The organism is Bacteroides sp. ET225 (assembly GCF_024733745.1).
In the GTDB taxonomy this organism is placed as follows: domain Bacteria; phylum Bacteroidota; class Bacteroidia; order Bacteroidales; family Bacteroidaceae; genus Phocaeicola; species Phocaeicola excrementipullorum.
Genome location: NZ_JANRHN010000008.1, coordinates 1 through 57,671, shown reverse-complemented (window position 1 = coordinate 57,671; position 57,671 = coordinate 1). Strand labels below are relative to the sequence as shown.

46 protein-coding genes (1 of these 46 running past the window's edge) are annotated in these 57,671 nt (G+C 51.1%); 34 read left to right on the top strand and 12 right to left on the bottom strand.

Annotated elements, in window-relative coordinates:
- On the bottom strand, positions 1 to 150 hold the start of the coding sequence (locus NW212_RS05620) for an AraC family transcriptional regulator (protein WP_258337669.1). 687 nt of this gene lie to the left of the window's left edge; only the first 150 of its 837 coding nucleotides appear in the window; its start codon is at positions 148 to 150; the stop codon falls past the left edge of the window.
- A 139-nt stretch (positions 151 to 289) separates the two neighbouring features.
- Here NW212_RS05620 and NW212_RS05615 point away from each other — a divergent pair, with 139 nt between their 5' ends.
- From NW212_RS05615 to NW212_RS05605, 3 genes are all read left to right on the top strand, one after another.
- Positions 290 to 1,138 carry an aldo/keto reductase gene (locus tag NW212_RS05615; RefSeq protein WP_258337668.1) on the top strand — a complete coding sequence of 283 codons (849 nt, stop codon included), beginning with the start codon at positions 290 to 292 and terminating at the stop codon, positions 1,136 to 1,138.
- Positions 1,139 to 1,140: 2 nt separating this feature from the next.
- Positions 1,141 to 2,001, top strand: a complete 861-nt coding sequence (locus NW212_RS05610; protein WP_258337667.1) for an aldo/keto reductase — start codon at positions 1,141 to 1,143, stop codon at positions 1,999 to 2,001.
- A gap of 253 nt (positions 2,002 to 2,254) precedes the next feature.
- A complete protein-coding gene (locus NW212_RS05605) occupies positions 2,255 to 3,289 on the top strand; it encodes an alcohol dehydrogenase (protein ID WP_258337666.1) in 1,035 nt (344 codons plus the stop codon).
- A 3-nt stretch (positions 3,290 to 3,292) separates the two neighbouring features.
- Here NW212_RS05605 and NW212_RS05600 read toward each other — a convergent pair whose 3' ends face one another.
- The gene (locus NW212_RS05600) at positions 3,293 to 4,090 is read right to left on the bottom strand and encodes an RNA methyltransferase (protein ID WP_258337665.1); all 798 of its coding nucleotides are present in this window, start codon (positions 4,088 to 4,090) and stop codon (positions 3,293 to 3,295) included.
- Positions 4,091 to 4,311: 221 nt separating this feature from the next.
- On the opposite strand from NW212_RS05600, the gene NW212_RS05595 reads away from it, so the two are divergent.
- From NW212_RS05595 to NW212_RS05580, 4 genes are read left to right on the top strand one after another with little or no spacing between them, the layout of a single operon-like run.
- Positions 4,312 to 5,079 carry a DUF1295 domain-containing protein gene (locus tag NW212_RS05595; protein ID WP_258337664.1) on the top strand — a complete coding sequence of 256 codons (768 nt, stop codon included), beginning with the start codon at positions 4,312 to 4,314 and terminating at the stop codon, positions 5,077 to 5,079.
- 10 nt (positions 5,080 to 5,089) lie between these two features.
- Positions 5,090 to 6,334 (top strand): NADH:flavin oxidoreductase, encoded by a 1,245-nt coding sequence (locus NW212_RS05590; RefSeq protein ID WP_258337663.1) that lies wholly within the window; start codon positions 5,090 to 5,092, stop codon positions 6,332 to 6,334.
- Positions 6,324 to 7,175 (top strand): SDR family oxidoreductase, encoded by an 852-nt coding sequence (locus NW212_RS05585; protein ID WP_258337719.1) that lies wholly within the window; start codon positions 6,324 to 6,326, stop codon positions 7,173 to 7,175. Before NW212_RS05590 ends, NW212_RS05585 begins: the two co-directional genes overlap by 11 nt.
- Positions 7,176 to 7,193: 18 nt before the next feature.
- Positions 7,194 to 7,739, top strand: a complete 546-nt coding sequence (locus NW212_RS05580; protein WP_258337662.1) for a methylated-DNA--[protein]-cysteine S-methyltransferase — start codon at positions 7,194 to 7,196, stop codon at positions 7,737 to 7,739.
- An 89-nt stretch (positions 7,740 to 7,828) separates the two neighbouring features.
- Here the strand turns inward: NW212_RS05580 and NW212_RS05575 are convergent, their stop codons facing one another.
- Positions 7,829 to 8,848, bottom strand: coding sequence for an aldo/keto reductase (locus tag NW212_RS05575; protein WP_258337661.1), 1,020 nt, complete (start codon positions 8,846 to 8,848; stop codon positions 7,829 to 7,831).
- 192 nt (positions 8,849 to 9,040) lie between these two features.
- On the opposite strand from NW212_RS05575, the gene NW212_RS05570 reads away from it, so the two are divergent.
- From NW212_RS05570 to NW212_RS05555, 4 genes are all read left to right on the top strand, one after another.
- Complete coding sequence (locus NW212_RS05570) at positions 9,041 to 9,847, top strand: AraC family transcriptional regulator (RefSeq protein ID WP_258337660.1); 807 nt, start codon at positions 9,041 to 9,043, stop codon at positions 9,845 to 9,847.
- A gap of 62 nt (positions 9,848 to 9,909) precedes the next feature.
- Positions 9,910 to 10,590 carry a zinc ribbon domain-containing protein gene (locus NW212_RS05565; RefSeq protein ID WP_258337659.1) on the top strand — a complete coding sequence of 227 codons (681 nt, stop codon included), beginning with the start codon at positions 9,910 to 9,912 and terminating at the stop codon, positions 10,588 to 10,590.
- Positions 10,591 to 10,595: 5 nt separating this feature from the next.
- Complete coding sequence (locus NW212_RS05560) at positions 10,596 to 10,940, top strand: DUF3795 domain-containing protein (RefSeq protein WP_258337658.1); 345 nt, start codon at positions 10,596 to 10,598, stop codon at positions 10,938 to 10,940.
- 2 nt (positions 10,941 to 10,942) lie between these two features.
- Positions 10,943 to 11,551 (top strand): hypothetical protein, encoded by a 609-nt coding sequence (locus NW212_RS05555; RefSeq protein WP_258337657.1) that lies wholly within the window; start codon positions 10,943 to 10,945, stop codon positions 11,549 to 11,551.
- A 389-nt stretch (positions 11,552 to 11,940) separates the two neighbouring features.
- Here the strand turns inward: NW212_RS05555 and NW212_RS05550 are convergent, their stop codons facing one another.
- Positions 11,941 to 12,612: a nucleotidyl transferase AbiEii/AbiGii toxin family protein gene (locus NW212_RS05550; protein WP_258337656.1), complete on the bottom strand. Its 672-nt coding sequence runs from the start codon at positions 12,610 to 12,612 to the stop codon at positions 11,941 to 11,943.
- The gene (locus NW212_RS05545) at positions 12,612 to 13,124 is read right to left on the bottom strand and encodes a helix-turn-helix transcriptional regulator (RefSeq protein WP_258337655.1); all 513 of its coding nucleotides are present in this window, start codon (positions 13,122 to 13,124) and stop codon (positions 12,612 to 12,614) included. Before NW212_RS05545 ends, NW212_RS05550 begins: the two co-directional genes overlap by 1 nt.
- Before the next feature lie 571 nt (positions 13,125 to 13,695).
- Here NW212_RS05545 and NW212_RS05540 point away from each other — a divergent pair.
- Positions 13,696 to 15,549: an alpha/beta hydrolase-fold protein gene (locus NW212_RS05540; RefSeq protein WP_258337654.1), complete on the top strand. Its 1,854-nt coding sequence runs from the start codon at positions 13,696 to 13,698 to the stop codon at positions 15,547 to 15,549.
- Between the two features lie 137 nt (positions 15,550 to 15,686).
- Positions 15,687 to 16,532: an aldo/keto reductase gene (locus NW212_RS05535; RefSeq protein WP_258337653.1), complete on the top strand. Its 846-nt coding sequence runs from the start codon at positions 15,687 to 15,689 to the stop codon at positions 16,530 to 16,532.
- A gap of 59 nt (positions 16,533 to 16,591) precedes the next feature.
- On the opposite strand, the gene NW212_RS05530 is transcribed toward NW212_RS05535, so the two are convergent.
- Positions 16,592 to 17,179, bottom strand: a complete 588-nt coding sequence (locus tag NW212_RS05530) for a sugar O-acetyltransferase (RefSeq protein WP_258337652.1) — start codon at positions 17,177 to 17,179, stop codon at positions 16,592 to 16,594.
- Positions 17,180 to 17,317: 138 nt separating this feature from the next.
- A complete protein-coding gene (locus tag NW212_RS05525) occupies positions 17,318 to 18,265 on the bottom strand; it encodes an aldo/keto reductase (protein WP_258337651.1) in 948 nt (315 codons plus the stop codon).
- A gap of 435 nt (positions 18,266 to 18,700) precedes the next feature.
- On the opposite strand from NW212_RS05525, the gene NW212_RS05520 reads away from it, so the two are divergent.
- From NW212_RS05520 to NW212_RS05480, 9 genes are all read left to right on the top strand, one after another.
- Complete coding sequence (locus NW212_RS05520; protein WP_258337650.1) at positions 18,701 to 18,826, top strand: hypothetical protein; 126 nt, start codon at positions 18,701 to 18,703, stop codon at positions 18,824 to 18,826.
- A 289-nt stretch (positions 18,827 to 19,115) separates the two neighbouring features.
- Positions 19,116 to 19,877: a 3-deoxy-manno-octulosonate cytidylyltransferase gene (gene kdsB / locus NW212_RS05515; protein ID WP_258337649.1), complete on the top strand. Its 762-nt coding sequence runs from the start codon at positions 19,116 to 19,118 to the stop codon at positions 19,875 to 19,877.
- Positions 19,874 to 21,166, top strand: coding sequence for a pitrilysin family protein (locus NW212_RS05510; protein WP_258337648.1), 1,293 nt, complete (start codon positions 19,874 to 19,876; stop codon positions 21,164 to 21,166). Before kdsB ends, NW212_RS05510 begins: the two co-directional genes overlap by 4 nt.
- A gap of 68 nt (positions 21,167 to 21,234) precedes the next feature.
- On the top strand, positions 21,235 to 22,356 hold the full coding sequence (locus NW212_RS05505; protein WP_258337647.1) for a phosphatidylinositol-4-phosphate 5-kinase: 1,122 nt from the start codon (positions 21,235 to 21,237) through the stop codon (positions 22,354 to 22,356).
- Positions 22,353 to 23,144 (top strand): inositol monophosphatase family protein, encoded by a 792-nt coding sequence (locus tag NW212_RS05500; protein ID WP_258337646.1) that lies wholly within the window; start codon positions 22,353 to 22,355, stop codon positions 23,142 to 23,144. Before NW212_RS05505 ends, NW212_RS05500 begins: the two co-directional genes overlap by 4 nt.
- A gap of 107 nt (positions 23,145 to 23,251) precedes the next feature.
- Positions 23,252 to 23,695 (top strand): YhcH/YjgK/YiaL family protein, encoded by a 444-nt coding sequence (locus NW212_RS05495; RefSeq protein ID WP_258337645.1) that lies wholly within the window; start codon positions 23,252 to 23,254, stop codon positions 23,693 to 23,695.
- Positions 23,696 to 23,719: 24 nt separating this feature from the next.
- Positions 23,720 to 25,732, top strand: a complete 2,013-nt coding sequence (locus tag NW212_RS05490) for an alpha amylase C-terminal domain-containing protein (protein ID WP_258337644.1) — start codon at positions 23,720 to 23,722, stop codon at positions 25,730 to 25,732.
- 9 nt (positions 25,733 to 25,741) lie between these two features.
- Positions 25,742 to 26,896: a DUF6057 family protein gene (locus NW212_RS05485; protein WP_258337643.1), complete on the top strand. Its 1,155-nt coding sequence runs from the start codon at positions 25,742 to 25,744 to the stop codon at positions 26,894 to 26,896.
- A 16-nt stretch (positions 26,897 to 26,912) separates the two neighbouring features.
- Positions 26,913 to 27,482 (top strand): flavodoxin family protein, encoded by a 570-nt coding sequence (locus NW212_RS05480; RefSeq protein WP_258337642.1) that lies wholly within the window; start codon positions 26,913 to 26,915, stop codon positions 27,480 to 27,482.
- Between the two features lie 194 nt (positions 27,483 to 27,676).
- Here NW212_RS05480 and NW212_RS05475 read toward each other — a convergent pair whose 3' ends face one another.
- Positions 27,677 to 28,564 (bottom strand): AraC family transcriptional regulator, encoded by an 888-nt coding sequence (locus NW212_RS05475; protein ID WP_258337641.1) that lies wholly within the window; start codon positions 28,562 to 28,564, stop codon positions 27,677 to 27,679.
- 144 nt (positions 28,565 to 28,708) lie between these two features.
- On the opposite strand from NW212_RS05475, the gene NW212_RS05470 reads away from it, so the two are divergent.
- The 6 genes from NW212_RS05470 (at position 28,709) to NW212_RS05445 (ending at position 42,451) form a co-directional block, all read left to right on the top strand.
- The gene (locus tag NW212_RS05470) at positions 28,709 to 30,064 is read left to right on the top strand and encodes a sugar porter family MFS transporter (RefSeq protein WP_258337640.1); all 1,356 of its coding nucleotides are present in this window, start codon (positions 28,709 to 28,711) and stop codon (positions 30,062 to 30,064) included.
- Positions 30,065 to 30,163: 99 nt separating this feature from the next.
- Positions 30,164 to 33,457 carry a DUF5107 domain-containing protein gene (locus NW212_RS05465; protein ID WP_258337639.1) on the top strand — a complete coding sequence of 1,098 codons (3,294 nt, stop codon included), beginning with the start codon at positions 30,164 to 30,166 and terminating at the stop codon, positions 33,455 to 33,457.
- 63 nt (positions 33,458 to 33,520) lie between these two features.
- A complete protein-coding gene (locus NW212_RS05460; RefSeq protein WP_258337638.1) occupies positions 33,521 to 36,328 on the top strand; it encodes a sugar-binding domain-containing protein in 2,808 nt (935 codons plus the stop codon).
- Positions 36,329 to 36,766: 438 nt separating this feature from the next.
- The gene (locus NW212_RS05455) at positions 36,767 to 39,874 is read left to right on the top strand and encodes a SusC/RagA family TonB-linked outer membrane protein (RefSeq protein ID WP_258337637.1); all 3,108 of its coding nucleotides are present in this window, start codon (positions 36,767 to 36,769) and stop codon (positions 39,872 to 39,874) included.
- Positions 39,875 to 39,894: 20 nt separating this feature from the next.
- Positions 39,895 to 41,415 (top strand): SusD/RagB family nutrient-binding outer membrane lipoprotein, encoded by a 1,521-nt coding sequence (locus NW212_RS05450; RefSeq protein WP_258337636.1) that lies wholly within the window; start codon positions 39,895 to 39,897, stop codon positions 41,413 to 41,415.
- A 19-nt stretch (positions 41,416 to 41,434) separates the two neighbouring features.
- Complete coding sequence (locus tag NW212_RS05445) at positions 41,435 to 42,451, top strand: endonuclease/exonuclease/phosphatase family protein (protein ID WP_258337635.1); 1,017 nt, start codon at positions 41,435 to 41,437, stop codon at positions 42,449 to 42,451.
- Between the two features lie 406 nt (positions 42,452 to 42,857).
- Here NW212_RS05445 and NW212_RS05440 read toward each other — a convergent pair whose 3' ends face one another.
- The 3 genes from NW212_RS05440 to NW212_RS05430 form a co-directional block, all read right to left on the bottom strand.
- On the bottom strand, positions 42,858 to 45,731 hold the full coding sequence (locus NW212_RS05440; protein WP_258337634.1) for a PD-(D/E)XK nuclease family protein: 2,874 nt from the start codon (positions 45,729 to 45,731) through the stop codon (positions 42,858 to 42,860).
- Positions 45,732 to 45,737: 6 nt separating this feature from the next.
- Positions 45,738 to 48,983, bottom strand: a complete 3,246-nt coding sequence (locus tag NW212_RS05435; RefSeq protein WP_258337633.1) for an exodeoxyribonuclease V subunit beta — start codon at positions 48,981 to 48,983, stop codon at positions 45,738 to 45,740.
- A 258-nt stretch (positions 48,984 to 49,241) separates the two neighbouring features.
- On the bottom strand, positions 49,242 to 50,894 hold the full coding sequence (locus tag NW212_RS05430) for an AMP-binding protein (protein ID WP_258337632.1): 1,653 nt from the start codon (positions 50,892 to 50,894) through the stop codon (positions 49,242 to 49,244).
- 370 nt (positions 50,895 to 51,264) lie between these two features.
- Between NW212_RS05430 and NW212_RS05425 the strand changes: the two genes are divergently transcribed.
- The 6 genes from NW212_RS05425 to NW212_RS05400 all read left to right on the top strand — a co-directional run bounded on the left by NW212_RS05425 (position 51,265) and on the right by NW212_RS05400 (position 56,979).
- Positions 51,265 to 51,645 carry a hypothetical protein gene (locus NW212_RS05425; RefSeq protein WP_258337631.1) on the top strand — a complete coding sequence of 127 codons (381 nt, stop codon included), beginning with the start codon at positions 51,265 to 51,267 and terminating at the stop codon, positions 51,643 to 51,645.
- 144 nt (positions 51,646 to 51,789) lie between these two features.
- Positions 51,790 to 52,095: a DUF4286 family protein gene (locus NW212_RS05420; protein WP_258337630.1), complete on the top strand. Its 306-nt coding sequence runs from the start codon at positions 51,790 to 51,792 to the stop codon at positions 52,093 to 52,095.
- Complete coding sequence (gene ruvC / locus NW212_RS05415; RefSeq protein WP_258337629.1) at positions 52,092 to 52,661, top strand: crossover junction endodeoxyribonuclease RuvC; 570 nt, start codon at positions 52,092 to 52,094, stop codon at positions 52,659 to 52,661. The genes NW212_RS05420 and ruvC overlap by 4 nt, the downstream gene beginning before the upstream one ends.
- Positions 52,662 to 52,669: 8 nt before the next feature.
- Positions 52,670 to 54,667, top strand: a complete 1,998-nt coding sequence (gene pulA, locus NW212_RS05410; protein WP_258337628.1) for a type I pullulanase — start codon at positions 52,670 to 52,672, stop codon at positions 54,665 to 54,667.
- A gap of 123 nt (positions 54,668 to 54,790) precedes the next feature.
- Positions 54,791 to 56,239, top strand: a complete 1,449-nt coding sequence (locus NW212_RS05405; protein WP_258337627.1) for an ATP-binding cassette domain-containing protein — start codon at positions 54,791 to 54,793, stop codon at positions 56,237 to 56,239.
- Between the two features lie 212 nt (positions 56,240 to 56,451).
- Positions 56,452 to 56,979 carry a hypothetical protein gene (locus NW212_RS05400; RefSeq protein WP_258337626.1) on the top strand — a complete coding sequence of 176 codons (528 nt, stop codon included), beginning with the start codon at positions 56,452 to 56,454 and terminating at the stop codon, positions 56,977 to 56,979.
- A 124-nt stretch (positions 56,980 to 57,103) separates the two neighbouring features.
- Here NW212_RS05400 and NW212_RS05395 read toward each other — a convergent pair whose 3' ends face one another.
- Positions 57,104 to 57,463, bottom strand: coding sequence for a hypothetical protein (locus tag NW212_RS05395; protein ID WP_258337625.1), 360 nt, complete (start codon positions 57,461 to 57,463; stop codon positions 57,104 to 57,106).
- Between the last annotated feature and the right edge of the window lie 208 nt (positions 57,464 to 57,671).

Genomic DNA, 57,671 nt, shown 5'->3' with positions numbered 1-57,671 from the left:
GGCCGCAATGTTGTAGTGTACATTCTGGAAGCGGAAGCTCATGCTGCCCCGCCTGCACAGGATATGAATCACGCAACAGGGATTGTCCGTGACATCATAGTCCTTGACTGATCTGATAAAGAATATCTTGTTCCATTCCTGCCTTTCCATACGCTGCCTGTCGTTGCCGGTTGTTGAAGCAAAATTAGGCAAAAACCACGAAAAGTGCATATTTCTCCACTCATTTTGCATCAAGATTCTTGCGTGCAGCCTCTAATTTTGTTGTGGAAATCAAAAAACGATGAGAAAAATGAAACAGGTAAGATTGAACAACGGAGTGATGATGCCGTCCGTAGGATTCGGCGTCTTCCAGATTCCCGTGGATGAAACGGAGCGCATTGTTTCCGATGCGCTGGAAGTGGGCTACCGGATGATAGACACGGCGGCTTCTTATTTCAACGAAGAGCAGGTGGGAAACGCCTTGCGTCACAGCGGACTGAAGCGCGAGGAGGTGTTTGTGACCACCAAACTGTGGGTGCAGGATTACGAGTACGACGATGCTTTGCGCGCTTTCGACCTTTCGATGAAGAAGCTCGGGATGGATTATCTCGACCTCTACCTGCTGCATAAACCTTATGGGAACTATTATGCCGCATGGCGTGCGGCGGAACGGCTCTACCGGGAGGGACGCATCCGTGCCATCGGCGTGACGAGCTTCAGCAGCGAACGTTTGCAGGATCTTTTTCTTCACAACGAGGTGAAGCCTGCCGTCAACCAGTTGGAAACGCATCCGTTCTTCCAGCAGCAGGCAGCCAACACCTTCCTCAGGCACGAAGGCATCCAGCACGAGGCGTGGGCGCCGTTTGCCGAGGGACAGAGCGGCATCTGGAACAACCCCACGCTGAAGGCCATCGCCGCCCGGCACGGCAAGACGGTGGGAAACGTTGTTCTGCGCTGGCTGAACCAGCGGAACATTGTCGTCATCCCCAAGACCGTGAGCCGCGAACGCATGGTGGAGAATCTCAGCATCTTCGACTTTGACCTTACGGACGAGGAAATGCTGGCCATCGCCGGACTGGACACCGGACGCAGCCCAATCTATGACGATATGGATTTGCAGACAGTGAAAGGAATAGGAACTTATAAAATACACGAATGACCATGAAGACCATTACATTGAACAACGGCGTGGAAATGCCGGCAGTGGGCTACGGCGTATGGCAGATAGCCCCGGAAGCATGCGAACGCTATGTGTCGGAGGCGCTTGCTGCGGGCTACCGTTCCATCGACACGGCACAGGCGTATTACAACGAAGAGGGGGTGGGGAACGCTCTCCGCAAGAGCGGCATTCCCCGCGAAAAGCTGTTCGTGACAACCAAGGTGTGGATCAGCAATGCCGGCGACGAAAAGGCGGCGCGCAGCATCGACGAATCGCTCCGCAGGCTTCAGACCGACTATATCGACCTGCTGCTTGTCCATCAGCCTTTCGGCGACTATTACGGTACCTACCGGGCAATGGAAAAAGCCTGCAAAGCGGGAAAGGTGAGGGCCATCGGACTGAGCAACTTCTATGACGCCCGTTTCGTCGACCTTGCCGAAAACATGGAGGTGAAGCCTGCCGTCGTGCAGCTTGAAACGCATGTGTTCTGCCAGCAGGCGAAGATGCGCGAACTGGTGAAGCCTTACGGCACCCGCATCATGGCGTGGAGTCCGCTGGCACGCGGCATGAACGGTCTGTTCGGCAACGGAACCTTGCAGGCCATTGCCGACCGGCACGGCAAGGACATTGCGCAGATCTGCCTGAAGTTTCTGACGGACGAAGGAATCGCCGTCATTCCCCAGTCCACACGGAAGGAGCGCATGGCAAGCAATCTCGCCATCGGCGATTTCGAGCTGACGGATGAGGAGCGCGGCATGATCCGCAGCATGGACGGGGGAAAGCCGCTGGCGGCCGACTTCAACGACCCTGCTCTGGCGAAATTCCTTTTGGATTACGACAGGCAGTTCAATCCCGGCAAATGAGCCGGATCCGGAGCGGCAGGCCTTGAACAGACGCTAAAATAAGCCGGCTCGGGCGGAATATTTCTGGAAATTCGTTATTTTTGCTGCAAACGCACCAATGATAAGTGAGTGCATAAAATAATTGATAGCATCAGAAACACAGATTTTCGCAGATTAAAAGCAGGCAATCAGCGCAATTACCTGCGAAAATCCGCGTTAGTCTGCGTTTCTGGACAGGCATATTTGTATAAACTAATTCTCAACATCTATTTATATGTTAGCCTATACTTATATTGAACACGGAAAGTTCGGCCTTCTTGACAAGCCGAAACCTGTACTGGAAGATCCGCGCGACGCGATTGTGCGCGTCACGCTCGGAAGTGTCTGTACGAGCGACCTGCATATCAAGCACGGCAGTGTGCCGCGGGCTGTTCCCGGCATTACTGTCGGCCATGAGATGGTGGGAGTGGTTGAGGCTGTGGGAACGGAGGTCACGAACGTAAAGCCCGGCGATCGGGTCACGGTGAATGTGGAAACGTTTTGCGGAGAGTGCTTCTTCTGCCGCCGCGGATATGTGAACAACTGCACCGACCCCAACGGGGGATGGGCGCTGGGATGCCGTATCGACGGAGGGCAGGCGGAATACGTGCGGGTGCCTTATGCCGACCGCGGGCTGAACCGCATTCCCGATTCCGTGACCGACGAGCAGGCGTTGTTTGTGGGGGATATTCTGGCAACCGGCTTCTGGGCCGCACGCATATCGGAAATTGCGGAAGAAGATACGGTACTCATCATCGGGGCCGGGCCTACGGGCATCTGCACCTTGCAGTGTGTGATGCTGAAGCGTCCCGAAAAAATCATCGTCTGTGAGCGGTCGGACGAAAGAATACGCTTTGTCCGTGCGCATTATCCCGGCGTGCTGGCGGTGAAGCCGGAAGAATGCAGGGACTTTGTCCGTGCCCAAAGCCGTCATGGAGGAGCGGATGTGGTGATCGAGGTGGCAGGCGCGGACGATACCTTCCGGCTGGCCTGGGAGTGCGCCCGTCCGAATGCGGTGGTTACGGTGGTGGCGCTTTACGACAAGCCTCAGGTGCTTCCTTTGCCGGACATGTACGGAAAGAACCTGACGTTCAAGACCGGAGGCGTGGACGGATGCGACTGCGCCGAGATTATCCGCCTGATAGAGGAAGGCAGGATTGACACCACGCCGCTCATCACTCACCGCTTTCCGCTGAGCCGGATAGAAGAGGCCTACCGGATATTCGAGAACAGGCTCGACGGAGTGATAAAGGTGGCGATAGTGGGATGAACGTCATTTGCGCAGCTCCCAGAAGGCAACGGCCGAGGCCGCGGCGACATTGAGCGAGTCCACTCCGTGCGCCATGGGGATGCGCACCACGTAGTCGGCCTGCGCTATCGTTTCGTGAGGCAGTCCGTCGCCTTCGGTTCCCAGCACGAGAGCCAGCCGCTGCTCCTGCTTCAAGGCCGGACTGTCGAGCGGAATCGAATTGTCGGTCAGCGCCATGGCTGCCGTGCGGAATCCCATCTGCCGGAGCTCGGACAGGCCGGGATCTGTCCATCCCCATGGAATCAGAAACACCGAACCCATCGACACGCGCACGGCCCGGCGGTTCAGCGGGTCGCATGAGTCGGGTGTCAGCAGCACGGCGTCAATGCCCAGCGCCGCCGCCGAGCGGAATATGGCTCCGATGTTGGTGGTGTCTGTAACTCCCTTTATCACGGCAACCCGCCGCGCGTTCCGGCATACCTGTGCCGTCGTCAGCTGGAGCGGACGGCGCATGGCGCAGAGCACGCCGCGCGTCAGCACATATCCCGTGAGCCGGGAGAGCAGTTCGCGGCTTCCGGTGTAGACCGGAATGCCTTCGCAGCGGGACAGGATGTCTGCCGCGTCGCCTTCGATGTGCTTCTTCTCGCAGAGGATGGACAGCGGCTCGTATCCGGCATCCAGTGCCACGCGGATCACTTTGGGGCTTTCGGCGATGAACACGCCTTTTTCCGGCTCCAGCCGTTGGCGCAGCTGGGCTTCGGTGAGGCTGCTGAACACTTCCGTTCCCGGTTCGTCCAGCGAGGTGATTTCGATTATGGGCATAACTTTTTTGGGGGCAAAGATACGCACTTATCCCGTAAAGGGGGCGTGTTTTGCCGGATTCTTTTTGCGGCGGAGCTTCTTTCGGGCACAGTACTTCCGGCCCCGTTCTGAGGGCTTCGGGAAGCGTCTGAAAAATGACGGGTCATCTTGATTAAAATAACGGCTTGTTTTGTTGAAGATGACGGGTTATTTTTTTATTTTTACGCCAACAATTTTCAGACATGGATATGGCAGCTTTTGATCTGTTTCTGTGGGCGATGTCGGCTGTCGCTCTGGCCGTATTTGTCGCCCTGTATTTTGTGAAGGCCGGCTACGGAATCTTCCGTACCCCGTCGTGGGGAGTGTCCGTCGACAACCGGTGGGCATGGATGCTGATGGAGTGTCCGGTCTTTGCCGTGATGTTTGTTCTGTGGGCGAGGAGCGGCGTGGGCTTTGCCATGCCCCAGTTTCTTTTCTTCCTTCTTTTCCAGTTGCACTACTTCCAGCGTGCGTTCGTCTTTCCGTTTCTGCTGAAGGGCAGGAGCCGGATGCCGGTTGCCATCATGGTGATGGGGATGGTGTTCAATGTGCTCAACGGACTGATGCAGGGCGGCGGGCTGTTCTGGTTCGGCCGTGCGGCCTGGGAGGAAGGAGCCTCCTGCCTGCTTGCGCCCCATGCCATTGCCGGACTTGCGCTGTTTGCCGTGGGGATGGGCATCAACCTCCATTCCGACCACGTGATCCGCAACCTCCGCAAGCCGGGAGATACGAAGCATTATCTGCCGCAGAAAGGCATGTACCGCTATGTTACCTCGGCCAACTATTTCGGCGAACTGCTGGAGTGGACAGGCTTTGCCATACTTACGGCATCCCCCGCCGCATGGGTGTTCGTGTGGTGGACGGCTGCCAATCTGGTGCCGCGTGCCGATGCCATCCACCGCAGGTATTGCGAGGAGTTCGGGAGAGAGGCCGTCGGCAGAAGGAAGAGAATCATTCCGTTTGTTTATTGATTGCAGAAAAATGAAAGACTCGAAACTTTTTACACCGGTTACACTGGGACCGTTGACGTTGCGGAACCGCACCATCCGGTCGGCCGCCTTTGAGAGCATGTGTCCCGGAAACAAGCCTTCGCAGATGCTGCTCGACTACCATCGCTCGGTTGCCGCGGGAGGCGTGGGCATGACCACGGTTGCCTATGCGGCTGTCACGAGAAGCGGCCTGTCGTTCGACCGCCAGCTGTGGATGCGTCCCGAGATAGTGCCCGGCCTGCGCCGGCTGACCGATGCCGTCCATGCGGAAGGAGCGGCTGCAGCCATCCAGCTGGGGCATTGCGGCAACATGTCGCACAAGAGCATCTGCGGCTGTCTGCCCGTGGGAGCCAGCGGAGGCTTCAACCTTTATTCGCCTACCTTTGTGCGCGGACTCCGTGCCGGCGAGCTTCCCGAAATGGCAAAGGCTTATGGCAATGCCGTGAACCTTGCCCGCGAGTCGGGCTTCGATGCCGTGGAAATCCATGCCGGCCACGGTTACCTGATCAGCCAGTTTCTGTCGCCCGCCACGAACCGCCGCAAGGATGCATACGGCGGCTCGCTGCAGAACCGGATGCGTTTCATGGATATGGTGATGGACGAAGTGATGAAGGCGGCGGGAAACGATATGGCCGTGCTGGTGAAAATGAACATGCGCGACGGCTTCAAGGGAGGCATGGAGCTTGACGAAACGCTTCAGGTGGCCAGGCGGCTGGAGCAGTCGGGCGCGCACGCGCTGGTCCTCAGCGGAGGCTTTGTCAGCAAGGCTCCCATGTATGTGATGCGCGGAGAGATGCCGATCCGGAGCATGACCCACTACATGACGTGCTGGTGGCTGAAGTGCGGCGTCCGTCTGGCGGGGAAATGGATGATACCTTCCGTTCCGTTCAGGGAGGCTTATTTCCTGGAAGACGCGCTGAAGTTCAGAAAAGCAGTACGGATGCCGCTGGTGTATGTGGGAGGGCTTGTGTCGCGCGAGAAAATAGACGAGGTGCTTGATTGCGGGTTCGAGGCGGTGCAGATGGCGCGTGCGCTGCTCAACGACCCCGGGTTCGTCAACCGCATGCGTGCGGACGAGAAGGCTCGCTGCAACTGCCGCCACAGCAACTATTGCATCGCGCGGATGTATACCCTTGAGATGGCGTGCCACCAGCATCTGGAGGAAGAACTTCCCCCGTGCCTGAAAAAAGAAATTGATGAAATCGAAAAACGGCAGGCTGCGGACTATGGAGAATAACGGAAAACTGGCGGTCATAACGGGGGCGGACGGAGGCATGGGCAGGGAAATAACCCGGGCGGTTGCCGGAGCGGGCTATCGGGTGATCATGGCCTGCCTGCGCAGACAGAAGGCCGAAGAAGTGCGCGCAAGGCTGCTCCAGGAACGGCCCGGCCTGCAGATCGAGATCCGTAGCCTTGATCTCGCTTCGCTTGCGTCGGTGGCGGAGTTTGCCGGACGGATGCTGGAAGAGGGCAGGCGGATCGGCCTGCTGATGAACAACGCCGGCACGATGGAAACGGGGCTTCACGTCACGGAAGACGGACTGGAGCGGACGGTGAGCGTAAATTACGTGGGACATTACCTCCTGTCGCGGAAGCTTCTGCCGCTGATGGGCGAGGGAAGCCGCATCGTCAATATGGTTTCGTGTACCTATGCCGTGGGGCGGCTGGACTTTCCCGACTTCTTTACCCGCGGACGGAAAGGTTCGTTCTGGCGCATCCCGGTATACAGCAACACGAAGCTTGCGCTGACGCTTTTTACTCTGGATCTCGCTTCGCGCGTGAAAGACAGAGGGATTGTTGTCAATGCGGCCGATCCCGGCATCGTGTCGACCGACATCATCACGATGCACATGTGGTTTGATCCGCTGACCGACATCTTTTTCCGTCCGTTCATACGCACGCCGTTGCAGGGGGCCGCTACGGCCATTCACCTCCTGCTGGACGAGGATGCCGGAAAGCGCACCGGGACATTGAACGCGAACAGTCACGCCAGGCCGCTTTCGGACAAGTATGTGCGCCATGTGCAGATGGGCGAGCTGTGGGAAAGGACAGAAGGGATTGTGGAAAAATGGTTGTAGTTTGAAAACAGTTGTTTTATGAAAGAAGAAAACGTGATACAGACGCAGCGTTACCATTCTCCGTGCGGAGAGCTGGTGCTCGGTTCGCTCGGCGGAAAGCTTTGCCTTTGCAACTGGACGGAGGAGAAGCATCCGGGCAGGGTGGAGCGGAGGCTGCGCAGGCTGCTGGCGGCGGAGTTTGAAGAATCTCCTTCGGAAGTGGTTGGAGAGGCCGCGAAACAGTTGGACGAATATTTCCGTGGCGGGCGGAGGGGCTTCACCGTCCCTTTGCTTTTTGCTGGCACGGATTTTCAGCAGAAAGTGTGGAGGCTGCTGCAAGAAATCCCATACGGCAGTACGCTCACCTATGCCGGGCTGGCGGCCGGGCTGGGCATGCCTGGGGCTGTGCGTGCGGTGGCGAATGCGAACGGTGCGAACGCTCTTTCTCTGTTTGTGCCTTGTCACCGGGTGATCGGTGCAGACGGCTCGCTTACGGGATATGCCGGAGGAACGGACGCGAAAAAATATCTCCTGGACCTGGAGCGCGGCTTTGGCGGTCAGCCTTGTTTCAGCTTTTCCACATAGCTGTCGATGAGCTTCATTTGCGATGGAATGGAAATTCACGTCAGACTGTCGGCAGAGGCTCAACAGCGGATGGCATACCGGCGGACAAATCAGCCTTTCCGCTTTTCTCTGCCTTTTACGGGTGAACCGCTGAACACGTCGCTCATGGGCATCGCGTCAAGGGCAGCATCTATGTTTTTGATCTCTTCGGCAGAAAGCAAGATGTCTGCCGCTCCGATGTTCTCCTTCAGCCGGCATAGTTTGCGCGTGCCGGGAATGGGAACGATCCACGGCTTCTTGCACATCATCCAGGCAAGAGAAATCTGTGCAGGCGTGGCGTGCTTCTGTTCTGCCAGCCTGTCAAGGAGAGAGAACAGCGCCTTGTTCTGCCCGAAGCTCTCCTTCTGGAATTGGGGCATGGAAGCGCGGTAGTCATCAGCCGCATCGAAACGGTCGTTTTCCGTATAATACCGGGTGAGCAGGCCGTTGGCAAGCGGAGAGAAGGCCACGAAGCCGATGCCCAGTTCTTCGAGCACGGGAAAAAGGGACTCGTTCCACCGTGCCATCATCGAATAGCGGTTTTGTATGGCTGTCACGGGACATACACGGTGCGCCCTGCGGATGTATGCTTCGCTTGCCTCCGAAAGTCCCCAGTGGAGAATCTTGCCCTCCTTTATCAGGCCGGCCATCACGGACGCCACCGTTTCCGGTTCTGTTTCCGGATCTGTGCGATGCTGGTAATAGAGGTCGATATGGTCGGTCTGCAACCTCTTCAGGGAGCCTTCGACCGAACGGCGTATTGTTTCCGGACGCGAATCCGTGATGACGGCATGTGTGCCGGACGCCTCCGGATTCTCAAACGAAATGCCGAATTTGGTTGCCAAGACGATTCTGTTTAGGAAAGGTTTGAGGGCTTCTCCCAACAGCTCCTCGTTGTCATGAGGATTGCCGGCGGTGCCGTATGTTTCAGCCGTGTCGAAAAACGTGTAGCCCATATCCACCGCATCTGCCAGCAGTTCGGTCATCTCCCGTCTGTCTGCCGGTGCGCCGTAAGCGTGGCTCATGCCCATGCATCCCAATCCTATGGCGGACACTCTCAGTCCGCTCAAGCCTAATGTTCTGTAGTTCATATTTTGATTCTTATTGTATCGTCGCAAAATTACGGCGGCCGGAGAAAAACCGCTTTACAAGGATTGCGGTAGGACATGCACTTATTTCCGTTTTTGTCCAATAAATGCAAAAAAGCAGGCGTTCCGGGAAGTCTTACGGGAGTTATCGGCTTGAAATATGTATATTTGCGAGGAATACAGGAAAATGAGGATATGGCAGAAACGGAAAATATTATCATAAAGGATACTCTGGACGGACTGGGCACGGACGCTTACAGCAATTACCTCGCCCATGCCCTTTGTCTGGCAGGCAGTTGCAGGCTGAAATACAACGGAGAGGAACGCGAGCTGCAGGCGGGCGACCTGATGATTGTACGCAAGGGCAAGCTGGTGGAACGCATTCGCCCGGCAGACGATTTCCGGGTAAAGGTGATATACGTGACCTCTGAATTTGTCGTACTCTCCACGCCGCTCAGCAACTATGGCATGAAGGGTCAGCTTGCCCTGTTCCTCAATCCCATCATGAAACTGAATGCCGAACAACGCGAGTTGTGCCGCAAGGATTTCGAGATGGTGGAAGCGCGGCTGGCACAGACCGGCCATCATTTCCGCCGCGACTTGCTGATAGCCTCCGTACAGATGCTGATTATTGATTTCTTCGATTTCCATTCCCATCTTTACGGAGTGGACAACATCCCGCAGCAAAGTGCTGCAATTATGAACGGATTTCTCAATATGCTGGAAAACGGGACGTACCGCGAACACCGCGAAGTGAACTGGTATGCCGACAAGCTGTGCGTTACGCCCAAATACCTGTCCGAAGTTTCCCGCAAGATAAGCGGTTACGCCGCCAACTACTGGATAAACCGCTACACCGTGCTCGACATCTCCCGCCTGCTCCGCGACAAGTCGCTGACCTTCGTGCGTATTTCCGACCTGTTCGGTTTCTCATCGCCTGCCTATTTCAGCCGTTACGTGCAGCAGCATCTGGGGGTAAGCCCGACGGAGTATAGGGGCTGATATCCTTGTTAAGTAACTATAACCGCCTATAAAGAAAGAGATAGACATTAAATAGGATATATATGGAACAACAATTTTGTCAAAGTTGCGGCATTCCCCTGACCGATGAGAACAGAGGAACCAATGCCAATGGAAGCCGTAGCGAGGATTATTGCATGTATTGTTACAAGAACGGCGCGTTTACCCAGGATTTCACGATGGGGCAAATGATTGAGTTCTGCCTGCAATTCTTAGACCAATGGAATGCACAGGCTGGATGTAACCTAACTCCCATACAGGCCAAAGAACAAATGCTTCAATACTTCCCGCGCCTGAAACGGTGGAAAGAAAAAGACGAACGGACACTGGCGGAAAAAGCAACCCATTTGCTTGCCCAATGCGAGAACGTGACGGTCGCTTCCATTGATGCCAACGGTTATCCCCGGCCTGTGCAGATGTCCAAGATTGGAGCAAAGGGTTTCCATGAGGTGTGGATGGCGACAAGCGCCGATTCTGTAAAGGTCAATGATTTTAAGGCGAACGACAAGGCGGGTCTTTGTTATGACCATTACGGAGACGGGGTTGCCCTACGCGGAACGGTAGAGGTTATCACGGACGATGCCATCCGCAAGGAAATGTGGCAAGACTGGTTTGCCTATCATTTCCCCGGCGGACCGAACGACCCGAATTATGTGCTTCTTCACTTCGTTGGCAAGGAAGCCACCTTCTGGATTAACGGTGAATTTTCTCACTCCAACATCTGATATTTATGAAATCTGTCGTATCCGATACGCACAACATCGCCGCTTGCGGTCTTTATTGCGGAGCTTGCCGCAAGTTCTTGACAGGGAAATGCCCCGGATGCAAATGCAATGAAAAGGCGACCTGGTGTAAAATCCGTTCGTGTTGTCAAGAAAACAAGTTCAATACCTGCGCTGAATGCTCCCATGATGTAAAGGAATGCAAGGTGTTTTCCAATTGGATAGGCAAGGTGTTCGCTTTCCTGTTCAATTCCGACCGTGCCGCCTGCATCCATTACATCAAGGAACATGGCGAACAGGCTTTTGCCGAAGAAATGACCCAACGTAAATGTCAGACCATTAAAAGAAAATAGAAATGAAAGATTCAGTCATTCGTTTTCTGAGAGAAACCATCATCGGTAAGACCTTGTTTACTGACGATATAATTTACAAACTTGGAGAAGGGCGTATGGAAGGTGTGTATAGCGATCAAATGATGTTTTCTGATTTAGTGGAAACAGAAAACGGCTTCAAATTCAATATGACCACTGTAACCCATGAGTTGGTGTATAACTTGGATGAACAAGGGGTGAGGACAACGGTTGTTAAAGATTATACGGGAACGAGTATGTTTTGTTATGAATTAGCCATGCGGAAAAGCACTAACCAACTGACCGGCTATATGCATTGCGTTTCGACTACGGTAAATAATTCCACAATGGAAGCAGTCGTTTGCGGAATATTTGATGTGGTTTTAGATAAGAAAGAATTGAGATGGCAAGAGAGCCAGTTGCTGTATAGGGATAATCTGATAGGCGAAAATCAATATAAGCCAGTGGCTTTTGATTCTAAAGCCAGATTTTATCTTGACAAAGGGAAAGTTGTCTTTGAGTATCTGCCTACGCTTTGGGAGGTAAATCCTGACACATTGGCAAAAGGATTGTCTAAGGACAATTATCCGCCATACATATCAAAAGAAAGGTAAAGGGGCTGTCATATTTGGAAAATTGCGATTAAGACAAGAATCTGTGGGTATGTGAAGTGCATCCGTTTTGTGTAAAAAAAACGATATGTAAATAGGAATGTATTAGAAATAAGCCACTTATGAGCATTTCTCAAAGAATGAGGCATGACTTGGCAACAGTCGCTATTTCTGCGATATGCGGTATTCTACTTCATCAACTCTGAAACAAAGGTAGCATATTGCCAATAAATGGCAAAAGTGTTTGCTGTTTTAGATTTTCATCAGTTTGATGCAACCGTTTGAAGAATAAACTTTTAGCAGAGTATTTGAGGACCAAAGGTAACGATTTGGCAACCGCCTTTTCCATAAATTTATTGATACTCCATTCTTTCATTGCCGGATGTAGTATTTTAGTTTTTTCCCTGATTGAAATATTCTTCTGCGGCTGCCTTTAAATCCATGCTGATAAGTTCCCACGCATAGCCCCTGTAACAGTCTATCCCTTCAGGGCATTCTTTGAGATCAAAGATTCTTTCAAATCCGGCTTTTATATCGTTTTCCGTAAAGCTCCATTCATCACGCATCATCGCCCATTCTATCATTTCTTTTAGGCTGTACGTGTTGCTGAGTTCGTAAATGTCCCAAAAGTCTTTTTGTCTGGGCTCATCCTGAGTGATTGCCTTGATTTTCATTGCCGCAATCTTTCTTATATCCGCAAGCCTGATGCCATCCGTTTGTTTGACGGGGAAGATAAAGTTTTCCGTATAGAAGAAGTCAGCTTTGATGCAGTCAGCCGGAGATTCACCGATGCGGACAGAATAACCCAAAGCTGGCAGGTCTAAGCTGTCTAGGTTTTCTGAATATGGGAAGTTTTCTTGCAAGAAAATTTTCATGGCGGTGGCATTCATGCTTCCGTAGTCTATGGCTGTAAACAAATCTATGTCTATGGAGCGTCTGTGTCCTAATTGAAGACGTAGACACGTTCCACCAACCAAGTTGAAATCTTTGAATACATCAGATTGCATAATCGTTTTCAGGCAGCGGATTAACTGGGGAGATACGGTTTCGTAATGAAGTTTCATTATACAAATTCTTTAAAGTTTTTTTCTCTTGTTTCTTTTTTCCATTTGCTGTGTGTGTCCTGCAATACAGCCTGTATTGTTTCTTTGCCGTAAAACCTTATGGCTTCTTCTATTTCCTGACTGTTTCCGTATTCAAATATACGCTGAATGACCCATTCCTTGTTTTTTATCCAGTTGATTTTCTCTATTTTCGTGTCCCAAAATAATGCCATGCTGAATTTTGACAGGTCCGGGTGTGTTTCCCTCTCTTTTTCGGTCAGATAGGCATAGACTTCATAATTGGCTTGTATCTTGTAGAAATAGCCTTCAATGCCTATCCCCAAAGCTCTTTCTATGGCAATGGACTGCTGAATCGTGAAAGCTCTTGTTCCGTTAATTAGTTCACTGATTCTTTGCGGATATACACCTGCCTTAATGGATAGTTGCTTTTGGGTTATTTTTGCTTTTCTCAAAATATGCTCCAGAACTTTTCCTGCTGGTGTCCTTTCAGATTTGATATATTCCTCATACATATATTGCTGTGTTTTATATGTTCAAGTACAAAAATACATTCGTTTTTGTAAATAACCAAATTTGGTTGTTGGCTTTCTTTTGGTCTTTTCAGAAAGATAATCTTTCTGAAAGATATTTCAATGTGTCGTTTGCCTTATTATAAAGTAATATATACCCCGTTGGCGGAATTAAATTAGCGTATATTTAACTTTGCCAATGGGACTGTTTTATTGTAGGATTGTAAGTGCGCTAATCTTCCCTATAATTCAGGCAAAATTTCTTATAATCAATTGGTCACACAGCTATGAGAATATCTCAAAAGAAGGGGATATATTCCCTTATTGTGGATATATTGAATAGGCGTAAATGTCAAATCACCCAAAGAGAATAGTAGTATGAAAGGTGTGTATAGCGATCAAATGATGTTTTCTGATTTAGTGGAAACAGAAAACGGCTTCTGTGGGTATGTAAAGCGCATCCGTTTTGTATAACAAACCGCAAAAATGTAGGTACTTGCAGTAATTAGTGTAATAGTCGGCACAAGAATTATGCTGAACTTTGCAGCCGTAAAGTAATGAAATGATGAGAAGAATGACCTACATTGCAATCATAATGGCTGCTATGATGACAGGACTATGGTCTTGTACGGAAAAAACAGAAATCCCTACTGATATGAATGGAAACGGAACAACCAATACTGACAGTTTTCAGATTCAGATGACCCATCCTGTTCCCAATCAATACTTTTCGGAGGCAACAGAGCAGGGGCAGGTAGTAAGAATCGAATATGAATCGAAAGATTATACCCGCGATGACCGTCCTGCCGCGCGGAAGCCTGCCTATGTCTATCTGCCTTACGGATATGACGAGAGCCGGCAATACGATGTCGTCTACCTGATGCACGGATGGACGGGAACGGCAGAGGAAACATTTGAAACATTGGGCGGCGCACAGAAGAACATTTTGGACTGGATGATTCAGCAAGGAGATTGCAAGCCTGTCATCGTGGTGTCGCCCACGTGGGACAAAGACAACCGGGCAAAAGATTGGGGTGAATCGTGCGAGGAAATCGCTGTGTTCCATAATGAATATGAGAATGACCTGATTCCTGCCGTTGAAAGCCGCTTCTCGACATACGCTGAAACGACTGACCGGGCAGGTATCGTGGCATCGCGTGACCACCGGGCTTTCGGCGGCTTCTCGCTGGGCAGTGTGACGACATGGTATATCTTTGAACATTGTTTCGACTTGCAACGCTTTTTCCTGCCGATGAGTGGTGACAGTTGGCACGTTTCGATTTTTGGCGGACAGACGGTGCCGGAGCAGACGGCTCAGTTTCTTGCTTCGGTAGTTCAGGCATCGCCTTACGGAACGGATAACGGTTTTCACGTATGGCACGCCGTGGGAACACAGGATGCACGCTTTTATCAGACCCATAATCAGGCGATGGCATGTATGCAGCTGACCGATGTGTTTACTCCCCATAACTTTTCTTACCACCAGCGAGAGGGAGGGCAACACGATTACAATTCCGTCGTGGAGTTTGTATATAATGCTCTGCCGTTTTTCTTTCCGCCTGAAGCGGGGCAATCTTTCACCCGCACAAGCCGTATCAGTGATGTTATGAATGACCCGGCTTTCGGTAATTGGGGACGGCTGATTTTCCCCGTAGACGAGGGCTATTGGAGCGGCGAGACTTTGGAACAGTTGCGCTTGGTGTGGTATAACTACATAGACCCGGACAAGACCGTTGAAATCTGCAATTACCTGAAGGCACATGCCGGCAGCGTATTTCTTGACATTTATACGGAGGCCGAAAAGCAGGACGACCCGCAGAAGCGCAATACGGGACTGTTCTTTTTCCGGGGAAATCCGGGTGCGCCCTTTGCCGTCTGCAATGCCGGTGGTGCATTCGCGTATGTCGGAGCCATGCACGACAGCTTTCCTCATGCTCTTGAACTGTCCAAACTTGGGTACAATGCTTTTGCGCTCATTTACCGTCCGGAATATGCCTACGAAGACCTTGCCCGCGCCATCACTTATATTTATGACCATGCCGATGAGCTGGGCGTAAGCGCTTCCGGCTATTCGCTTTGGGGAGGTTCGGCAGGAGCACGCATGGCGGCTGTGCTCGGCAATGAGGATTACTTGCAAGAACTCACCGGACGCACGGATATTCCGCAAGCCTCGGCTGTCATCATGCAATATACGGGTTATGGCACGGTTAGTTCGCAAGACGCGGCAACGTACGCCTGTGTCGGTACGAACGACGGCATTGCCTCATGGCGCACCATGCAACGGCGGCTGCAAGGTCTTTCCTCCCTCGGCATCCCGACCGAATTTCATGCTTACGACGGGCATCCTCACGGTTTCGGACTTGGCACGGGGACGGTGGCTGAAGGCTGGCTGACGGATGCTGTCCGTTTTTGGGAAGAAAACCGATAATCGATGGAGCATATTTAAAACTGCCTCATTCCGGACAATCCGTAAAAAAGGTACGACCGTCTGTAATCCGTGTATGGAAGGATGCAACATTATGCCGTACCTTTGTATGTATAGGGAACCGATTAAACAAAGACAATATGGAAACAATCAAACTGAGCAACGGCGTGGAAATGCCGCTATTGGGTTACGGAGTGTTCAAGGTAGCTCCGCAGGAATGTGAACGGTGCGTAAGCGATGCGCTGAATGTGGGTTATCGCCTGATTGACACGGCGCAGGCTTACTTCAACGAGGAAGGTGTAGGAAATGCCATAAGCAAGAGCGATATTGTCCGGCAGGACATTTTTCTGGTGACGAAAGTATGGATTTCGAATGCAGGCGAGGAGAGAGCGGCAGCAAGTATCGACGAGAGCCTGCGCAAGTTGAAGACCGACTATATCGATCTGCTGCTCATCCATCAGGCATACGGCGACGTGTTCGGCTCGTGGAGGGCGATGGAGAAAGCCTACCGGGCAGGCAAGGTGCGTGCCATCGGTGTAAGCAATTTTCAGGCAGGACGTTTCTTCGACTTCGCCCACTATGTGGACATCAAGCCGATGGTGAACCAGTTGCAATGCAATCCGCTCGTCCAGCAACAGGGCATCGAGCCGCTTCTCGCAGAACACGACACGAAGATGATGGCATGGGGGCCGCTTGGCGGTGAGGGTGCCGAAGATGTGGTAAAGAACGAACAGCTTGCTTCCATTGGCGAAGGCTACGGGAAGACCGCCGCACAGGTGGCACTGCGCTGGCTCACGCAGTGGGGCATCGTCGCCATCCCCAAGAGCACGCATGTGGAGCGTATGCGGCAGAATCTGGACATCTTCGACTTTACGCTGACCGATGAAGAAATGAAACGTATTGCCACACTCAACTGTCACGATGCGGGAACGGTGAATTTCGGCGACCCGCAGTTGGTGAAGTTCCTAATTGAGACATACGGGTAAAGAAAAAAGAACTCCCGCAGCGCAGAGAACCCGTTGCGGGAGTTTTTTTGTATAGGCTTTTATTTGAGTTTCCGAGTCACCCTACACGGATTCCCCACCGCCACGCAGTTTGCCGGAATGGAGTGCGTCACCACGCTGCCCGCGCCGATAACGGCATTTTCTCCAATCGTCACACCGGGCAGGATGATTGCTCCGCCGCCTATCCATGCGCCGTCTTCTATCCTGACCGGACGCGCGATGGTGTTGCAGATGTCGTTTCCCTCCATCCAATCCCAAGCCATTCGCTCGCGCACATCGGTGGAATGCGTGGCGGTGTATATCTGCACATTAGGTGCAATCAGGACGTTGTTGCCGATGTCGATGCGGTTATTGTCCACAAAGGTACAGTTCATGTTGATGATAACCTTATCGCCGACGAAGATGTGCTTGCCGTATTCGCAATGGAAGTCGATGTCCACGTGAACCCCCTTCCCGATACTGCCGAACAGTTGGCTCGGCAAAGCCTGTTTGCGTCCGGTATCAGCGTAGTCCGTGGCGTTGAGTTGCGCCAGCAGGCGTTTTGCCCGCACTGTCATTTCCATTATCTTCGGGTCCCGGCCTCCGTTGAAAGGTTCGCCTGCCATACATTTTTCGTATTCTGTCTTCATGTTTGTAGATTTTTTATGGTTCGCTTGTGAAGATAGCGAAAATCAGGGAGAGGGCAAAAGTTATAGTCATAAAATCAGGAAAGCACCTCCGTGCCTCCACAGAGATGCTTCTCTATATCATTTACGTATGTCAAGCCATCACAGCCTTGCTCCCCACACCATCTTTTCTACATCTTCCAGCGTGGCGTTGAAGAAACGCTTCTCCTTGTTGAGCGAGCGCATCTGCTGCATCTCGTCGTCGGTCAACTGGAAGTCGAAGATTTGGATGTTCTCCTTGATGTAGTCGGGATTCGATGCACCGGGGATGACGGAGAAGCCTTCCTGGATGTGCCAGCGTAGGATGACCTGTGCCGGGGTCTTGCCGTGGGCTTCGGCTATCTTCTTTATTACGGGGTCTTTGAACAGGGCACCGCCCGACATGGCACCTCCCAACGGGAACCAGCATTCCATCTGTATCCCTTCTTTTGCGGCTTTCTTGCGCATCTCCAACCGCTGGGCGTAAGGGTGGCACTCTATCTGGAGTACTTGAGGCTTGATAGTCGCTGCTTTCATAATCGTGTTCCACACCTCATCGTTCGCATCGAAGTTGCTGATGCCGAGGGCACGCACTTTGCCCATCTTCACCGCCTTTTCCATGTCTTTCCATGCGCCTACGAAGTCGCCCACGGGCTGGTGAACATAGAGCAGGTCGATGTAATCCAGTTGCATCCGCTTCAGCATCTCGTCGATGGCTTTCAGCGTCTTTCCCTCGCCGTATTCCGTGGGCCAGAGTTTGCTGGTAATCCAGATTTCCTCGCGAGGTATACCGCTTTCCTTGACTGCACGCCCCACGCCCGCTTCGTCCTGATAGGCATGGGCCGTGTCGATGTGCCGATATCCGGCTTTCAAGGCAGTGAGGCACGACTGTTCGCACACTTCGTCACTGGGCTGGAGGAATGTGCCGATGCCGAAGCGGGGCATCTCCACGCCGTTGTTCAACTTGACCATCGGCACACCGGCCGTCGTTGTTTTCTCTTGTGCACAGGTAGCACATACGCCGCCACATAGTATCAAGGCGGCCAGCAGAAGTTTTTTTAGTGATTCCATACTCTTTTTTATAAACTGAATAATTGTCTGTTTGCAATAAGGCGGAGATGGCAATGACACCGTTCACAACAGTGGCTTCCGTCAGTCTCAGCATACTGCATCGGCTGGTATTACTGCCGCTCTTTTTATTTCCCACTCTTGATGTCTTCTGTGGTTGATGCAAAGGTAGGTGATGCCCGTGTAAACGGACTTACATAAAATTCGGGAGGATGTGCTGTTTTTGCGGTAAAATAGCTGTCGGAATAACAGCTTTATGTTAGAGGAGGCTCTTGGTGCAGATAAACTTCCATTCAAGGAACTATGTAGAAATCAGGTGTCGTTTGTCCAATTTGCCAGATGGCAGTTCCTTAAATTGTTGTGAAATATGCTCTTTCCCAAAGCAACAATGGTTCGTGTCAAAGAAATGAATTACTTTTGTCGAAAAGACTCGGAACCATGAAACAACCTGATGGCTTGCAAATAGGGCACTCTCTCGACAAGGAGAAAGATTTCAAGATAGCGTGTGATGTTGTTCATCTGAAATTATTTTTGCAGGCGGAATCAGATGCGGCGATCCCGTAACCGATGAACATTATTGAAAGATGGTGGAAGTTCACCAGGAAATCCGTTTTGCATGGCGATGGTGTGGCAGGCTTGCGAAAATATATCAGGCCTTCAAGGATTTTCCAGAGGAAATAAACCGCAAACGGCAGCTGCACTTTGAGCCTCCTACAGAACTGTATGGACAATGATTTTGACGGGCAAGTTACGCAAAAGGAACAGAAATATCTTTTGCTAATCTGCCGGAATCCGGCGGTTTTTCCACAGAATTTTCTTAACTTTGTCAACCGATTCTAAAAGTTATCCAGTTATGAAGTTTATAGGAATAATTCCGGCAAGATATGCATCCACACGTTTTCCTGCGAAGCCTTTGGCTATGTTGGGAGGAAAGCCTGTGATTCAGAGAGTGTATGAACAGGTGGCAGGCGTTTTGGACGACGTCTGTGTGGCAACCGACGACGAACGGATTGAAAAGGCTGTAGAAGCTTTCGGCGGCAAGGTTGTCATGACATCCGTCAATCATAAAAGCGGAACCGACCGTTGCTATGAAGCCTATTGCAAGGCAGGGAAAGGGTATGATGTGGTAGTGAACATCCAAGGCGACGAACCTTTCATTCAGCGCTCGCAGCTGGAGGCGGTGAAGGCTTGTTTTGATGATGAGGCGACTCAAATAGCTACGTTGGTGAAACCTTTCCGTCCGGAAGACGGATTCGATGCGCTTGAAAATGTAAATTCGCCGAAAGTAGTGGTGAACAGGCAGATGCAGGCACTTTATTTCAGCCGCTCCATCATTCCGTTCCAGCGCAGCCGCGACCGTAAGGATTGGCTGGCAAATCATGTATACTACAAGCACATCGGACTTTACGCATACAGGGCTTCGGTCTTGAAGGAAATCACCGCATTGCCCCAGTCGCCGCTTGAGCTGGCAGAGTCGCTCGAGCAGTTGCGCTGGCTTGAAAACGGCTATACCGTCAAGGTGGGCATCAGCGATGTGGAAACGATCGGCATTGATACGCCGCAGGATCTGGAGCGGGCAGAAGCATTTTTAAACCAACACCCGGAATTGAGATGAGTACGCTTGACAGAACCGTGGCTCCCGAAATCCGCCAGTTGGATGACTTTTCGATCGTGTGTCCGGAAAGGCGCGTGATGCGGAACGGCATGCCGCTCTTTACCATAGAAGCAGGAAGTGAAGATGTCGTGCGTTTTGACCTGGTGATTAAAAGCGGACAGCTTCAGCAGGAACAGCCCTTGCAGGCTGTGTTTACGAACCGTATGCTCAGGGAAGGGACGCGTAACCTTTCGTCGGCGGAGATCGCTGAAACGCTGGACTATTATGGAGCGTGGCTTGATCTTTCAGTGTCGGTGGATTGCAGTTATGTGACACTCTATTCGCTGTCGCGCTATTTCAGCAAGACGCTTGAAGTGGTGGCCTCAATGGTTATGGAGTCTGTGTTTCCGGAAAAAGAATTTGCTGTGATCCGCGATATCCACAAGCATCAGTTTATGGTGAACAACCAGCGGGTGGACGTGCTTTCGCGCAAGCAGCTCTGCCGTTCGCTCTTCGGAGAGAGGCATCCGTTAGGCAGGTATGCCGAACTGGATGACTATGACCGTATCGGCGTGGAAAGCCTGAAGGAATATTACCGCAGGTTCTATCGTTCGGGCAATTGTTCGGCTTATCTGTCCGGACGTGTTACTCCAGACACGGTCCGTTGCGTGGAAAGGCTGTTCGGGGATGCGGAGTGGGGCGAACGCTCGTCCGATTTTGTCCTTCCCCAGCCGGTTATAATTACGGATACCCGCAAGCGCGTGTTCGTGGAGAAAGAGGATGCGATGCAGAGTTCGGTGAAGATGGGCGGATTTACGCTCGACCGGAAGCATCCGGACTACCTGAAGCTGCGTGTACTGGTAACCCTCTTCGGCGGCTATTTTGGCAGCCGGCTTATGTCGAACATACGCGAAGACAAAGGTTATACCTACGGAATCGGAGCGGGGCTGGTCGTTTATCCGGGAACCGGACTGCTGATGATCAGCACGGAAACCGGAAACGAATACGTGGAGCAAGTGATAAAAGAGGTCTATCATGAAATGGACAGGCTGAGGGAGGAGCGCGTGTCGGACGAAGAGCTGGACATGGTGCGCAACTATATGCTTGGTGATATATGCCGTTCATACGAAAGCCCCTTTTCGCTTTCTGACGCATGGATCTTTATCGAAGCATCGGGACTGGATTATGACTTTTATGACCGCTCGCTTGCCGCCGTGCGCGACATTTCCTCCGAAGATATTCTGTCGCTTTCGCGGAAGTACTTCTGCAAAGAAAATTTAATAGAGGTGGTGGCTGGTAAAAAAGTATGAATCCGGAATCCGATTACTGACCAAAAAAATTAATTTTGAACTCTATAATTAACAAGAAGAATAATCTAATGAATAAATATAGCATTTTGTTGTTTGCCCTTCTGGCTGTGGGGACGAATTCCGTTTCGGCTCAGATGTCTTTGGGATATTATAAATTCAAGGATGGGGCCGAATATACCGGAGAACTGAAAGGGCGGCGGCCGAACGGAAGAGGGCGTACTGTGTTTAAGAACGGCGACGTGTATGAGGGTGAATATGTGAAGGGGAAACGCCAGGGGCAGGGTACCTATACTTTCAGCGACGGGGAGAAGTATGTGGGCGAATGGTATCAGGACCAGCAGCATGGAAAAGGAACTTTCTATTTTATGAACAATAACCGTTACGACGGGTTCTGGTTTCAGGACTTTCAGGAAGGGAAAGGCACCATGACTTATTATAACGGCGACTTCTATGACGGAACATGGCATCAGGACAAGCGTGACGGAAAGGGAACCTATATATGGAAAGGAGGAGCTACCTATAGCGGAGAGTGGAAAAATGACTTGAAGAACGGACAGGGTACCATGACGTGGGAAGACAATTCGAAATATGAAGGCGAATGGAAAGACGGAATGCGTGACGGAAAAGGCACTTTCTACTATACCAACGGTGACAAGTATGTGGGCGACTGGAAGAACGACGTGCAGGAAGGAAAGGGAATCTATTATTTTCAGAACGGAGAAAAATACGAAGGCGATTATGTCAACGGAGAACGCACGGGAGAGGGCATTTATACTTACCCCAACGGCGACAGGTATGTCGGACAGTTCTCCAACGGTTGGCAGAACGGCAAAGGCACGTTCACGTGGGCGAACGGAGCGATTTATGAAGGCCAGTGGCTGAGAAACCAGCGTTCGGGAACGGGAACCTACAAGTGGGCGAACGGCGACGTGTACGAAGGACAGTGGAAGAACAACATGGCTGAAGGCGAAGGCACATTGCGTACGGCCGACGGCTCTGTATATACAGGCGGATTCGTGAGAGGCAAGGAAGACGGCAAAGGCACACTCGTGAGCAAAGACGGAATCCGTTTTGAAGGCTTTTTCAAGCAGGGAAAGAAGGACGGGCCTTTTGTGGAAACCGATGCGGACGGCAAGGTGATCCGGAAAGGCACATTCAAGTATGGACGTTTGCTGGAGGAAAAGAAATGAAACTGAATTTACAGGAACTGACGGAGAAGGTGCGTGCGCTGGCTGTGGAAACAGGAAGCTTCATCCGTCAGGAAAGAAGCCGGTTCTCCCGCGAACGGGTGGAGAAGAAACATGCGCACGATTATGTTTCTTATGTAGACAAAGAGTCGGAAAGAAGAATTGTAGCCTGCTTGAGGGAGTTGCTTCCCGAGGCAGGTTTTATTGTTGAGGAGGGCAGTGCCGGATTTTCCGGAGAGCCTTATTGCTGGGTGGTCGACCCCTTGGACGGCACAACCAATTTTATCCACGACAATGCTCCTTACTGCGTCAGCATCGCTTTGCGTGACCGCGAGGAAATCCTGATAGGAGTTGTGTATGAAATTTGCAGGGATGAATGTTTCTGGACCTGCAAAGGCGATTCTTCGTACCGGAACGGCGAGCCGGTTCACGTTTCGGACGTGGATTGCGCGGACAATGCTTTTCTGGCTTTGGGCCTGCCGTACGATGCGGATGCCTACAGGCCGGTGTTCCGGAAGCTGGTGGACGGCGTTTACGGGAAGGTGGCGGGGACGAGAGTCGTAGGCGCTGCCGCAGCCGAAATGTGCTATGTGGCATGCGGGCGTTTTGATGCAAGGGTAGAGGCTCTTCTCGGTCCGTGGGACATTGCTGCCGGCATTCTGATTGTGCAGAATGCGGGAGGGCGTGTTACCGACTTCTGCGGAGGGGACAGTTATGAGCAAGGCAGCCAGGTCGTGGCGTCAAACGGGAAAATACATGATTTTCTGTTGAAAATCCTGGCAGGCTCTTAAAAAACGCCCTTTTTTTTCGGATTATCAGAATATATTTCGTAAGTTTGTGTAGCTCAAGCCGTACAGGTATGGGCTGAATCGGATTATTAATATTAAAACATTGCATTATGGTTATCGACAAATTAGAAAATCTGGAAAAGTACGTAGCTTTGAATCCTTTGTTCGTACAGGCTGTGGAGTTTCTGAAATCCACTGACCTGAATGCGCATGAAATAGGGAAGGTGGTCTTGAAGGAAGGCGAACTGACCGTCAATTTCTCGCAGACCCGCCCGAAAACGAAAGAAGAGGCCAGGATTGAAACGCATGACAATTTCATCGATATCCAGATTCCGCTGTCGGGAGTGGAGCTGATGGGCTATATGCCTCGCACAGATCTTCCGGAAGCTTCTTATAATCCGGAAAAGGATATAACTTTCTATGAAGGTCTGGCCACCGACTATCTGACTGTCAAACCGGGGATGTTTGCCATATTCTTTCCTGAAGACGCTCATGCGCCGGGGGTAACTCCGGATGGAGTAAAGAAAGTGATTGTGAAAGTTCGCGCGAAATAATTGTCAAACAAAATAACTGATACTATGGATGAGGTTTTGAATATCATCAAAAATGATCCGTGGCTGGAGCCGTATGCTGATGCCATCAACGGACGTCACCAACACGCTGTTGCCAAGGAAAAAGAATTGACGGGGAAAAAGAAATTGTCGGACTTTGCCGACGGGCACCTTTATTTCGGACTGCACCACACCGACAAAGGATGGGTGTTCCGCGAATGGGCGCCGAATGCTACAGAGATTTATCTGATCGGCGATTTCAACGGGTGGAAAGAAATGCCGGCCTATAAGATGAAGCGTCTACGCAACAGCGGCAACTGGGAAATCAAGCTTCCGGAGAAAGCGATGAAGCATGGCGACCTTTACAAGCTGAAAGTTCACTGGGAGGGAGGCTGCGGAGAGCGTATCCCGGCATGGGCAAGAAGGGTTGTGCAGGACGATGTCACAAAAATATTCAGCGCGCAGGTGTGGAATCCTGAAAAGCCGTACAAATTCAAGAAAAAGGCCTTCACGCCAAACGTGGGTCCGCTTATGATTTATGAATGCCACGTAGGAATGGCGCAGGACGCCGAACGTGTGGGAACCTACAATGAGTTCCGCGAAAATGTGCTTCCGCGCGTGAAGGAGGACGGCTACAACTGCATCCAGATCATGGCCATCCAGGAACATCCTTATTATGGCAGCTTCGGCTATCATGTTTCAAGTTTCTTTGCTCCTTCCTCACGCTTCGGAACGCCTGACGAACTGAAGCAGCTGATTGATGCGGCTCATCAGATGGGCATCGCCGTAATTATGGATATCGTGCATTCGCATGCGGTGAAGAACGAGGTGGAGGGACTGGGCAATTTTGCCGGCGATCCGTGCCAGTATTTCTATCAGGGCGACCGCCGGGAACATCCGGCCTGGGACTCTCTCTGCTTTGACTATGGCAAGAACGAGGTGCTGCATTTCCTCTTGTCAAACTGCAAGTACTGGCTTGAAGAGTTCCGCTTCGACGGATTCCGTTTTGATGGAGTGACTTCGATGCTCTATTACAGCCACGGTCTGGGCGAGGCTTTCTGCAACTACGGGGACTATTTCAACGGACATCAGGACGACAATGCAATCTGTTACCTGACCTTGGCCAACAAGCTGATTCATGAAGTCAATCCGAAGGCAATCACCATTGCAGAAGAGGTGTCGGGCATGCCGGGACTTGCCGCGCCGATAGAAGATGGCGGATACGGTTTTGACTACCGTATGGCGATGAATATCCCCGACTACTGGATCAAGATAATCAAGGAACGGCGTGATGAGGACTGGAAGCCGTCGAGCCTGTTCTGGGAAGTGACAAACAGGCGTAAGGATGAGAAGACCGTTTCCTACTGTGAAAGCCATGACCAGGCTTTGGTGGGCGACAAAACCATTATCTTCCGTCTGATTGACGCTGACATGTACTGGCACTTCAGGAAGGGTGATGAGAACGGCGTGGTGGAGAGAGGTATCGCTCTGCACAAGATGATCCGTCTGCTCACGGCCTCTACCATCAACGGCGGTTACCTGAACTTTATGGGAAACGAGTTCGGCCATCCCGAATGGATCGACTTCCCGCGTGAGGGCAACGGATGGTCTTACAAATATGCCCGCCGCCAATGGCATCTGGTTGACGACAAGAGCCTGTGCTATCATTATCTGGGCGATTTTGACAAGGCGATGGTGCATCTGCTCACCGATGTGAAGAACATCCAGAAATCGGATGTGATCGAAGTCTGGCATAACGACGGAGATCAGATTCTTGCTTACCGCAGAAAAGACCTGGTATTTGTGTTCAACTTCAACCCGACCCGTTCATTCACCGACTATGGTTTCCTGGTTCCGCGCGGAGCATACGATGTGGTGCTGAATACGGACAACAAGGCTTTCGGCGGCTTCGGATTCTCTGACGATTCGCTCCGCCACTTTACTTGCGCTGACCCGCTCTATGCGAAGGACAAGAAAGAATGGCTGAAATTGTACGTACCTGCCCGTTCCGCCGTAGTCTTGAAACGGGTGAAAGCTTAGTTTTTGTTTATGAGTTATTACGCCAATTCATTTCATAAGAAGGCCGCACGCATCATGATCGTGGTTTGCGGTCTTCTTTTTTCTGTTTTCAGTTTTGTTTATCTGTATGTGTTCCAGCGCGAGATGCTTGAAGCCCTGCACTATTCGCTGGCGCATGGGAAGACGCATTTTGCTCCGGCGGTGAGTGCCATTGTCATCACGCTGATTCTGCTGCTGCTCAGATGGGGGGTGAACAGCCTGCTGGGGCTCAAGGGATATGTGCGCGCCTTGTCGTATGTCCCTTCCTTCCTGGTGCTGTGCGCTTTGACGGACGTTGGGCGCGATGTCTATACCTCGTCGTACCACTCATGCTGGGTGTGGCTTCTTCCGCTTCTGATCATTGTCTTTATAGGCGTGACATACTGGTTGAGGGGAGTGTTCAGAATCCGTTTGAACCAGGAAGACAATACGATGGGGATTGTCAACGGCAATCTGTTCATCCTGCTTGTCTTGTGCGTAATGACTGTTCTTTGCGGTAATTCAGACAGGTCATTCCATCATGAATTGCAGGCCGAATATTATCTCCGCAACCGCGACTACGGACGGGCGATGCAGGTGGGCGAGAAGTCGCTCGAAGCCAGCCGGACATTCACTGCCTTGCGCGGCATGGCCATGGCGCGGACAGGTTCGATGGGCGACCGTTTGTTTGACTATCCGCAGTATTATCGTTCGGACGGGCTTTTCTTCCCCGATGATTCATTGCAGACGCTCCGGTATACAAACGATTCCATCTATTACCTTTTGGGGGCAAGGCCGTATAAGGGGGAGGACCGGAATGTCTTTCTCCGCAACATCTGTTATAAGGGAACCGGAAAATATACTTCGCTCGACTACTATCTGTCGGCGCTGCTTCTTGACAAGAATCTGGAGGAGTTTGCAACGGCGGTAAACGACTTCTTTGAACCCGAAGATACGCTGCCCCGCTTCTATCGTGAGGCGATGGTGCTCTACCATTCACAGCGTTCCGACTCCGTCGCTTTAGCGGCGAGGGATTCGTCGTGCGTGCGCCGGTTTATGGAGTATAAAGAGAAGGGAAAGGAGTATGTTTCGGCCAAGGAGCGCGAGAACTGGCTGCGCAGGCATTACGGAAATACTTACTGGTGGTATTTTGATTATCAGAACTGACAGAATCTGTTTTTTGATGAAAGTATTGGTTATCAACGGAAGTCCTCGGAAAAAGGGAAATGTGGCCCGGATGCTGGCTGCCGTCAGGGAAGAGGCGGAAGAAAGGGGGTTCGACGTGACCTGCCTTTCTGTGTCTGATCTGAATGTGGCTCCATGTACGGGGTGTATGGTGTGCCGCAGCCGTCTGAGCTGTGTCTTGCCTGAGGATGACGCGCAGCGGGTGCTTGGGCTGATAGAGGCTTGCGATGTCCTTGTGGTTGGCGCTCCCTGTTATTGGGGAAATATGCCCGGGCAGTTGAAAGTGCTGTTCGACCGGATTGTCTATGGCATGATGGGAGAGAGCGCAAGCGGCATTCCGAAGCCGCTGCACAAAGGCAAGAAAGCGATTCTTGTGGCTGCCTGCACGACTCCCTTTCCGTTCAACATTCTGTTCGGCCAATCCCAGGGAGTGGTCAGGGCCTTGAAAGAGATTCTGAAGTGGAGCGGATTCAAGGTGGTGGCTGCAGTGCAGCAGGGCGGGACGAAGAAGCGTCCGGTCACCGAAAGGAAACTCCGTTCCTGCCGCAGAGCTTTAAGAAAAATATAGGGTGTTTCAGACTTATATGGAGTATGGAAGAGTCCGGATGCCGTATCTGCTGTGGCAGGGAAAGATTTCATACTGGCATATGGCCGCAGGCAAGGCACTTCGCCAATCCGGACAAGGAAAAATCTGTATCTCCAGCTTGAAGATATGCATCTCCAGTCTGGAGATGAACTTTTCTGCCTCAGCCGTTGTCTGGACTAGCCTTTTTTCGTCTTTTTGTATTCGCTGGGTGACATTCCCATTATTTTGCTGAACAAACGCGAGAAATAATAAGTGTCTTCTATTCCCACTTTATAGCATATCTGATTGATTTTCATGTCTGTCGAGTCGAGCATGAAACAAGCCTGCTGTACTTTGAGCAGGTTGAAGTAGGCAAGCGGAGCGTGTCCGGTCTGTTTTTTGAATAGCGCCGAGAAATGGGAAGGGGAGTATCCGGTCTGAGCGGCCATGTCATGAAGGGTGACATGTTTTTCTATGTTTTCCTGCATGAAATGGATGGCCTCTTTTATGGCATCACCCTCATTGCCCGGTTCGCTGCTTGCGTTCCGGTATTGCTGTATGTAGCGCAGGGATCCGAGGTAATAATGGAACAGTGAAGAAACATAGCGGAGATTTTCGTTGCTGTATCCGGACTTTAATGTGTTGAAGATCTCTTCGAAAATGTTCAGGCGGTTGTTGATCCGCGAGTGTTTTTCCGGCAGAATATCCAAAGGCTTCGTCGCTCCTTCCGCATAGTATGGAGCAAGCGGCCCCTTGAAATGGATCCAGTAGATTGTCCATGGGTCATTGTCGTCCGCCGCATAGAGATGCGGGATGCCGGCAGGCAGGATAAAGTACTGGTTTGCCGATACCTGAAACTCACGGCTTCCTATCCGGTAGCGTCCGGCTCCGTCCAGGCAATAGATCAGTACGTACTGGTCGATGGGCGTTTTCCTTTCCCTGAAATGATGGCGTGCCTTCGGGTAATAGCCTATGTCTGTGATGTGCAGCATAGATACCAGCGGATCGTTTCCCATCATCTTCAATACCAGTTGAGGCACAACGAGCGCCCTTTCTCCGTTAAATCCGTCTTTTTGTCTTATCATGGTCGAGGCTTGGTGTATATAGACACAAAAATACCAAAAAAACGTAAGAAAGTCCATCCTCAAAATAAAATATTCCATTTCCCGGGATCTTGATTAACGCTACCTTTGCAATATCTGAATAACATAATTGAAATCTGACTGAATATGGAAAACTACAACAAAGGTTTTGTTTATTTCATCTGCATTGTTTCTGCGATGGGAGGTCTTCTCTTCGGCTACGACTGGGTGGTAATCGGAGGAGCGAAAATTTTTTACGAGCAATATTTCGGCATTGTCGGAAATCCTTCGATGCAGGAACTGGCGATGAGCATAGCGCTTGCCGGCTGTCTGATCGGGGCTTTGACGGCCGGTTTGCTCGCCGACAAGCTGGGGCGCAAGCTGCTCTTGCTGGTTTCGGCCTTCATGTTTATGGTTACGGCTTACGGTACAGGGGCCTTCAATTCGTTTGCTTTGTTTCTGGCTGTCCGTTTTTTCGGCGGCATCGCCATTGGCATTGCGTCAGGACTTTCGCCGATGTATATAGCGGAGGTGGCGCCGGCTTCGATACGCGGGCGGCTTGTTTCGCTCAACCAGTTGACGATTGTGGTGGGCATACTTGCGGCGCAGGTTGTCAACTGGCTTCTGGTCAGCGACAGTGACGTGTGGAACAGGGAGATGGCCTGGCGGTGGATGTTCTGGGCAGCCGCCTTTCCGGCCTTTGTGTTCCTGTTTATGGCACTGTTCATCCCTGAAAGTCCCCGGTGGCTGGCGATGAGCGGAAAAAAAGACATGGCTTTGTTCACTCTGTCTAAGATCGGAGGCAGGGAATATGCGCAGCGTGAACTCCGTACGTTTGAAGAAGCGGAGATGCAGAAGAAGAGTCAGGGCGGTCTGAAGCAGCTTTTCAGCAAATCCTGCCGCTTGATGCTGGTGCTTGGAATCATTGTTGCCATGTTTCAGCAGTGGTGCGGTACGAATGTAATCTTCAATTATGCACAGGAAATTTTCCAGTCGGCAGGTTATGATGTCGACAATACGTTCATCAACATTGTCGTCACGGGTATAGCCAACCTGGTGTTTACATTTGTTGCAATCTATACGGTCGACCGCCTCGGGAGGCGTGTGCTGATGCTTGTCGGGGCAGGAGGGCTTGCCGGAATTTACGCCATTCTGGGCACCTGCTATTATATGGAGGTAAACGGGGTGATGATGGTGGTGCTGGTCGTGCTTGCCATAGCATGCTATGCCATGTCGCTCGGTCCGGTTACCTGGGTCCTGCTGTCTGAGATATTTCCCAACAGAATACGTGCCGTCGCCATGTCTGTGGCTACGTTTGCCTTGTGGATGGCGAGCTGCATACTGACTTACACTTTCCCGTTTCTGAACACGTTTCTCGGGACAAGCGGCACTTTCTGGATTTATTCATGCATCTGTATCGCAGGCTTCGTCTTCTTTTTCTTCAGGCTGCCGGAAACAAAAGGCAAGTCGCTGGAGGAACTGGGAAAAGTGTTGTCAGAATGAGTTGCCCGTTTTCTCGTCCGTCAAGGTACCTGCCGGACGAGAATGGCCGGCGAATCAAATAACTTAAATGAATCATAGTCATAAATCTTTATTTGCAAAATGGTAAAAGCATGGAAAGAGCAGGTTGTAATCCCGACATATGAAGTGGGGAAGCCTGAAAAGAATCCGATATTTCTGGAAAAGAGAGTGTATCAGGGAAGCAGCGGTGTGGTTTATCCTTATCCGGTGATAGAGTCTATCTCGGACGAGAAGAAGGACAAGGCATACAATGCGGTTTTCATAGAGAACGAGTATATAAAGGTCATGATTCTTCCGGAACTGGGAGGACGCGTGCAGATGGCATACGACAAAATCAAGAACCGCCATTTCATCTACTACAACCATGTCATCAAACCCGCTCTCGTAGGACTGGCCGGCCCGTGGATTTCTGGCGGTATCGAGTTCAACTGGCCGCAGCACCACCGTCCGAGCACCTTTATGCCGGTCGACTGCACCATTGAAGAGAATGCTGACGGAAGTGTGACCGTGTGGGTAAGCGAAATGGAACGGATGTTCCACCAGAAGGGTATGGCAGGCTTCACTTTGCGTCCGGGGCACGCTTACCTGGAAATAAAGGGCGTGCTCTACAACCGTACCGATGTGCCGCAGACATTTCTCTGGTGGGCAAACCCTGCCGTAGCAGTCAACGATCATTACCAGAGCGTGTTTCCGCCCGACATCAATGCCGTGTTTGACCATGGAAAACGTGCCGTAAGCAGTTTTCCGATCGCTACAGGAACATACTATAAGATGGACTATTCGGCAGGGGTGGATATCTCGAACTACAAGAACATCAAGGTCCCGACTTCTTACATGGCTGTAAACTCGCGGTTTGATTTTGAAGGAGGCTATGAGAACGATACACATGCAGGAATGCTCCATGTGGCAAACCACCATGTTTCTCCGGGAAAGAAGCAGTGGACTTGGGGAAACGGCGACTTCGGACGGGCATGGGACCGTAACCTGACTGATGAGGACGGCCCTTACATTGAACTGATGGCTGGTGTATATACTGAAAACCAGCCCGACTTTACGTGGCTTCAGCCGTATGAAGAAAAGAGTTTCACGCAGTATTTTCTTCCTTACCGTGAGCTGGGCATTGTGAAGAACGCTACCAAGGACTTGCTGATGAACATCGATCCCGAAGGCAACGGCAAGGTGCATTTCAGGATTTTCGCCACTTCCAGACAGGAGGTGCGCGTGACGTTGAAAAGAGAAGACGGAAAAGTGTACTACGACCGGGAGGTGACCGTTACGCCTGAACAGCTGCTTGACGAAACGGCAGATACGGAAGGGGAAAGCTTCGGCCGTCTTTGCCTGAGCGTCACCTCAAAGGGGCGTGAGGTGCTGTATTGGCACGCTGAACCGGACGAGGTGAAACCTGTTCCTGATGCTGCCGAGGCCGCCTTGCTTCCCGAAGACATTAAAACGACCGAACAGCTCTACCTGACCGGACTGCACTTGGAACAATACCGCCACGCCACCTACAATCCGGTGGATTACTACGAAGAGGCCTTGCGGCGCGACCCGATGGATGTACGCAACAACAATGCCCTCGGCTTGTGGTATATCCGCAAAGGACGTTTCGACAAAGCGGAACAATACCTCCGCACGGCTGTGAAGGTGCTGCAGAAGCGCAATCCGAATCCGTATGACGGAGAGCCGATTTACAATCTCGGACTGGCATTGAAGTATCAGGGACGCATCGGAGAAGCTTATAGCCGGTTCTATAAGTCGACATGGAACGGAGCCTGGCAGGATGCGGGATATTTTGCCTGCGCACAGATTTCAGTCATGCAAGGACGATGGGAAGACGCGCTATACGAAACGGACCGCTCACTGATACGCAACTGGCACAACCACAAGGCGCGTGCCTTGAAAACGACCGTTTTGCGCCGCACGGGACGCAAGGAAGAAGCCTTGCGCCTCATCGGCGAATCGCTTGCCATCGACAAATTCAATTTCGGATGCCGTTTTGAGAAATACTTGCTGACGGGTGCGGAAGAAGATTTGAATGTGTTGAAAGAGCTGATGCGCCGTGACGCCAACAACTACGATGAGATAGCGCTTGACTATTGCGGAGCCGGATGTTGGGAAGAAGCCGCTTGCTTGTGGCGCATCGCTGTCGGCGAACAGGCTGTAACGCCGATGACTTATTATTACTTGGGCTGGTGTCTGAAGCAGGGCGGGCTGGACGGATCGGAACAGGCCTTTGCCGATGCTGCCGCCTGCTGTCCGGACTATTGTTTCCCGAACCGTCTGGAGGCTGTCCTTGCCCTGCAATGCGCCATCGGAGAAAATCCCGGCGATGCGAAGGCGCCTTATTATTTAGGCAACCTGTATTACGACAAGCGGCAATACGATCTGGCAATCAGCGGCTGGGAGGCATCCGCCAGACTGGACGGAAATTTCCCCACCGTATGGCGCAACCTGGCGCTGGCTTACTTCAACAAGAAAGATGACAAACGGCTTGCCGTGGAATGTATGGAGCGTGCTTTCGCCCTTGACACAACCGATGCCCGTATTCTCATGGAGCTTGACCAGCTCTATAAACGGATGCAGCGTCCGCACGCCGAGCGTTTGGCGTTCCTGCAGCAATATCCGCAACTGATAGCCGGCCGGGATGACTTGTTGCTGGAAGAGATCACCCTGCTGAATCAGACCGGCGATTACACTCAAGCCAAAGAGCTGCTGGACGGACATATCTTCCACCCATGGGAAGGAGGCGAAGGCAAGGTGCCGGCACAATATCAGTTTGCCCGCGTAGAACTGGCAAAGAATGCGCTGGCCGCACACAAATGGCAGGATGCCGTATCACTGCTGGATGAATGTCTGGTATATCCGCATCATCTGGGTGAAGGAAAACTTTATGGTGCTCAGGAAAATGATTTCTATTATTTCCTCGGATGTGCATACGAAGGGATGGGGGATGCTGGAAAAGCGAAGGAGTGTTGGGAAAAGGCGACGGCCGGACCGACTGAACCTGCCGCTGCACTCTATTACAACGATGCGAAGCCGGACAAGATCTTTTATCAGGGACTTGCTCTGCTGAAGCTTGGACGGAAGGACGAGGCAAACGGACGCTTCTACAAACTGACCAACTATGGCGAAAAACATTTGTTTGATAAGGTGAAGATGGATTATTTTGCCGTATCGTTGCCCGACCTGCTGATATGGGAAGACAGCCTGGACCTGCGCAATGAAATCCATTGCAAGTACATGCTTGCCTTAGGCTATTACGGGCTGGGAAAGAAAGAAAAATCACTCCGTTTTTTAAGTGAGGTAGAAAGATTGGATAACAACCATCAGGGCATTCAGGCATTACGCAGCCTGATAAACCTGATGTCTTTATGAATGGAGAGGGTGTTCCCGTATGAGGAACGGAAATTTATGTTGAATCGTATAAACAGACAACAGATGGAAAAAGTTAAGTATTATTTGGGAATCATACTGTTTGTTCTGGGTGCATCTGTTCAGGCTCAGACCATTGATTTGAGCGGCGAATGGAAAATAGCACTGGACAGTACGGACAGAGGAGAGCGGGAAGAATGGTATAAGAAAGAGTTCGCTCAGACTGTCAGCCTTCCCGGGACGACAGATGATGCGGGGTTGGGAACTCCCAATTCGCTGGCGCCGGCATTAGAGAAGCCTCAGCTTCTCCGCCTTACACGCAAGCACGCTTATATTGGCGCCGCATGGTATGCACGTGAGGTAGAGATACCGGAGTCTATGGCAGGCAAGCCTTTGGTGTTTTCTTTTGAGCGTGTCATGTGGCGGAGCGAGTTGTGGGTAGACGGAGTGAAAAGGCCGCAGGTGGAGGAGAGCCTGACCACTCCTCACTGTTTTGAGATGCCGGAGGGACTGTCTGCGGGGAAGCATTCGCTTGTCCTGCGGATCGACAACCGCAAGCTGTATGACATATCGGAAAACAATCTGGCGCATGCGTATACAAATGATACGCAGATTATGTGGAACGGCGTGCTGGGAAAGATGATCTTGAAGGTGCTTCCCGAAGTATATGTAAAGCAGGTGGATGTTTATCCGGATGTGGAGCGGAAGCAGATACGGGTTGTGGCCGGACTGGAAAACACGAGCGGAAAGCAGAAAAGGGCAAAACTCGTTTTCAGAATCAAGGATAACGTGTCGGGTACGGAAAAGAGAATGCCGGAAATGAACGTACTCGTTCCGGATGGACGGAAACAGATTGAAGCGGAATATGCGATGGGGGAGGATGTTGCATTGTGGGATGAATTCTCTCCCGTTGTATACACGTTGATTGCCGGCGTTCGGACGCATGGGCAGAAAGCGGTGCAGGAAAATGAAGTGTCTTTCGGAATGAGGGAAGTGAGTGCGGACGGAAATCATCTTACGGTGAATGGCAACCGTGTCTTTCTCCGGGGGACGCTTGAATGCTGTGTCTTTCCGCTGACAGGCACACCTCCTGTGACGGAAGAAGGATGGATGAAAGAGTTCGCTGCGGCTAAAGACTGGGGACTGAATCATTTGCGCTTCCACTCATGGTGTCCTCCGGAGGCTGCGTTCAGGGCGGCGGACAAGATGGGGCTTTATCTTCAGGTGGAACTGCCGAACTGGTCGTTGTCGGTTGGAAAGGATAAGGAAACAGTCCGTTTCCTGTACAGCGAGTTCGACCGTATCGTCCGGTCATACGGCAACCATCCTTCGTTCTGTCTGCTGACGGCTGGAAATGAGCTTCAGCCGGACTTTGATCTGCTCAATGAGATGGTTGCGTATATGAAGGCAAAGGACAGCCGTCACCTGTATGCGACAACGTCGTTTACTTTCGAGAAAGGGCATGGTGCCCGTCCGGAACCGCAGGATCAGTTCTTTATCACCCAGTGGACTGAAAGAGGCTGGGTGAGAGGGCAGGGGGGCTTTGATCAGGATTTCCCTTGTTCCGACAAAGATTATCGTCAGGCAGCAAAAGACATCCGCGTTCCGCTGATTTCTCATGAGATAGGACAGTATGCGGTTTATCCTGACATGAAAGAAATCGCCAGATATACGGGCGTGTTGGATCCTTTGAACTTCAAGGCCGTGAAGAAAGATCTGGAGAAGAAGGGACTGTTTGAAAAAGCCGGACAGTATCTGGAGGCTTCGGGAAAACTGGCGGTGAAACTGTATAAGGAAGAGATTGAACGCGCGATGAAGACCCCTCAGTTCAGCGGATTCCAGTTGCTCGGACTGAGCGATTTCTCCGGGCAGGGCACGGCTCTTGTCGGTCTGCTGAACTCGTTCTGGGAGTCAAAAGGCCTGACCGACTCGCGTACTTTCCGGCAGTTCTGCGCACCTCTCGTCCTTTTGTCCCGTTTTGAAAAGGCGGTTTATTCAGGCAGCGAGTCTTTTTCTGCTTGGGTCGAAATTGCCAATTACTCAAATGCAGGAGTCCGGAAGTCGGTAAGCTGGAGTCTGAAGGACAAGAACGGAGTGGCTTTGTTTGAAGGAAAGTTGCCTGCTGTGACCGCCTCAAAAGGGACTGTCACTTCCGCCGGTTCTGTCTGTGTTGCCCTGAACAAGGTGAGCGAAGCCTCCAGGCTGACTTTTGAAGTGGAGATGGAGGGAACTGAATGGAAGAACTCTTGGAACATTTGGGTATATCCGGAACTTGATTCCCTGGATTCTGGCGAAGTGGTTGTCACTCAAGATGTGGACAAAGCCTTGGCATCGTTGGAAGAGGGGTGCAAGGTTTTGTTTTCTCCTTCATACAAATGCGTAAAGGGACTGGAAGGAAAGTTTGTTCCGGTATTCTGGAGTCCGGTACATTTTCCGAAACAGGCCGGCACGATGGGGCTGCTTTGCGATCCGTCACATCCTGCTCTGCGTTTCTTCCCTACCGACATGCACACCGACTGGCAGTGGTGGAGGCTGGTGAAGAACTCGCGTGTCGTTGTTCTGGATTCATTGCGGTCTGTCACTCCAATCATAGAATCGGTGGACAATTTCACCAACAACCGGCGTCTGGCGTCTGTCTTTGAGGCGCGGTGCGGCAAAGGGAGTCTGATGGTAAGCACCATGGACCTTTTGTCGGATGGCATTGCAGACAAGCCGGAAGTGAAGCAGCTTCTGTACAGTTTGCTGCGTTACATGAATTCGTCTGAGTTTCATCCTGCCGGCAAGCCGGTTACGGCAGAGGAACTCCGCTCCTTGTTGCTGCCTCAGGGGAAGGAGGAAGTCCAACAGACGGATGCCACTTCCATTTATAATTGAACGTTTGCTGTTATTTCGGCGGAGAATGCAGGAGCCTGCCGTCGTTTAAATTTTGTTCAGGCTCCAGACATGTCGGGACCTGTGTTGAATGCTGTTGCATGTCCGCTTCCGGTGGAGGTGGCTATGCACAGCATTTTTGCGTGTAAAAAGAGTCGTTTGACAGATTCATCGTGTGTTTTCAAACTCCTGTCCAGGCCGTAAATCCTTGTGTGAAGAAACATAAACGTAATATCTTCGCAATATCTATGTTTTTAACACACTTATATTTTTGCGGCGTTTTCGATAGCTATCTTATGAGTTTGGAAACGTTTTTTTGCATTTTTGCCAATCCGTTAACGGACAAAATCAGAAGAAGGACAACCTGTTTCCATAACACTAATTTTTATAGCCCTTTCTTTGGTTGTCCGAAAGGGAAAACGCAAAAAATACACTCGTTAAATGGAAAAACATGCTTACGGTTTCCGCTATCTGGCAGGATTGTTATGCGCGGCAGGTTTTCTGCAAGTTTCCCCGTTGGGGGCTTCCAATCCTGCCACTGAAACAGGATATATGCAACAGCAAACCCGTAACTTGGTTACCGGAAAAGTAGTTGATGCAGCAGGAATGCCCATCATTGGTGTCAATGTAATAGAAAAAGGAAACGGCAGCAACGGTACGATCACCAATATCGATGGCGAATTTTCTGTCCGTGTAACCCCGGGAGCCACATTGGTCATTTCTTATATCGGTTATAAAACCCAAGAGGTAAAGGTGGAGTCAAGCCAGCCCTTGCACATTACACTGCAAGAAGACAGCGAACTGTTGGGCGAAGTGGTGGTTACGGCACTGGGTATCAAACGGGAAGAAAAAGCTTTGGGCTATTCTGTGCAGAAAGTATCGGGAGATGCGCTCAACACTGTGAAATCAGTGAATGTGGCTACCAGCCTTACCGGTAGGATTGCCGGACTGAATGTGCAGAACAGTACCGAATTTAACGAGGCTCCCACGCTGACCCTTCGAGGAGAAACCCCTCTGCTTGTGGTGGATGGAGTGCCTTACCAGAACTTGACATTAAGCGATATCGCTTCAGACGACATCGAGTCGGTAGACGTATTGAAAGGAGCGACAGCCTCAGCCCTTTACGGCTCGCGCGGAGGCAGCGGAGCCATCATGGTCACTACCAAAAAGGGCGGAGGCGAAGGATTGCAGATACAGATCAACAGCAGTACCATGTTTAATGCCGGATACCTGCGCCTGCCTGAAGTGCAGACTTCGTACAGTACCGGACAGGCTGGCAAATACCTTGCGGGAAGCTACGTATGGGGCGACAAGATGGACATCGGGCGGGAAGCCTTGCAGTATAATCCTTATACTTATGAGTGGGAAATGCGTCCGCTGGTGTCGGTGGGCAAAGACAACCTGAAGAACTTCCAGGAATTGAGCTTCGTTACCAACAACAACGTCAGCGTGACTCAAAAAGGCAAATTGGGAAGTTTCCGCACTTCGCTTACGCACGTGTACAACAAAGGACAATGGCCCAATGAAAAGCTCAACAAAATCACTTACAACGTTTCCGGTACCATGAATGTCGGGAAATTCAGCGCCGATGCCGGACTTTCCTACAACAAGCGTTTCTATCCGAACATGGGAGGAACAGGTTACGGAGGAAGCGGCTATCTGTATAACCTGCTCATCTGGAGTGGCGCCGACTTCGACATACGCGATTATAAGGATTATTGGATAAAAGGCCAAGAGGGACAGCAGTCCAACTGGATGGACCGCAGCTGGTATGAGAACCCTTACCTCATAGCCAATGAAGTAACCACGTCCAATGACTACAACCTTGTAAACGGATACATCAACGCTTCTTATCAGCTTGCTCCCTGGCTGAAAGCAACCCTGCGCTCGGGCGTTGACTTTTACAGCAGCAAGACGGAATGGAAGACGCCCATAGGTTCCACGGCGGGATGGGGCTCGAAGAAAGGTTATTACGGCATCCGGAACAACACCGGTTTCAGTACCAACAACGACTTGTTGCTGATGGCAGAGAAACAATGGGGAGATTTTTCGGTAGACGGATTCATCGGAGGCTCTATCTATTACTACAATACCAGCAGCCTGACGGGAGAAACACAGAACGGAATCATTTTGCCCGGCTACTATTCGCTGGCGGCTTCCGTCGAACCTTCTACTTCCAGCAAGAGTGTCACAGGCAAGCAGGTAAACTCTGTCTACGGAAAAGCAGCCGCTTCGTGGCGCAGCACCGTCTTTCTGGAGGTGACCGGACGTAACGACTGGTCGTCTACCTTGCCCGAAGAAACACGTTCTTATTTCTATCCTTCTGTGGCAGGAAGCGTGGTGCTTTCCGAATTCGTTCCCCTGCCTTCCTGGACCAACTTCTGGAAAGTGCGCGGTTCGTGGACAAAGACCAAAGACGACACAGGCGTATACGACATCAACCGCGTATATTCCGTAAGCACTAATGTCTGGGATAATATGACAGCCGCCTATAACCCGCGTACCATCCGCAGCGCCACGCTTAAGCCTTCGGAATCGCGCACTTATGAAATTGGTATGGCACTCAGCTTCCTGGGAAACCGGCTCCGGGTGGATTATGCTTATTACAACAAAGAAAACTATAACAACATCCGCAGCGTTTCACTCAGTCCCACCACAGGTTATACAAGTGCTCTTGTAAACTATGGCGAAACGCAAGTGCGAAAAGGACATGAAATCACCGTTTCGGGAGATATCATCAAGCGTGAAGATCTGATGTGGACAGCTACTTTCAACTGGGCGCGCGACCGCTACTATTACGGAGATGTCGACCCCGTATATTCTACCCAGAAGCCGTGGGTAGCCAAGGGAGAACGATGGGACTGGATCTCGGCATACGACTACCAGCGCGACTCGGAAGGGAATATCATCCACAACAGCGAAGGACTGCCGCTTATCAATCCTTATGAAAGCATACAGGGATATACCTCGCCCGACTGGATCTGGGGCCTTTCCACTACCTTGAGATGGAAGAACTTCACTTTCGACATAGCTGTAGACGGCCGTGTGGGAGGTTTGGCGCACGCGCAGACCGAACAGGCATTATGGAACTCTGGCGCACATATCGACAGTGACAACCAGTACCGTTATGAAGAAGTGGTGAACGGCAACATTACATTTGTGGGCGATGGCGTGAAGCTGGTTTCGGGAAGTGCCGAATGGGATTCTTACGGAAATGTGTTATATGATGACCGCGTATTCGCACCGAATGATATCCCCGTGTCTTACGAATCATACATGACTACTATGAATCCCTACATCGGTACCGTACGCACGCAAAACTTGCTTGACCAGACATTCATCAAACTGCGTAACGTGGCGATCAGCTATACCCTGCCCGCAAGCCTTTGCCAGAAGATGAAGCTGAAAGGCCTTACTGTGGGTGTCATCGGCCAGAACCTGCTGATGTGGACCAAGGAATTCCGTTTCTCTGACCCTGACAAAGGCTCGGACGATATCAACACGCCTTCTACCCGTCTGGTAGGCTTCAACATTAAACTTGACATTTAAATACAGAATAATCTATCCGTATGAAACATATCAAAACCATAGCTGCAGGCATTGTTTGCACCCTGCTGGCAGGATGTTCCAATTTTGAAGACATCAATACCAATCCGGACACTCCCACCAACGTAAACTCCTCCTTGTTGGCGACAGGCGCTATTCATGGGATACTGGCACCGTCGAGTTCGGGAAAGACATTCGTTACCCATATGTTCATCACCAAATACCTGGGATGGGGCGAGGGAGCCGTAGACGGCCAGTACAATGATTTCGGGCGCGCCAGTTTCAGCGACTATGCCTACCTGCAAGACTACAAGAACATGGCAGAGCTGGCTCCGGAGAGCAACAAGTCGGCCTACGAAGGACTGGCGGCCTTGTTGAAAGCCTATGTGCTTTTCAACCACACGCTGGAAGTGGGAGATATCCCTTACAGCCAGATTCTGCAAGGAGAAGAAGGTTTGCTTACACCCGTTTATGACACGCAGAAAGATGTATGCTTGGGTGTCCTTGAGGATTTGCAGGAAGCATACAGCAAACTCTCGGCCGCACAGGATTTCAGCGGTGACATTGTTTTCGGCGGCAGTGCCAGACAATGGGCGAAGGTGGCGACTGCCTTGCAGCTGCGCGTGCTTATCAACCTCTCTAAAAGAGAAGACGATGCCGACCTGAATGTAGCCCAACGTTTCCGGGAGGCTTACCAGAACGGACTGCTCATGGAAAGCAACGAAGATAACCTGCAACTTGCTTTCTCTGACAAAGCCGGGCAATACTATCCATACAACTCGTCTACCAACCGTCACTGGGCTTATGCCATGCTGTCTGACTTCCTGGTAAAACTGCTGAAAGACAATCAGGACTACCGCCTCTTCTATTACGGACGGCCGGCACAGACCCAGCTTGACGCGGGCGTAGCCGCCGCTTCGTGGGACGCTTTTGTGGGTGTAGACCCTACTGCTCCTATCTCGGAAGTAAAAGACCACTATGCGGCAGGCGACTGCAGCGGGCTTAATCCCCGGTACGTGGATTATATTTCCGGCGAACCTTACATTCAGTTGGGCTATGCCGAACAGTGCTTCATCCTGGCGGAAGCTGCGCTGCGCGGCTGGATTTCGGCCGATGCCAGCCAGCTGTATAAGCAAGGCATACGCGCCAGCATGGAATTTATCTATGACCATACGCCCGACAGCGAAACTTATCACTACGGCCATCCGCTGACTGACACTTACATCGACAGTTTTCTTGAACAGTCTTCCGTGCAGCTCTCCGGCAGTTTCGATGAGCAGTTGCGCAAAATCATGGAGCAGAAGTACATTGCCGCTTTCATGCAGCTGCCTTATCAGCCTTATTACGACTATCGCCGCACCGGTTATCCCGTGCTGCCTGTCAATCCGGAAACCAGCCAGAACTTCAACGCGCCGGACAAATTGCCCATGCGCTGGCAGTATCCCGACGTAGAGATTTCTTATAATACCGAAAATGTGGAAACAGCCATCCAGCGCCAATACGGTTCGGACGAAGTCAATGGAGTGATGTGGATATTACAGTGAAAAGGGTAACTTTGCATACATGATGAAACAACTGCTTCTATTTTTGTTTTGCCTGCTGCCGGCAGGGCTTCGGGCAAATACGGATACCGGCAAGCAACTGAAAGTGTTGCAGCTTAATGTCTGGCAAGACGCTACGCAAGTAGACGGTGCTTTCGAGGCAATCGCAGACGAAGTCGCGGCCCATCGTCCCGATATAGTCACGCTGTGTGAAGTGAGGGATTATCATGGCATACACTTTACTGACAGCCTGTGCCGCAGCCTGCGCGGAAAAGGTTTACTGTATTATACATGTCCCAGTAAAGACGGAGGCATCCTCAGCCGTTATCCCATTGTGGAAAGCGGAGCGTTGGATTCGGTCAGCATCAACCGTGCCGTCATCGATGTGGAAGGACGGCAGATGGCCGTTTATGCCGTTCATCTGGACTACACGCATTATGCCTGCTACTTGCCTCGCGGCTATGACGGAGTGACATGGAAAGAATGTCCTCTTCCTGCGGCGGTGGAAGAGGTGCTGGCGCAGAATGATGCTTCACAGCGTCCGCGTCAGATCAGGATAATGATGCGCCATGCCGAGAAAGACATTGAAAAGGGAATGCCTGTCGTTGTTGGGGGGGATTTCAATGAGCCTTCATGGATGGACTGGCAGGCGGATACAAAGGACCTGTACGACCATCACGGGTTCATTGTGCCGTGGACTACCACACGGCTGCTGCACGAAGCCGGCTACCACGACACTTACCGCACGGTCTATCCCAGCGCGGTGACACACCCCGGCTTTACTTGGGTGGCTTCTAATGAAGATGCGGAGATCGGCAAGCTGGCCTGGGCACCCAAAGCGGATGAACGGGACCGCATCGACTTTATTTTCTACAAGGGCACCGGTGTCCGGCCTGTGAAAGCCGCCGTTCTTGGTCCGAAAGCTTCCGTCATTCGCGGAAAGCGGGCTGATGAAACCTCTCAGGATCCCATCATCGAACCGCAAGGCACGTGGCCCAGCGACCACAAGGGCGTGCTGGTAACTCTGGAGTGGCAATAAAAACCTCTTTGCCGTCGGCCGGACAGCAAAGCGGAGGTTGCTGCGGAAAATCTGTATCTTTAGCCTGGAGATATAAATCTCCAGCTTGAAGATGCATATCTCCAGACTGAAGATATATAGCTTCAGACTGAAGACAAACTTTGATGCGTGAAGCTTCGGATTTCCGGACCCGCGCGGGAAGGAAAGAAAAAGGGAAGAAAGAGAATAAAAAAAGGAAAGCGACTGCTGGGGAACTGCAGTCGCTTTCGTCTTTAGGAACAAACGCTTTTGTCCCTACAGTTGATACTTTCACAAGCACCAGACTGTATAAATACTATGAAAAACACTAGTATAACCGCGGACCGGCGGTAAAAGTTTTTGCATATCCGTAAAAACTTCTGTTTATTAACATTCTTTTGCTATTTGGCTACTTTTTGCATAACTTTTTGAAGTCGCAATACTGACAATTGTCCTCCACTTCCGTTTGGGTGAATGCGATGTCAGCGCAGAAAATAGCTTCGAGCAGGCTTTGCAGACGTTCTCTGAACTCGCCTTCGTAAATGCTGAAATCCGAAACCTCCACTTGTGGCTTGCCTAGCTTTATCACAGGCGAGTAGGAGGCCGAGGCTGCGCGGTGGATATAAAGCAGGGCTGGAGCCACGGTTCTGCCGCTGTTTTCGTCGCGCATCTTTCTGTTCATGATCGCCGCATACAGAAATGTCTGGAATGCGTAATGGGGACGTTTTCTGGCCGGCAGGAAGAGCGACTCCACGCTTTCCGGAGCTTCCGGTTCGCCTCCCGTCTTGTAGTCAACGATCCGGAGCATGTTGTCCTTGCAGTCTGTCCGGTCGATTGTGCCTCCTATGCACGACCTGATTTCTCCTTGCGGCGTTCTGACTGTGATGTATTCTCTGACCTTTACTTCCGAGTCGAGGAAGGTGAAAGGCGTATATTCCTTGTCCAGCCGGAGCAGTTGCCTTATGTAGCGGTAGATAACCTCCGAGTTGATCAGTTGCGTTCCGTTGTATTCGGGAAGCTGCGGAGCCTGTGCAGATGGGTCGCCCTCAGGCTTGAAGAACAGTTCCTTGAATCCGTTGTCTACATACCGGCGCAGCCGGACAGTGTCTTTCAGCAGCTTTTCAATCATTTCCCTGCTCACTGTCTGCTGTCTTCCGCTCATGTCTTTGTAGATATGTTCGGCGGCATGATGGAAGATGCTTCCGAATTTGGCCGGATCGATGTCTGCGCTCACATCATCGGGAGCTGCCAGACGGGCTACGTACTTATAATAAAACTTGAGAGGGCAGTCGAGGTAGGTGTTGAGCGCTGTCGGTGACATGAGTGCATGTTTGTTGCGTCTTGTGTCGAAGACATCTGCCATTCTTTCCATGATTTCCGGGGTCTTCTCTATGACGAGGAGACGCGATGCATCCGGTATCTGTTCTGCCGCCAGCAGCTTCCTGCCGACCTTGTGCCTCCATTCTATCAGCAGCTGTCTCATGAAGCGCGACATCTCTCCGCGGTTGATTCCGTCGGTAGCGGTGTTGTACATCAGCGTGACCTTATCCGCCCGTTGGATCATGCGGTAGAAATAATAGGCATATACGGCAATCTTGTGGTCGACGGTTGTCAGGCCGAACGCTTTGCGCAGGTTGTAGGGGATAAACGAGGACTCCCCTCCGCTTTGGGGAAGCTGCCCTTCGTTGACCGACAGCAGTATCAGGTGGCGGAAATCCAGGTTTCGGGTTTCGAGAACTCCCATAACCTGCATTCCGATGGCCGGTTCTCCGTGAAAGGGTATGGATGCCGCCGACATGACACGGACCAGCAGGCGTCTGAACGTTTCGGTCTTGACGTCAAGTTCCTTGTCTTCAACGAGCGAGCGGAAGCGGTTGGTCATGGTGTATGCCTTGAACAGCGCTTCCTGATAGAGCTGGTCGTATGCGTCGCCTGTCTTTTCCCCCTTGTGGAGCGTTGCGATCTGTTTCAGCAGCGAAGACAGTCTTTCGCACAGTGACAGGTTGCCGGCGCATGGCGAGAACGCCTCTTCAAGCACACCGTCCTTCGACAGTTCCGAGGGCAGGGGATAGAAGCGGTTGCCTTTTACCAGTTCGCTTTCCACATTGGCGGTATGGGGTGAGATCTTCTGCATGTAAGGGTGTTTCAGCAGAGATACGACCGGCGCGAAGAGGAAATGCCCCGCTTTGGCATCATACCCTTCGGTGTGCAGTTCGACAAACGCTTTCACGAAACTGTATGCCGGAGTCTGCGAGAGCGGAAATCCCATGGTAATGTTGATGTGCCTTATGTTTTCGGGGAGCGAATGGAGGACAGGCTGCAGCAGCGATTCGTTGCACAACACCACGGCTGTTTCTTTTTCCGGTTCCGTAAGGTTCTCCCTGATCCATTGCGGCAGGTAGCGCGCCTGTCCGTTTTCCGTAGGCGACTCGATGAATTCGATCTGCTTGTCACGGTTCAGCCAGTCGAAGCAGGAAGGCGGAAGTTCCGAGGGAAAATCTCTCAGGTTCCGGCTGATGAACTCGCCGGCTTCGTGCGGCTTCTTGAGGTAGAACACATCGTAGTCCCAATAGAACATGGCCTTGCCTGCATCGTGCAGTTTGCTGAACAGGCGGTGTTCCACCTTGTTCAGTACGTTGAATCCGACGAATACATATCTTTCATACGGCAGCTCTTCCACACTGAGCGAGTCTGCCACTTCGCGGTAGAGCATCCCCTCGTAGGCGATTCCCTGCGTTTTCAGACGCTCCTTGTATTGCCGGTAGATTTTGCCCAGCGAGTTCCACATCAGGGTAAACCGGCTCTTCAGAGCGGTATCGTTCTTGATGGAGAAGTTGTGGAAGAACTGGCTGATTGCCTCTTTCTGTTCATCCTCCATGAAGTCGAAGCCCTCGGACATGTCGTTGAGGTCTTTCAGGTTGCTGAAAAGCGCATCGGTATCTGCCATATTCTTGTCGGCGTCGTCGAAGTCGCTTATCATCATTTCGCCCCAGAAATAGAAGTTGTCAAGCGGCTCGTCGCTGCCCGTGACCTCAATGTACGTTCTGTAGAGGTCGCACACCAGCTTCACCGGATCGCCGATGAGAAGGCCCGACGACTGTCTGAACAGTTCGCTGATGCTCAAGTAGGCAGGCGACCAGAGTGGCCGCTCCGATTCTTTGGCGAGGTATTCGTTGAAAAACAGTCCGGCGCGTTTGTTCGGGAAGATTACTGCCGTGCGGCTCAATTCGCCTCCGGTCTTTTCAAACAGGTCGTGCGCCACTGATTTTAGAAATGTTTCCATAATGATTTAGCTTACGTGTTGTTCGTCACAATTGATTCTTTCCAGTTCGTCGGCAAGCACATACCACAGATAACCCTCCACATGCTTGTGTCCCATTCTCGTCAGGAGTTCCATGTATTCGCGCACCTGCTGCCTGTATGCGTCATGTTTTTTCCCGAATTTGAAGTCGACCACAACGACTCGGCCGTCTTTCTTCATCACGCGGTCGGGCCTCCGGGTCTGCAATCCGCCTTCCTCGTCCCTGAAAATGATGCTGCATTCATTGTACAGCTCCCATCCGCCGTCGAACCAGTCGGCAACGACCGGGTTTTCCAGTGCTTTTTCCGCTATTTCCCTGGTTCTGCGTTCCTGCTCTTCCGTTTCAAAGATACCGTTGAAGCGGAGGTTGCCGATGGCCTGTTCCAGGTCGCTTTTCCGCCTGATGGAGGCAAAAACGCTGTGGAGCAGCTGCCCCTGCTGGATATAGTGCGCCTTGTCGTCTTCGTCCCCCCGGATGAACTCTGCCGATTTGTTTGATTGCTTGAATTCGATTTCCGGTGTAAGGCTCTCTACCCGCATGGAGATGGTTTCCGGTTTGGCTTTCAGCCGGTTTGCCGACTGCTTTCTGCCTTCCTGCTCAGTGCAGAGAGAACCGAACTCATATGTTTCGCATGTGTCGCCTTCTTCCGGACATTCACCGGAAGGGTCGGGCTCCGGTGTCTGCATGAAATCCAGCTTTTCTACCGCTTCACGCAGCAGTTCGGACACCGAGTTGGCCTGCTTCTGCTTGCCGAGCACGATCAGATTCTTGCAGGCACGTGTGAATGCCACGTAGAGCAAGTTCAGGTTGTCGACCCATAACTGCAGGTGCTCTGTCTGGTAACAGTCGTGGTAAACCGACTGGGCCATGTCTTTTGAATAGTTGATGGGAGCCAGATCCAGTTCGTTGAAAGGCGCGAAGTCAGGGTTGTCCGCATCGAGCGAGCACCATACCAGGTGGCTGTTCGTTTCATTTTCCATTTTCCAGTCGCAGAAAGGAATCAGCACGGTATGGTATTCCAGCCCTTTCGACTTGTGGATCGACAGGATGCGGATGCCGTCAATTTCTCCGGAAGGGATGGTCTTTTCGTGCAGCACCTCTTCCCAGTAGGCAATGAAAGCAGCTATGTCCGATGAATTGTCCTGGACATACAGCGTCACCGCATCGTAAAATGCGCAGAGATAAGCGTCCTGTCCTTTGATTTCGCGGATATTGAAGATCGATGCCAGCGTTTCGAGCAGTTCATAAAGCGGCATGAACATAAGTGTGTCTTTCCGCAGGAGGAGTTCTGCGGGAAGGTATTTTTCCGCCCCTTCAAGCAGTATCGTGTTCAAGGCGGTGTCCTTGTGCAGGATTTCCTGCTGGTACGTTGCGGCCAGGCGTGCAAGCGATATGGAGTCGTCGGGAAAAGCAAAGAGCCGTAGCCCGTCGACCAGCATGTTTGCGGCCGGCGAAGCGTCCAGCCTGAAAGCTTCGTCAGACACGATCCGGTGGGACGTGTGCTGCTCGAAGTAGCCGGCTATTTCGGGGATCGCCTTGTTCTTCCGGACCAGGATGGCGATGTCGCTGGCAACTATGCCTTGTCCGACCAGACGTTCCACCTCGGCGGCCAGCTGTTCAAGCATTGATTCCGCATACGGATGCTCCTTGCTGTTGGGCAGGAAAGCAAGCTTCACGTATCCTCTGTTGTCCTTCTTCGGCGTTTTCTGTTCCACATCCGCGTAGGCTTCGGTCAGATCCGTGCAGTGGTTTCCGGTTTCTTCGCGGTACCTTTCGTCAAGGACGAGCGATGCGGCCTTGAAAATTCCGTTGTTGAACCGGATGATGTTGGTTTCGCTTCTCCAGTTTGTGTCCAGCGTGCATTCCCTTGTCCTGAAGGCAGGGTCTTTCTTTATGTTGGCGAGAATCCTCCAGTCGCCGTTCCGCCAGCGGTAAATGCTCTGTTTGATGTCGCCTACAATCAGGCTGCCTTCTTTTTGTGCGAGGCTTTCTTCGAGCAGGAGGTGGAAATTCTCCCACTGCATGCGCGAAGTGTCCTGAAACTCGTCAATCATAACGGTATCAACGGTTGTGCCGATTTTCTCGTAAATGAACGAAGCGTCGCCTTTAGCCATCAGATTATGGAGCAGGGCGTTGGTCTCCGAGAGCAGGAAACGGTTGTGTTCCCGGTTCAGCAGGTTGATTTCGTCGTAGATGTTTGCCAGCAGCCTCAGGTTGTTGAGATATCTCAGCGAGAGCTTGCACGAATTGAGAATCATGTTGTTTTTCGGACGCACTTTCTCGGCTTCCTGCAAGAGCGGGAGAAGGGAGGATGCAGCCAGTTGGCGGATGATGTCACGCTTGGGAGATGTCTTCGAAGCCCAGTTGCCTGCATCCTCCAGACAGTTTCTTACCGTCGCGTTGCAAATGTCGTCGCCCAGCTTTCCGTCGCCCAGCTTCCGGAAATAGCCGCTTATTCCGCTGCTTTTCTTTATCAGGTCGGCCGGGTCAAGTCCGTTCGCGCTGAGGGCTGAAAGATACTTTTCGCTGAAGTCCTTCATCTGTTTCAGTATCTTTGCCTGGATATTTTCAAGCTCTTTCTTGTAGTTCGGGAGGAAGTGGGGATCGGCAAGCTTCTCCCTCAGTTTCTCTCCCTTTTCGATATAGCTTTCGTCAAAGATGTTCCAGCCGAAACTTTTTATTTCTTCCGAAACGTTCCAGCGTTTGTCGTTTTCTATTTTTTCTTCGATGTACTCGATCAGCCAGTACAGTACGGGAGAGTTCCGGTCCAGCTTTTCAATCAGGATGTCTACGGCATCGCTCAGCACCTCCTTGTTGTTCAGTTCGATCGAAAGCCCTGCGCCCAGATTGAGTTCGCGGGCTAGGTTTCTCAGAACGGACTGGAAGAACGAGTCGATGGTTTCGATCCGGAAACGGCTGTAGTCGTGGATGATGTTGGTCAGTGCCTTGCCTGCCGACCGGCGTATCTCGTTTTCCGCCTTGCCTGTACGTTTCTGTATTTCCTTCAGGTATCCGTCCGAGTCCGGACAACGTTCGGCGATTCCGTCAAGCTGTTCCAGGATTCGCTCCTTCATTTCGGCTGTAGCCTTGTTCGTGAACGTTACGGCAAGAATCCTCCGGTAGGCAGTGGGGTCTTCAATCAGTTGGCAGATGTAATTGACTGCCAGCGTGAAGGTCTTTCCCGAACCGGCGGAAGCCTTATAGACCAGAAGTTCCGGGTTAGAATGTGACATAGGTTAAGGTTTAAGCCCCGTCAGTCCTCCCCCGGAGGGAAGGCTTTTGAGGGGGAGTATGACATTTATGTGAGGTTGCGGGTATGTCAAAAAAAGAGTCAGCTTCCGTTCTTGTCATCTGAAGGACAACCGCAGGAAGGAAGACACAACGTTCGGCGAAGTCTGTCCCGCATCCGCGCGGATGCCTTCGAAATCTTTCGCTAACGCTCGGGGCGGCATCGTTTCTGGCAGCCAGATTCTGTTTTGACACGTCCGCGCTTATTGATACAGGAAGCGTTTGATGCTCTTCTTCGCTGTCTTTTCAAATTCTTCGGGATAGAGTTTGACATGTGCGACCTGCGAGTAGGCAGGAAGCAGCTTGTTGAGTTCGACACGGTTCTGCTCGATGGCATCTTCCAGTTGCTTTTTGGTCAGGTTCTGGGCGAAAGCCTCCTCATTGTCCGGATATACGAGTGCCACGAGCTTGTTGTCTTTCAGTATTACCAGCGATTCGTTTACGAAAGGCATGTTGTTGAGCCTTGCCTCTATCTCTTCCGGATAGATATTCTGTCCGGAGGCTGTGAGCAGCATATTCTTGCAGCGTCCTTTGATGAATATGTTTCCGTCCGCATCCTTTACGGCCATGTCCCCGGTGTGGAGCCATCCGTCCTTGTCGATGGTCTGTCCGGTCGCCTCCTGGTTCTTGTAGTATCCCAGCATGACATTCATGCCCCGGCACAGCAGTTCGCCCGGAATGTTTTCCGGATCGGGCGAGTCGACTTTCGTTTCCATGTTTGAAACGGTTTTTCCGCATGACATATAAAGGATCTCGTCCCAGCGGCTGTGGCAGATAAGCGGAGCGCATTCCGTCATTCCGTAGGCGATGGTGTACGGGAAGTTTATTTTCCTCAGAAAGGCTTCCACCTCAGCGTTGAACGGAGCTCCTCCGATGACGATCTCGATGAAGTTCCCTCCAAATACCTCCATGGCCTGTTTGCGTATCTGGTCCTTGATCTTGTCGCTCACGATCGGGATGTGCAGCAGAAGCTTGCCCAGCTTGCTGTCGACCTGCGGAAGAATGTTTTTCTTGAAGATTTTTTCAACGATGAGGGGCACGCAGGCGATGACGCGGGGACGGATGACGGCAAACGATTCGGCGATGATTTTCGGGCTTGGCATGCGTGTAAGAAACCACAGGTGAGCTCCGACGGTAATGCCGTAAAGGAAGTCGAATACCAGTCCGAAAATATGTCCCAGCGGAAGCATCGATACGATCCGGTCGCCCGGCTTCAGCCCGACTTTCGAGTCGATGTGCACGATGTTTGAAATGATGCTGCGGTAGGGGAGCATCACTCCCTTTGAATACCCCGTGGTTCCCGATGTGTAATTGATTACGGCCAGTTCCTCAGGGTCTTCGCGGCGGTAGGCAACCTGTTCCGCACGGAACCGGCAGGGATATTTCTTTCCGAACTCTTCGTTCAGGTGCTCTCTTGCATAGGTGAGTTTTTTTGAGCGCGAAACCACCAGATCGTAGTTTTTCAGCTCGATGATGCCTTCCAGGTTCGGCATGGCACGCTCGTTGAAGTTTTCCCACACCTGGTCGCCCACAAACAGCATCCGTGCTTCCGAATGGTTGACGATGTGGTGCACGTTGTCTGCCTTGAATTCATGCAGGATAGGCACAGCCACAGCTCCGTATGTGACGATTCCCAGGAATGCGGCTGTCCAGTTTGCGCTGTTCCGTCCGCACAAGGCAATCTTGTCGCCCTTCTTTATTCCGGCATGTTCGAAAAGGATATGCATCTTTTCTATCTTTCTGGCAACGTCGCGGTATTGCAGCGTTGCTCCTTTGTAATCTGTCAAAGCGTCCAAATTCCAGTTCTTGCGGATGCTTTCTTCTACCAATTGTATAAAGCTGTTTTGAATCTCCATTTTGCAAATTGCACATTTGTTCTTACAATGTGCGCAAAAATAATAAAACTTTGCTTAAGGAAGCCCTGCTTTTAGCGTTTTTAATGATTACAGGCTACATTTTGGACACTTCTGCAAAAAAGCACGTTGCGGAACTGCGTTGCTTGTCTGCTTTGGAGGACTCCTGAACCGGTGTGCCGGCGACTATGCTTCTGCCGTGAGTTGTCCGTCCGTCAGCCACCGCATTCTTCTCCGTTTTTACATGCGGCGTAATGGCTGCAAAACGAAGAATAGGCCTCTGTATATGCTGCAAAAATAAAGAAAAATGCCTGCCGGTTTTCAAGAAATTATTTACCTTTGTACATATACGCACATCAAAAAACTTCTGTTTATGAAAAAACTGTTTCATCTTGCCTTTGCCATCGGCTTTGCCGGCATGTGTTTCACCGCGTGTGCAGGCTACAGTGCCCAAGACTATGTGAACGACATGAAAAGCCTGACCGAAAAAACGCTCAAGAATGCATCTTCCTATACGGAAGAAGACTGGAAGCGGGTGGGTGAGGAATACCGCAGCATCAATGAAAAAGGCAAAAAGGTATTGGAGGATATGACCGAAGACCAGCGGAAGGAACTGGAAAAGTTCTCGGAAGAAGTGTCGGAAAAAGCCGCCGAGTTCAATCATGAGGAACTGAAGCAGCAGTTTGATGACCTGATGCAGCAGGCGGACGGTTTCATCAATGATATGTTAGAAGAAATCAAAGACAAAGAATAGGCAAAAGACGTATCGTAATCGGTATGCAGCGCATCGGATTTTTTTCGGTTGCTGATTGTCGTTGCGCAAATCTGCATTTCTTCTGCGTTTTCTCACATATTTTGCTTATGTTTGCAGAAAGATTGAATCAAAAGAAACGGAATTATGCTGGTTTACAACACGACTTATCATGTAGAAATGGATGACGCGCGCAATTTTGTCATCTGGCTGAACGAATGTTATATTCCTGAAGCGGAGAAGAGCGGTATTCTGAAGAATCCGCGCATACTCCGCATACTGAGCCACAAGGAACAGGACAGCGAATGCTTTTCGTTGCAGTGGGAGGCGGAGGATTCGGCCGCACTGCACAAGTGGCTGGTGAACGGAGGAGAACATCTGAACGGGGAAATCAAAAAGATATTCAAGGATAAAGTGGTCGGGTTTCCGACATTGATGGAGGTCATCAGGTGATACAGCCCGTCAAAGAGAAGATCATACTGGGCATAGATCCGGGAACGAATGTCATGGGATACGGCGTGCTGAAGATTGCGGGAGTCAAGCCGCATGTGATGGCGCTTGGAGTGATCGACCTCCGCAAATGCGCGGATCCTTATCTGAAGCTGAAGCATATTTACGAGCGGGTGCAGGGAATCATCACTTCGTATCTGCCCGACGAGCTTGCCATTGAGGCTCCTTTCTTCGGGAAAAACGTGCAGTCGATGCTGAAGCTCGGACGTGCGCAGGGGGTGGCTATCGTGGCTGCGCTGTGCCGCGACATACCTGTCACTGAATATGCCCCGCTGAAGATCAAAATGGCAATCACGGGGAACGGACAGGCAAGCAAGGAGCAGGTGGCGGACATGCTGAAACGCATGCTCCATATTCCGGAGTCGGAGATGGGGCCTTTTCTTGATGCGACCGACGCGCTCGGGGCTGCCTATTGCCATTATCTTCAGATGGGAAATCCGGTCCTGCCCAAAGCTTATTCAAACTGGAGAGATTTCATAGCGAAAAATCCGAACCGAATAAAAAAATAATTTGTAAAATGAAACTGAAACACGTAATTCTGATGTCTGTCATTACGGCTGCCGGATGCAGCCAGTCGCAGAAAGACGGTTTTTCTTCGTATGAGGATTATCCCGCCTACAAGGGAGAATGGGAAGAAATGGTTTACTCTCCGTCGTCGACACACTTTGCGCTGTGGGCTCCTACTGCGCAGGAGGTGCGGGTGATGCTCTATGAACAAGGCCTCGGAGGATCGGCCTACCAGATGCTTCCCATGGAAGAGGAAACTGACGGTATGTGGAAGGTAAAGGCCGACGGGGATCTGAACGGAAAGTTCTATACTTTTAATGTGAAGGTAAACGATACCTGGCTGGGCGATACGCCGGGAGTGATGGCGAAAGCGGTTGGAGTGAACGGCGACCGTGCCGCTATTATCGACCTCGACACCACGGACCCGCAGGGATGGGATGCCGACAAGCGTCCGCCGATGAAGAGCTTCTCTGACATGATTATTTATGAAATGCACCATCGGGACTTCTCTGTGGATACGGTTTCCGGCATCAAGAACTGCGGAAAGTTTCTGGCTCTGACGGAGAAGGGAACTTCTACTTATCTGGGCGAAAAGACTGGCATCGACCACCTGAAGGAGCTGGGGGTTACGCATGTGCAGATCCTTCCTTCGTTCGACTTCGCGACGGTCGACGAAACGCGGCTCGACAAACCTCAGTATAACTGGGGATATGATCCGAAGAACTACAACGTGCCGGAAGGTTCTTATTCGACCGACCCTTACAAGCCCGACGTGCGCATCCGTGAGTTCAAGCAGATGGTCATGGCTTTGCATCAGGCGGGTATCCGTGTGATCATGGATGTGGTTTATAACCATACGGCCGTGGCGGAAGGCAGCAACTTTGAACGTACGGTTCCGGGGTATTTCTACCGCCATACGGAAGACGGGAAGTTTGCCGACGCTTCCGGCTGCGGAAACGAAACGGCCAGCGAGCGTGCCATGATGCGCCGCTTTATGGTTGAGTCGGTATGCTATTGGGTGAACGAATATCACATCGACGGATTCCGCTTCGATCTGATGGCTATCCATGACATTGAAACGATGAAAGAGATCCGGGCTGCGCTTGACAAGATCGATCCTACCATTTATATAGGTGGCGAAGGCTGGGCTGCCAAGGCTCCGCAACTGCCGGAAGACCAGATTGCCTTGAAAAAGAACATTGCCCGTATGCCTGGAATAGCGGCGTTCAGCGATGAGTTCCGCGACAGCCTGCGCGGTGCCTGGGGGGATGATTCCAAAGGTGCTTTCCTGATCGGCAAGCGGGGATTTTCTGAAGGCGTGAAGTTCGGACTGGCAGGAGGTGTCGTGCATCCGCAGGTGCAGACGGATTCGGTGAACGGTCCGCTGAGAAACTGGGCCGGAGAGCCTGCTCAGATGATCAGTTACATGAGCTGCCATGACGATATGTGCATCACCGACCGTATCCGTGCCACAATGCCCGGTGCGTCGGTTCAGGAACAGGACGCTTTGCTGAAACTGGGAATGACGGCTGTTATGACTTCGCAGGGCATTCCTTTCATCTTTGCCGGCGACGAAGTGATGCGGAGCAAGTTCGGTGTCGCAAATTCATACGCAAGCCCTGACAGCATCAATGCCATCGACTGGAGGAACAAGACGGCTCACCGTGACTTGTTTGACTATACATGTGGACTGATTGCCGTCAGAAAGGCGCATCCGGCTTTCCATCTGGGTTCTGCTTCCCTTGTGGGCAAGTGCCTGGAGTATTTGGAAACTCCGTCAGACAATGTGGTGGCTTTCCGCATCAACGGAAAACCGGAAGGTGATACATGGCTGAATACGACCGTTGTGCTGAATGCGGATACAGCTCCGGCCGAAATCGCCGTTCCGGAAGGGAAGTACTGGATAGTATGCCGTGACGGTAAAATCGACCCAGTGATGGGACTGGGAGTGCTGAACGGAAACAAACTTGTTGTGGCTCCGCGGACCGCCATGATTGTCCACCAGTAACGGAAATTTGTATGAAAAAAAAGGAAGGTACGGCAAGCTGTGTCAGAGGAAGAGCTTCGTGCCTTCCTTTTTTTGAGAGACAAGTAATTTATTGATACGTGACTAAAAAACAGAAAAACGGAGATGCAAGATATAATATCAATAACGGACGGAGTGGCGCGCAATCCGGTTTATCGGATGAAAAAGCCGATAAATCTGCACATCGGAAAAGGAGAGCATATAGCCATAGTCGGACCAAACGGAGGCGGGAAAAGTCTTTTGGTAGATACCATCACGGGGCGTTATCCGCTGTTGATGAATGAAGTGGCTTATGACTTTTCTCCTTCGGAGTCGGAAATGGTGTGTGACAATGTCAAATACATCACTTTCCGTGATTCATACGGCGACTCGGATGCCACCTACTATTACCAGCAGCGCTGGAATACGCATGATATTGACGAAACTCCCATTGTCCGCGATCTTCTTCCGGCGTGCGCGGACGGCGAACTGAAGGATGCGCTGTATGACCTGTTCGGGGTGGAGGCCATGCTGGACAAACATATTATTCTGCTGTCGAGCGGAGAACTGCGGAAGTTCCAGCTGACCAAGACGCTGTTGAGCGGTCCGAGGGTGCTTATCATGGACAATCCCTTTATCGGACTTGATGCGAAGACCCGTGACTTGCTTCATGTGCTGCTGCGCAGGCTGACGGAGATGACGCGCCTTCAGGTTATACTGGTTCTTTCAAAGACAGATGATATTCCGGAATTCATCACGCATGTGATTCCTGTGGAGGACCGTACTTGCGGTGATAAGATTTCCTTGCAGGAGTATCTGCATCAGCGTCGGGAGGTTCCGGCGCATGTTCTTCCGGAAGAAAAGCGGGAACGGATTCTGAATCTGCCTTATGGCGAGAATCTGTATCATGCGGAACACATTGTGGACTTGAACAAGGTGAGCATCCGCTATGGTGACAGGACGATACTGAAAGATCTGGACTGGACCGTCCGTTGCGGAGAGAAATGGGCGCTGAGCGGAGATAACGGCTCGGGAAAGTCAACCCTGCTGAGTCTGGTGTGCGCTGACAATCCCCAAAGCTATGCCTGTGACATCGCTCTGTTCGGCCGTAAAAGAGGGAGCGGGGAGAGTATCTGGGAGATAAAGAAGCACATCGGTTATGTGAGTCCGGAGATGCACCGCGCTTACCTGAAAAATCTGCCTGCAATTGATATAGTGGCAAGCGGACTGCATGACTCGATCGGGCTGTACAGGAAAATGCAGGAGAAAGACCGTGCCGTGTGCGAATGGTGGATGGATATTTTCGGGATAGCTGACCTGAAAGACCGGAATTTCCTCCAATTGTCGAGCGGAGAGCAGCGCATGGTTCTGCTTGCGCGTGCCTTTGTGAAGGATCCGGAACTGCTGATTCTTGATGAGCCTCTCCACGGGCTGGATATGTGGAATCGCAGGCTGGTAAAAGATGTCATCGAGGCTTTCTGTGAAAGAAAGGACAAGACTATGATTATGGTGACGCATTACCAGGAGGAGCTTCCGGCTGTCATTACAAACGCGCTTTATCTGAAAAGAAACTGAAAGCGGTCTGTGCGACGCGGTCCAATATGGAACATTGCTGTCCACAAAAAATGGGCAGGCTGTTGAATGTCGGATGTCAGCTGACGATATGGCAAGCATTCGCTCAGCTTGTGAACTTGCAAAGAATGCTATGTTCATTTTAAAGTACATTCTAGTGAGGGGGCTGGTGTGAATATTGATAAATGAAAAAAATAATCTAAACATATTTTATTATGGAACAGAATGAAATCAAATTCATTGTAGATTATGAGGCTGAAGAGGTAAAAGTATCAGGATTTTCAGAGTTAGAAGGTCGTGGTGGATTATATGTAGGTGATGGCATGGCTATGTTTTGGGGTGAAGGATGGCGTAATCATGAGCTGTTTATAGCCAATACGCAGACTGGCAAAATCCGGAAACTTTCGACTGAAGACGGTACCATGCTTGTGGACGATAGTGAGATTGATTTTAAATCAATAGAAAAGAAGTGCCGTTATGGATATAAAAATGCCAGAAACAAGGATATAAGATATGCTGCTGTCAATAGATATGATTGTTTTAAAAAAGGTATTTGTGCCATTTCGTGGATGATATATCCGGATGGAAGATATTTTGAGGATTCAGACGGTTTTGGTGGAGAAGATAACGATGTGGAATTTGTATATGCAATAATAAATACAAACCTTGATATAATAGAGCCTTTTCGTCCTGTAGATGATATAAAAAAATATTTGGAAGAGCTCAGATCAGAGATAGGGTGATTATTTTATCTCTGCAAAGAAGGAATATCAGATATATTGATTCCAGTAATTTATATCCGATTTCATTCGTGTCCCGTTAAGCTATATTAATGATTCCCATACTGATAATTGGTTTGTTGTATATCTACATATTAATATATGAAACAGGATTCTGATTTTTACCAATCAAATGGGATATGTTCATGTTTAGAAAGGGAGAGTTCTCAACTTCTTCACCTTCAAATTCCCAGCGTCCTGGGTATTCTTTTGAACTAGTCAAAAACCAACGTGTTGGTCTAAATACTCCTATGATATATCCCGAACATATAGCAAAAGCAAAATCTGCATTTTGTGCTCGTTTGCCACATAATCGCCAATACTTTCTTGTACATTCATATAAATTGGGTCTTTCGCATTGAAGATAAGTCCTGCTTACATTAAAGCAGATTATTCTATCATTGTTCTTATTCTCAAAAGAGCCATAATCACGAAATACATTTTCCATCGTCCCTATTTTTTCCACAAAAATACGCATTATATTTGGTTTATCCTGTAAAAGGACTGCTTTTGTATCAAATAAGAGTTGTTTGACAGAAACACACCTCATATAGCAGAAATCGCAACTGTTTCCAGGTCATTACCCCACTCTTTGAGAAATACTCATAAATGACTTATTTCTAATAGATTCCTATTTTAATATCGTTTTTTTCTAC

Excerpts from the sequence above, each read along its gene's own strand:
- NW212_RS05615 (WP_258337668.1), top strand. The coding sequence starts at position 290 with ATGAAACAGGTAAGATTGAACAACGGAGTGATGATGCCGTCCGTAGGA.
- NW212_RS05610 (WP_258337667.1), top strand. The coding sequence starts at position 1,141 with ATGAAGACCATTACATTGAACAACGGCGTGGAAATGCCGGCAGTGGGC.
- NW212_RS05605 (WP_258337666.1), top strand. The coding sequence starts at position 2,255 with ATGTTAGCCTATACTTATATTGAACACGGAAAGTTCGGCCTTCTTGAC.
- NW212_RS05600 (WP_258337665.1), bottom strand. The coding sequence starts at position 4,090 with ATGCCCATAATCGAAATCACCTCGCTGGACGAACCGGGAACGGAAGTG.
- NW212_RS05595 (WP_258337664.1), top strand. The coding sequence starts at position 4,312 with ATGGATATGGCAGCTTTTGATCTGTTTCTGTGGGCGATGTCGGCTGTC.
- NW212_RS05590 (WP_258337663.1), top strand. The coding sequence starts at position 5,090 with ATGAAAGACTCGAAACTTTTTACACCGGTTACACTGGGACCGTTGACG.
- NW212_RS05585 (WP_258337719.1), top strand. The coding sequence starts at position 6,324 with ATGGAGAATAACGGAAAACTGGCGGTCATAACGGGGGCGGACGGAGGC.
- NW212_RS05580 (WP_258337662.1), top strand. The coding sequence starts at position 7,194 with ATGAAAGAAGAAAACGTGATACAGACGCAGCGTTACCATTCTCCGTGC.
- NW212_RS05575 (WP_258337661.1), bottom strand. The coding sequence starts at position 8,848 with ATGAACTACAGAACATTAGGCTTGAGCGGACTGAGAGTGTCCGCCATA.
- NW212_RS05570 (WP_258337660.1), top strand. The coding sequence starts at position 9,041 with ATGGCAGAAACGGAAAATATTATCATAAAGGATACTCTGGACGGACTG.
- NW212_RS05565 (WP_258337659.1), top strand. The coding sequence starts at position 9,910 with ATGGAACAACAATTTTGTCAAAGTTGCGGCATTCCCCTGACCGATGAG.
- NW212_RS05560 (WP_258337658.1), top strand. The coding sequence starts at position 10,596 with ATGAAATCTGTCGTATCCGATACGCACAACATCGCCGCTTGCGGTCTT.
- NW212_RS05555 (WP_258337657.1), top strand. The coding sequence starts at position 10,943 with ATGAAAGATTCAGTCATTCGTTTTCTGAGAGAAACCATCATCGGTAAG.
- NW212_RS05550 (WP_258337656.1), bottom strand. The coding sequence starts at position 12,612 with ATGAAACTTCATTACGAAACCGTATCTCCCCAGTTAATCCGCTGCCTG.
- NW212_RS05545 (WP_258337655.1), bottom strand. The coding sequence starts at position 13,124 with ATGTATGAGGAATATATCAAATCTGAAAGGACACCAGCAGGAAAAGTT.
- NW212_RS05540 (WP_258337654.1), top strand. The coding sequence starts at position 13,696 with ATGACCTACATTGCAATCATAATGGCTGCTATGATGACAGGACTATGG.
- NW212_RS05535 (WP_258337653.1), top strand. The coding sequence starts at position 15,687 with ATGGAAACAATCAAACTGAGCAACGGCGTGGAAATGCCGCTATTGGGT.
- NW212_RS05530 (WP_258337652.1), bottom strand. The coding sequence starts at position 17,179 with ATGAAGACAGAATACGAAAAATGTATGGCAGGCGAACCTTTCAACGGA.
- NW212_RS05525 (WP_258337651.1), bottom strand. The coding sequence starts at position 18,265 with ATGGAATCACTAAAAAAACTTCTGCTGGCCGCCTTGATACTATGTGGC.
- NW212_RS05520 (WP_258337650.1), top strand. The coding sequence starts at position 18,701 with ATGAAACAACCTGATGGCTTGCAAATAGGGCACTCTCTCGACAAGGAG.
- kdsB (WP_258337649.1), top strand. The coding sequence starts at position 19,116 with ATGAAGTTTATAGGAATAATTCCGGCAAGATATGCATCCACACGTTTT.
- NW212_RS05510 (WP_258337648.1), top strand. The coding sequence starts at position 19,874 with ATGAGTACGCTTGACAGAACCGTGGCTCCCGAAATCCGCCAGTTGGAT.
- NW212_RS05505 (WP_258337647.1), top strand. The coding sequence starts at position 21,235 with ATGAATAAATATAGCATTTTGTTGTTTGCCCTTCTGGCTGTGGGGACG.
- NW212_RS05500 (WP_258337646.1), top strand. The coding sequence starts at position 22,353 with ATGAAACTGAATTTACAGGAACTGACGGAGAAGGTGCGTGCGCTGGCT.
- NW212_RS05495 (WP_258337645.1), top strand. The coding sequence starts at position 23,252 with ATGGTTATCGACAAATTAGAAAATCTGGAAAAGTACGTAGCTTTGAAT.
- NW212_RS05490 (WP_258337644.1), top strand. The coding sequence starts at position 23,720 with ATGGATGAGGTTTTGAATATCATCAAAAATGATCCGTGGCTGGAGCCG.
- NW212_RS05485 (WP_258337643.1), top strand. The coding sequence starts at position 25,742 with ATGAGTTATTACGCCAATTCATTTCATAAGAAGGCCGCACGCATCATG.
- NW212_RS05480 (WP_258337642.1), top strand. The coding sequence starts at position 26,913 with ATGAAAGTATTGGTTATCAACGGAAGTCCTCGGAAAAAGGGAAATGTG.
- NW212_RS05475 (WP_258337641.1), bottom strand. The coding sequence starts at position 28,564 with ATGATAAGACAAAAAGACGGATTTAACGGAGAAAGGGCGCTCGTTGTG.
- NW212_RS05470 (WP_258337640.1), top strand. The coding sequence starts at position 28,709 with ATGGAAAACTACAACAAAGGTTTTGTTTATTTCATCTGCATTGTTTCT.
- NW212_RS05465 (WP_258337639.1), top strand. The coding sequence starts at position 30,164 with ATGGTAAAAGCATGGAAAGAGCAGGTTGTAATCCCGACATATGAAGTG.
- NW212_RS05460 (WP_258337638.1), top strand. The coding sequence starts at position 33,521 with ATGGAAAAAGTTAAGTATTATTTGGGAATCATACTGTTTGTTCTGGGT.
- NW212_RS05455 (WP_258337637.1), top strand. The coding sequence starts at position 36,767 with ATGGAAAAACATGCTTACGGTTTCCGCTATCTGGCAGGATTGTTATGC.
- NW212_RS05450 (WP_258337636.1), top strand. The coding sequence starts at position 39,895 with ATGAAACATATCAAAACCATAGCTGCAGGCATTGTTTGCACCCTGCTG.
- NW212_RS05445 (WP_258337635.1), top strand. The coding sequence starts at position 41,435 with ATGATGAAACAACTGCTTCTATTTTTGTTTTGCCTGCTGCCGGCAGGG.
- NW212_RS05440 (WP_258337634.1), bottom strand. The coding sequence starts at position 45,731 with ATGGAAACATTTCTAAAATCAGTGGCGCACGACCTGTTTGAAAAGACC.
- NW212_RS05435 (WP_258337633.1), bottom strand. The coding sequence starts at position 48,983 with ATGTCACATTCTAACCCGGAACTTCTGGTCTATAAGGCTTCCGCCGGT.
- NW212_RS05430 (WP_258337632.1), bottom strand. The coding sequence starts at position 50,894 with ATGGAGATTCAAAACAGCTTTATACAATTGGTAGAAGAAAGCATCCGC.
- NW212_RS05425 (WP_258337631.1), top strand. The coding sequence starts at position 51,265 with ATGAAAAAACTGTTTCATCTTGCCTTTGCCATCGGCTTTGCCGGCATG.
- NW212_RS05420 (WP_258337630.1), top strand. The coding sequence starts at position 51,790 with ATGCTGGTTTACAACACGACTTATCATGTAGAAATGGATGACGCGCGC.
- pulA (WP_258337628.1), top strand. The coding sequence starts at position 52,670 with ATGAAACTGAAACACGTAATTCTGATGTCTGTCATTACGGCTGCCGGA.
- NW212_RS05405 (WP_258337627.1), top strand. The coding sequence starts at position 54,791 with ATGCAAGATATAATATCAATAACGGACGGAGTGGCGCGCAATCCGGTT.
- NW212_RS05400 (WP_258337626.1), top strand. The coding sequence starts at position 56,452 with ATGGAACAGAATGAAATCAAATTCATTGTAGATTATGAGGCTGAAGAG.
- NW212_RS05395 (WP_258337625.1), bottom strand. The coding sequence starts at position 57,463 with ATGGAAAATGTATTTCGTGATTATGGCTCTTTTGAGAATAAGAACAAT.